Annotated in this window: 49 protein-coding genes and 1 pseudogene (1 of these 50 cut by a window edge); 21 read left to right on the top strand and 29 right to left on the bottom strand. The window is 64.7% G+C overall.

Annotated features, from left to right (window positions below; translation table 11 throughout):
• From gnd to ACSHT2_RS14280, 3 genes are all read right to left on the bottom strand, one after another.
• Positions 1-952 carry the 5' portion of a phosphogluconate dehydrogenase (NAD(+)-dependent, decarboxylating) gene (gene gnd, locus ACSHT2_RS14290; RefSeq protein ID WP_440642127.1) on the bottom strand. The gene continues 47 nt to the left of window position 1, outside the view, so the window shows 952 of its 999 coding nt (coding positions 1-952); it begins with the start codon at positions 950-952; its stop codon lies off the left edge, out of view.
• Between the two features lie 12 nt (positions 953-964).
• A complete protein-coding gene (locus tag ACSHT2_RS14285) occupies positions 965-3,814 on the bottom strand; it encodes a bifunctional transaldolase/phosoglucose isomerase (protein ID WP_440642126.1) in 2,850 nt (949 codons plus the stop codon).
• Between the two features lie 213 nt (positions 3,815-4,027).
• Positions 4,028-4,171, bottom strand: coding sequence for a hypothetical protein (locus ACSHT2_RS14280; RefSeq protein ID WP_440642125.1), 144 nt, complete (start codon positions 4,169-4,171; stop codon positions 4,028-4,030).
• Between ACSHT2_RS14280 and ACSHT2_RS14275 the strand changes: the two genes are divergently transcribed.
• The 5 genes from ACSHT2_RS14275 (at position 4,170) to ACSHT2_RS14255 (ending at position 9,651) form a co-directional block, all read left to right on the top strand.
• Positions 4,170-4,301 (top strand): hypothetical protein, encoded by a 132-nt coding sequence (locus tag ACSHT2_RS14275; protein WP_440642124.1) that lies wholly within the window; start codon positions 4,170-4,172, stop codon positions 4,299-4,301. The two genes, ACSHT2_RS14280 and ACSHT2_RS14275, sit on opposite strands and share 2 nt — an antisense overlap.
• 89 nt (positions 4,302-4,390) lie before the next feature.
• Entirely contained in the window at positions 4,391-4,567 is a 177-nt protein-coding gene (locus tag ACSHT2_RS14270) for a hypothetical protein (protein WP_440642123.1), read from the top strand.
• Positions 4,568-4,864: 297 nt separating this feature from the next.
• Positions 4,865-6,808 carry a PrkA family serine protein kinase gene (locus ACSHT2_RS14265; protein ID WP_440642122.1) on the top strand — a complete coding sequence of 648 codons (1,944 nt, stop codon included), beginning with the start codon at positions 4,865-4,867 and terminating at the stop codon, positions 6,806-6,808.
• Positions 6,809-6,838: 30 nt separating this feature from the next.
• Complete coding sequence (locus ACSHT2_RS14260) at positions 6,839-8,116, top strand: YeaH/YhbH family protein (protein ID WP_440642838.1); 1,278 nt, start codon at positions 6,839-6,841, stop codon at positions 8,114-8,116.
• Positions 8,113-9,651 carry a SpoVR family protein gene (locus ACSHT2_RS14255; protein WP_440642121.1) on the top strand — a complete coding sequence of 513 codons (1,539 nt, stop codon included), beginning with the start codon at positions 8,113-8,115 and terminating at the stop codon, positions 9,649-9,651. Before ACSHT2_RS14260 ends, ACSHT2_RS14255 begins: the two co-directional genes overlap by 4 nt.
• Positions 9,652-10,082: 431 nt before the next feature.
• On the opposite strand, the gene ACSHT2_RS14250 is transcribed toward ACSHT2_RS14255, so the two are convergent.
• The 6 genes from ACSHT2_RS14250 to ACSHT2_RS14225 form a co-directional block, all read right to left on the bottom strand.
• Positions 10,083-10,526: a DUF1801 domain-containing protein gene (locus ACSHT2_RS14250; protein WP_440642120.1), complete on the bottom strand. Its 444-nt coding sequence runs from the start codon at positions 10,524-10,526 to the stop codon at positions 10,083-10,085.
• A complete protein-coding gene (locus tag ACSHT2_RS14245) occupies positions 10,523-10,747 on the bottom strand; it encodes a hypothetical protein (RefSeq protein WP_440642119.1) in 225 nt (74 codons plus the stop codon). Before ACSHT2_RS14245 ends, ACSHT2_RS14250 begins: the two co-directional genes overlap by 4 nt.
• Before the next feature lie 46 nt (positions 10,748-10,793).
• Positions 10,794-11,225 carry an SRPBCC family protein gene (locus ACSHT2_RS14240; RefSeq protein WP_440642118.1) on the bottom strand — a complete coding sequence of 144 codons (432 nt, stop codon included), beginning with the start codon at positions 11,223-11,225 and terminating at the stop codon, positions 10,794-10,796.
• Positions 11,222-11,545, bottom strand: a complete 324-nt coding sequence (locus ACSHT2_RS14235) for an ArsR/SmtB family transcription factor (protein WP_028177515.1) — start codon at positions 11,543-11,545, stop codon at positions 11,222-11,224. Before ACSHT2_RS14235 ends, ACSHT2_RS14240 begins: the two co-directional genes overlap by 4 nt.
• A gap of 296 nt (positions 11,546-11,841) precedes the next feature.
• Complete coding sequence (locus ACSHT2_RS14230) at positions 11,842-12,291, bottom strand: DsrE family protein (RefSeq protein ID WP_440642117.1); 450 nt, start codon at positions 12,289-12,291, stop codon at positions 11,842-11,844.
• Between the two features lie 40 nt (positions 12,292-12,331).
• Entirely contained in the window at positions 12,332-12,955 is a 624-nt protein-coding gene (locus tag ACSHT2_RS14225; RefSeq protein ID WP_440642116.1) for a hypothetical protein, read from the bottom strand.
• A 321-nt stretch (positions 12,956-13,276) separates the two neighbouring features.
• Here ACSHT2_RS14225 and ACSHT2_RS14220 point away from each other — a divergent pair, with 321 nt between their 5' ends.
• Together ACSHT2_RS14220 and ACSHT2_RS14215 are read left to right on the top strand one after the other, a co-directional pair.
• Positions 13,277-14,806, top strand: a complete 1,530-nt coding sequence (locus ACSHT2_RS14220) for an SUMF1/EgtB/PvdO family nonheme iron enzyme (protein WP_440642115.1) — start codon at positions 13,277-13,279, stop codon at positions 14,804-14,806.
• Positions 14,807-14,920: 114 nt separating this feature from the next.
• Positions 14,921-15,370 (top strand): DUF4399 domain-containing protein, encoded by a 450-nt coding sequence (locus ACSHT2_RS14215; RefSeq protein WP_440642837.1) that lies wholly within the window; start codon positions 14,921-14,923, stop codon positions 15,368-15,370.
• On the opposite strand, the gene ACSHT2_RS14210 is transcribed toward ACSHT2_RS14215, so the two are convergent.
• From ACSHT2_RS14210 to pqqA, 10 genes are all read right to left on the bottom strand, one after another.
• Positions 15,371-16,426, bottom strand: coding sequence for a 2-oxoacid:ferredoxin oxidoreductase subunit beta (locus ACSHT2_RS14210; protein WP_440642114.1), 1,056 nt, complete (start codon positions 16,424-16,426; stop codon positions 15,371-15,373).
• Positions 16,427-16,553: 127 nt separating this feature from the next.
• Positions 16,554-18,401 (bottom strand): 2-oxoacid:acceptor oxidoreductase subunit alpha, encoded by a 1,848-nt coding sequence (locus ACSHT2_RS14205; protein ID WP_440642113.1) that lies wholly within the window; start codon positions 18,399-18,401, stop codon positions 16,554-16,556.
• Positions 18,371-20,170, bottom strand: a complete 1,800-nt coding sequence (locus ACSHT2_RS14200; protein WP_440642112.1) for an FAD-dependent oxidoreductase — start codon at positions 20,168-20,170, stop codon at positions 18,371-18,373. The genes ACSHT2_RS14205 and ACSHT2_RS14200 overlap by 31 nt, the downstream gene beginning before the upstream one ends.
• Positions 20,171-20,543: 373 nt before the next feature.
• Positions 20,544-21,218, bottom strand: coding sequence for a hypothetical protein (locus ACSHT2_RS14195; RefSeq protein ID WP_440642111.1), 675 nt, complete (start codon positions 21,216-21,218; stop codon positions 20,544-20,546).
• Positions 21,219-21,242: 24 nt separating this feature from the next.
• Complete coding sequence (gene pip, locus ACSHT2_RS14190) at positions 21,243-22,229, bottom strand: prolyl aminopeptidase (RefSeq protein WP_440642110.1); 987 nt, start codon at positions 22,227-22,229, stop codon at positions 21,243-21,245.
• A complete protein-coding gene (gene pqqE / locus ACSHT2_RS14185; RefSeq protein WP_440642109.1) occupies positions 22,219-23,400 on the bottom strand; it encodes a pyrroloquinoline quinone biosynthesis protein PqqE in 1,182 nt (393 codons plus the stop codon). Before pqqE ends, pip begins: the two co-directional genes overlap by 11 nt.
• Positions 23,397-23,708 (bottom strand): pyrroloquinoline quinone biosynthesis peptide chaperone PqqD, encoded by a 312-nt coding sequence (gene pqqD, locus ACSHT2_RS14180; protein WP_440642108.1) that lies wholly within the window; start codon positions 23,706-23,708, stop codon positions 23,397-23,399. Before pqqD ends, pqqE begins: the two co-directional genes overlap by 4 nt.
• 12 nt (positions 23,709-23,720) lie before the next feature.
• Positions 23,721-24,476, bottom strand: a complete 756-nt coding sequence (pqqC, locus tag ACSHT2_RS14175) for a pyrroloquinoline-quinone synthase PqqC (RefSeq protein ID WP_370123948.1) — start codon at positions 24,474-24,476, stop codon at positions 23,721-23,723.
• A gap of 20 nt (positions 24,477-24,496) precedes the next feature.
• On the bottom strand, positions 24,497-25,426 hold the full coding sequence (gene pqqB, locus ACSHT2_RS14170) for a pyrroloquinoline quinone biosynthesis protein PqqB (RefSeq protein WP_440642107.1): 930 nt from the start codon (positions 25,424-25,426) through the stop codon (positions 24,497-24,499).
• 132 nt (positions 25,427-25,558) lie between these two features.
• Positions 25,559-25,639 (bottom strand): pyrroloquinoline quinone precursor peptide PqqA, encoded by an 81-nt coding sequence (pqqA, locus tag ACSHT2_RS14165; protein WP_124162599.1) that lies wholly within the window; start codon positions 25,637-25,639, stop codon positions 25,559-25,561.
• Positions 25,640-25,887: 248 nt separating this feature from the next.
• Here pqqA and ACSHT2_RS14160 point away from each other — a divergent pair, with 248 nt between their 5' ends.
• The 5 genes from ACSHT2_RS14160 to tarD all read left to right on the top strand — a co-directional run bounded on the left by ACSHT2_RS14160 (position 25,888) and on the right by tarD (position 29,707).
• Positions 25,888-26,145 (top strand): DUF6894 family protein, encoded by a 258-nt coding sequence (locus ACSHT2_RS14160; RefSeq protein WP_440642836.1) that lies wholly within the window; start codon positions 25,888-25,890, stop codon positions 26,143-26,145.
• A gap of 138 nt (positions 26,146-26,283) precedes the next feature.
• Complete coding sequence (locus tag ACSHT2_RS14155; RefSeq protein ID WP_440642106.1) at positions 26,284-27,684, top strand: amidase family protein; 1,401 nt, start codon at positions 26,284-26,286, stop codon at positions 27,682-27,684.
• 2 nt (positions 27,685-27,686) lie between these two features.
• Entirely contained in the window at positions 27,687-28,163 is a 477-nt protein-coding gene (locus ACSHT2_RS14150; RefSeq protein WP_440642105.1) for a glutathione peroxidase, read from the top strand.
• Positions 28,164-28,174: 11 nt separating this feature from the next.
• On the top strand, positions 28,175-28,417 hold the full coding sequence (locus ACSHT2_RS14145; protein WP_440642104.1) for a DUF3297 family protein: 243 nt from the start codon (positions 28,175-28,177) through the stop codon (positions 28,415-28,417).
• Positions 28,418-28,537: 120 nt separating this feature from the next.
• Positions 28,538-29,707: a D(-)-tartrate dehydratase gene (gene tarD / locus ACSHT2_RS14140; protein ID WP_440642103.1), complete on the top strand. Its 1,170-nt coding sequence runs from the start codon at positions 28,538-28,540 to the stop codon at positions 29,705-29,707.
• Positions 29,708-29,895: 188 nt separating this feature from the next.
• On the opposite strand, the gene ACSHT2_RS14135 is transcribed toward tarD, so the two are convergent.
• Entirely contained in the window at positions 29,896-31,248 is a 1,353-nt protein-coding gene (locus ACSHT2_RS14135; protein ID WP_440642102.1) for a malonyl-CoA decarboxylase, read from the bottom strand.
• Positions 31,249-31,560: 312 nt separating this feature from the next.
• Positions 31,561-32,358, bottom strand: a complete 798-nt coding sequence (locus ACSHT2_RS14130; RefSeq protein WP_440642101.1) for an AraC family transcriptional regulator — start codon at positions 32,356-32,358, stop codon at positions 31,561-31,563.
• A gap of 59 nt (positions 32,359-32,417) precedes the next feature.
• Between ACSHT2_RS14130 and ACSHT2_RS14125 the strand changes: the two genes are divergently transcribed.
• Entirely contained in the window at positions 32,418-33,590 is a 1,173-nt protein-coding gene (locus ACSHT2_RS14125; RefSeq protein WP_440642100.1) for an MFS transporter, read from the top strand.
• A 393-nt stretch (positions 33,591-33,983) separates the two neighbouring features.
• Positions 33,984-36,251: a cation:proton antiporter domain-containing protein gene (locus ACSHT2_RS14120; RefSeq protein ID WP_440642099.1), complete on the top strand. Its 2,268-nt coding sequence runs from the start codon at positions 33,984-33,986 to the stop codon at positions 36,249-36,251.
• A gap of 183 nt (positions 36,252-36,434) precedes the next feature.
• On the opposite strand, the gene ACSHT2_RS14115 is transcribed toward ACSHT2_RS14120, so the two are convergent.
• The 6 genes and pseudogenes from ACSHT2_RS14115 to ACSHT2_RS14090 all read right to left on the bottom strand — a co-directional run bounded on the left by ACSHT2_RS14115 (position 36,435) and on the right by ACSHT2_RS14090 (position 45,387).
• Positions 36,435-39,593, bottom strand: a complete 3,159-nt coding sequence (locus ACSHT2_RS14115) for an efflux RND transporter permease subunit (protein WP_440642098.1) — start codon at positions 39,591-39,593, stop codon at positions 36,435-36,437.
• A 41-nt stretch (positions 39,594-39,634) separates the two neighbouring features.
• A pseudogene (locus tag ACSHT2_RS14110) lies at positions 39,635-40,828 on the bottom strand (efflux RND transporter periplasmic adaptor subunit).
• Positions 40,829-41,106: 278 nt separating this feature from the next.
• Positions 41,107-42,102 carry an NAD-dependent epimerase/dehydratase family protein gene (locus ACSHT2_RS14105; RefSeq protein WP_440642097.1) on the bottom strand — a complete coding sequence of 332 codons (996 nt, stop codon included), beginning with the start codon at positions 42,100-42,102 and terminating at the stop codon, positions 41,107-41,109.
• A gap of 66 nt (positions 42,103-42,168) precedes the next feature.
• Positions 42,169-43,239: a hypothetical protein gene (locus ACSHT2_RS14100; RefSeq protein WP_440642096.1), complete on the bottom strand. Its 1,071-nt coding sequence runs from the start codon at positions 43,237-43,239 to the stop codon at positions 42,169-42,171.
• Between the two features lie 99 nt (positions 43,240-43,338).
• Positions 43,339-44,832, bottom strand: a complete 1,494-nt coding sequence (locus ACSHT2_RS14095) for a flavin-containing monooxygenase (protein ID WP_440642095.1) — start codon at positions 44,830-44,832, stop codon at positions 43,339-43,341.
• Positions 44,833-44,937: 105 nt separating this feature from the next.
• Positions 44,938-45,387 carry a cupin domain-containing protein gene (locus ACSHT2_RS14090; protein ID WP_061027189.1) on the bottom strand — a complete coding sequence of 150 codons (450 nt, stop codon included), beginning with the start codon at positions 45,385-45,387 and terminating at the stop codon, positions 44,938-44,940.
• A 187-nt stretch (positions 45,388-45,574) separates the two neighbouring features.
• Here ACSHT2_RS14090 and ACSHT2_RS14085 point away from each other — a divergent pair, with 187 nt between their 5' ends.
• A complete protein-coding gene (locus ACSHT2_RS14085) occupies positions 45,575-46,600 on the top strand; it encodes an AraC family transcriptional regulator (RefSeq protein WP_440642835.1) in 1,026 nt (341 codons plus the stop codon).
• Positions 46,601-46,608: 8 nt separating this feature from the next.
• On the opposite strand, the gene ACSHT2_RS14080 is transcribed toward ACSHT2_RS14085, so the two are convergent.
• Positions 46,609-47,253 (bottom strand): cupin domain-containing protein, encoded by a 645-nt coding sequence (locus ACSHT2_RS14080; RefSeq protein WP_440642094.1) that lies wholly within the window; start codon positions 47,251-47,253, stop codon positions 46,609-46,611.
• Positions 47,254-47,473: 220 nt separating this feature from the next.
• Here ACSHT2_RS14080 and ACSHT2_RS14075 point away from each other — a divergent pair, with 220 nt between their 5' ends.
• The 6 genes from ACSHT2_RS14075 to ACSHT2_RS14050 all read left to right on the top strand — a co-directional run bounded on the left by ACSHT2_RS14075 (position 47,474) and on the right by ACSHT2_RS14050 (position 55,393).
• Positions 47,474-49,165, top strand: a complete 1,692-nt coding sequence (locus tag ACSHT2_RS14075) for a peptide ABC transporter substrate-binding protein (protein ID WP_440642093.1) — start codon at positions 47,474-47,476, stop codon at positions 49,163-49,165.
• A gap of 27 nt (positions 49,166-49,192) precedes the next feature.
• Positions 49,193-50,143, top strand: a complete 951-nt coding sequence (locus ACSHT2_RS14070) for an ABC transporter permease (protein ID WP_440642092.1) — start codon at positions 49,193-49,195, stop codon at positions 50,141-50,143.
• Between the two features lie 2 nt (positions 50,144-50,145).
• Positions 50,146-51,021: an ABC transporter permease gene (locus tag ACSHT2_RS14065; protein WP_440642091.1), complete on the top strand. Its 876-nt coding sequence runs from the start codon at positions 50,146-50,148 to the stop codon at positions 51,019-51,021.
• A gap of 40 nt (positions 51,022-51,061) precedes the next feature.
• Entirely contained in the window at positions 51,062-52,390 is a 1,329-nt protein-coding gene (locus ACSHT2_RS14060; protein WP_440642090.1) for an NAD(P)/FAD-dependent oxidoreductase, read from the top strand.
• A gap of 7 nt (positions 52,391-52,397) precedes the next feature.
• Positions 52,398-53,324: a 2-hydroxyacid dehydrogenase gene (locus ACSHT2_RS14055; RefSeq protein ID WP_440642089.1), complete on the top strand. Its 927-nt coding sequence runs from the start codon at positions 52,398-52,400 to the stop codon at positions 53,322-53,324.
• Between the two features lie 200 nt (positions 53,325-53,524).
• On the top strand, positions 53,525-55,393 hold the full coding sequence (locus tag ACSHT2_RS14050; RefSeq protein WP_440642088.1) for an ABC transporter ATP-binding protein: 1,869 nt from the start codon (positions 53,525-53,527) through the stop codon (positions 55,391-55,393).
• 6 nt (positions 55,394-55,399) lie between these two features.
• On the opposite strand, the gene ACSHT2_RS14045 is transcribed toward ACSHT2_RS14050, so the two are convergent.
• The gene (locus ACSHT2_RS14045; protein WP_440642087.1) at positions 55,400-56,623 is read right to left on the bottom strand and encodes a polyhydroxyalkanoate depolymerase; all 1,224 of its coding nucleotides are present in this window, start codon (positions 56,621-56,623) and stop codon (positions 55,400-55,402) included.
• Positions 56,624-56,635 lie beyond the last annotated feature (12 nt).

Raw genomic sequence — 56,635 nt, 5'->3', positions numbered from 1 at the left:
CGAACCCTGCACGCATCGCAGAGAGAATTTTTTCGGCGAAGGTGTGTTCCTTGCGGGAACGGAAACGTGTGTAGAGCGCCGCGGTCAAAACTTCGGCCGGCACCGCCTCGTCGATCGCGGCATTCACGGTCCAGCGACCTTCACCGGAATCTTCGACGAAGCCGGAGTACTCCGACAGCTGCGGGCTGTCGGCGAGTGCCGTCGAGGTGAGGTCGAGCAGCCAGGACGGAATCACGCTGCCGCGCCGCCACACTTCGGCGATGTCGGCGAGATCGAAATCGTAGCGGTGATCTGCCGGCAACGCCTCGATATTGGCATTCTTGAGAATGTCGAAACCTTCGGCATAGGCCTGCATCAGGCCGTATTCGATGCCGTTGTGGATCATCTTGACGAAGTGGCCGGCGCCCACCGGGCCGGCATGGATGTAACCCTGCTCGATGCGGGGATCGCGGTCCTCGCGTCCTTCCGTGCGCGGAATGTCGCCGGCGCCGGGCGCGAGCGCGGCGAAGATCGGATCGAGCCGGTCGACCACCTGTTTCTCGCCGCCGATCATCATGCAATAACCGCGATCGAGGCCCCAGACGCCGCCGGAGGTGCCGACGTCGACATAGTGGATGCCGCGCTCCTTCAGAGCCTTGCCGCGCCGGACGTCGTCCTGCCAGAAGGTGTTGCCGCCGTCGATGATGACATCGCCCGCCTGCATCACGCCCGCGATCGTCTCGATCGTCGTCTCGGTGATGCGTCCCGCAGGCAGCATCACCCAGGCCGCGCGCGGCCGCTCCAGCTTGGCGACGAACTCTTCCAGCGTCGCCGAACCTGTCGCACCGTCGGCGGCGAGGCCGGCGACGGCCTTGGCGTCCTTGTCGTAGACCACGGTCGAATGTCCGTGGCGCATCAGGCGGCGAACGATGTTGCCGCCCATCCGGCCGAGGCCGATCATGCCGAGTTGCATCGAGAGATTCCCTTAGTTCAGCGCGTCGTTGAGCGCCGCATTGAGCGCCGCGAGGCCCTTCTTGAGCCCGCCCTTCAGGTGCACGCGCAGTGCACGCCGGCCGCGCTCGGTGAGCACGTCGAAATCGCCGCGCGCCTGCGCCGTCTTGATGACACCAAAGCTGGCCTTCTGACCCGGCACCGGCAGATCCCTGGCATCGTCCGCCGTGATCTGGAGGAACACGCCGCTGTCGGGGCCACCCTTGTAGGCCTGCCCGGTGGAGTGCAGGAAGCGCGGTCCGAACTCGGCGCAGGTCGCGACCTGCCGCTTCTCGCGCACTTCGAGCCGCATGGCCTGGAGCGCGTCGATCGTCGCCTTGTCACGCGCGATGTAGCCGAGCAGGGCGACATAGTCGCCATGGTGCGAGCGCGAGAGATGCGCCTTTAGCCAGGAAGTGAGGTCGCCGTTGGCGCCCGCTGCGCGCAGTGCGGTCGCGTTGGCCTCGTCGGTGTAGAGGTCTGCCTCATCCGTGCTGACCACCGGCTGTTCTTCCGGCAACGCGCCGGTCTTCTCGAACGCGGCAGTGAGCTCCCGGGTCTTGATCTTGGCCGCTTCCACGTCCGGCTGGTCGAACGGGTTGATGCCGAGGATCGCACCTGCAACCGCCGTCGCCATCTCGAAGCGGAAGAACTCCTGGCCGAGATGCTCGATCGACTTCATGACGATGCGCACCACGGGATGACCGGCCGCCTCGATCGCGGCAAGCTTGGAGTCATGGGCGGCGTCCGCTTCGCCGTCGACACGGATGTCGATGAAGAACCGGTCGTTGCCATAGACGCCGGGATCGCCGAGCGGCTCACCCTCGATCGGGATCAGGCCCTTGCCCTCCTTGCCGGTGGACTCCGCGATGAGCTGCTCGGCCCAGGCGCCGAAATCGGCGATCTTCTTCGAGGCCAGGATCGTCACCTTGTCGCGGCCCTCGAGGCCTGCGAGGCCCATGGCGAGGCCGAGCTGCACGCCCGGGTTCTCAGCTGGCGGGACGTCCGGGCCGCAGGAGCGGGCCATCGCAAGCGCATGCTTGATGAAGGTCTTGACGTCGACGCCCGCGGTCGCCGCCGGCACCAGGCCGAAGGGCGATAGCACCGAATAGCGGCCGCCGATCGAGGGCTCGCCGTGGAAGATGCGCGCATAGCTCAGCTTCGTCGCCGCTTTCTCCAGCGACGAGCCGGGATCGGTCACCGCGATGAAGCGATGACCGGTTTTCACCTTCGGCCCGACCGCCTTGGCAACCCGGTCATGGAAATAGTCCTTCATCGCGTTCGGCTCGGTGGTGCCGCCGGACTTGCTGGAGACGATGAACACGGTGTTGGCGATGTCGATCCTCGCCTCCATCGCCCGCACCTGCGTCGGATCGGTGGAATCCAGCACATGCAGCTTCGGGAAACCGGGCTTCTTCCCAAAGGTTTCGGCCAGCACCTCGGGCCCGAGGCTCGATCCACCCATGCCGAGCACGACGGCATCGGAAAATTTCTGACCCTTCACGCGGCCCGCATAATCCTCGTAATCGGCAATGTCGGCCTTGGCCGCGCTGTCGAGCCAGCCGAGCCATTTGTCCTCGTCCGCACCGGTCCAGACCGACTTGTCACGCTGCCATAGTCTGCGGATCTTGGCCGAGGCGCGCCAGTTCTCGGTGCTCTCAGCCACGGCCTTGCCGAGCCCGTCGCCGAGCGAGAGAAGCTGGCGGTCGAGTGCGGGCCCGAGCACGACCGCGCGCTTGTGGGCGACGGCGCCGTAGAGCTTGTCGGCGGCGTCGGCAAACAGCTTGACGCCGTCCTTGACCAGTTCCTCGGTGATCGCCTCGAGCGAGATGCCGGAGCGCTCCAGCTCCTCCAGCACGCGCGTTGCGTCGTCGATATTCTCTTCCAGGCTGTCGCGCGGCTTGCCATGGTCGCGGAACGCATCAAGCGTCGCCGGCGGCACCGTGTTGATGGTGTTGGGGCCGATCAGCTCCTCGACATAGAGGACGTCGCTGTAGTCCTTGTTCTTGGTGCCGGTCGAGGCCCACAGCATGCGCTGCGGCTTGGCGCCCTTGGCGGCGAGCTTCTCCCAGCGCGGCCCCGAGAACAGGTGCTTGTAGTCCTGATAGGCGAGCTTGGCATTGGCGATCGCGACCTTGCCCTTGAGCGCGGCGAGCCGTTCCTTCTCGGATGGATCGTTGGCGCGCGCGATCTTCTCGTCGAGCTGCTTGTCGACCATCGAGTCGATGCGGCTGACGAAGAAGCTTGCCACGCTCGCGACATGCGAGGGGTCACCGCCGCCCGCGACGTATTTTTCGAGACCGGCGATGTAGGCTTCGGCCACCTCGAGGTACACCGCCTTGGAGAACAGCAGCGTGATGTTGATGCTGATGCCTTCGCCGATCAGCTGCTCGATCGCCGGGAGGCCCTCCGGCGTTGCCGGCACCTTCACCATCAGGTTCTTGCGACCGACGTCCTTCCAGAGCCGCCGCGCCTCGGCGACCGTGCCGGCGGTGTCCATCGCGAGATAGGGCGAGACCTCCAGACTGACATAGCCGTCGCCGCCCTTGAGGCGGTCATAGACCGGGCGGAGCACATCGGCGGCGTTCTGGATGTCTTCGACCGCGACCGCCTCGAACAGGTCGGCCACGCTCCGGTCGCCGCGCTTCAACGCCTTGCCGATCGGGGCATCGTATTCGTCGGAGCTGCCGATCGCCTTCTCGAAGATCGACGGATTGGAGGTGACGCCCTTGACGCCGTCGGTGTCGATCAGCCGCTTCAGGTCGCCCTTGGCGATGAAGCCACGGGCCAGGAAGTCCAGCCAGACCGCTTGTCCGTGCTTTTCCAGTTCTTTGACGGGATTCATGATGCCTATTTATCTCCAAGCCTGCGGACGAGGGGTTTCCGCGCCGGTCCTGACGCGCTATCCTGTAGCTTACATGCTCCCGGGAGGGAACCAATCAAGGGTATGGGCGTCATACTCTCCGGTGTAACTCCGTCGCGATCATGGCGATCCAGGCGGGTGGTTGTGATGTTGTGTGGCCGCGAATGGCCATGCTGGGGAAAGGCATGCACGCCGTCATGAAGATTTGACGCCGTCGCCGACAGCCAGCAATGGGTTGCGCCTGCGGTAAGCGTCGACGCATCGTGCGATCTCGAAATGCGCGATCCCGAAATCAGTCGATGCGCGACGCTGCTGCGGGTCCGCGGCGCGGTTTGCCATGACCTTGCTCAGTGCAAGCCTTGCCTGCGATTGGCGGGAGGGGCTCGGCGACTACGAGACGACGATCGGCTATGCCGGCGTCGCGCTGTGCGGCTTGGTGACCGGAGTCGATTGCGGAGATTTCGGCTGAAGAATGCTGCGGCCACAAGACGTTCGTGCCGACGCCGGCGTTGCGGCGGCAGCTGTACGCCATCCGCGCTTTGGCCGGCTGTGCGCAGGATGACCGACATCGTCATCCGGTCGGAGGGCCTGGCGACCGATTTCGACACACTGCTGCGCGCTTGCCGCGACTGTCTCGCTGCCAGCAACCCGCGCACTGCATTGCAGCAGGAAGATGAACGCGGTCTCCAAGGCTCGCCGCTCGCCGTACAAGGGTTCGCCGTACAAGTGTCATAAGATCGCCGCTCCGGGATCGCTATGCTGCATTGCCGGATGAACCGACCCCCGGGAATGCCCGGATGTTGCGACCGAGTGACATTTTCTGGAAATGAGCCAATATAGACAAAGATTCGCACAAATTACAGGCATGTGCCTGTTCGTAACTCATGGAGTGCCTACGTTGTGCGTTGCGTCGAGTTGGCACCCGGGTGTCCAATGATCGTCATGTGCTCACGCTGATTCGAAACGGCCTGAGGAACGGTCCGGTAACTGCTTTCGTTTCAGCTTGTAGCGGAACTCACGCGGAGAGGGATCATGTACAACGATTCTCTATTCAACGCTTTCGCTCGGTCGTTCGAGGCGAGAAGCCAGCACGACTTGTCGATGGCGGAATATCTGGAATCGTGTCGAAGCGATCCTATGAAATACGCGAACGCGGCCGAACGACTGCTAGCGGCGATCGGTGAGCCCCAGACGATTGACACGGCCAAGGACCCACGCCTTGGCCGTATTTTTTTGAACCGCACGATCCGCACCTATCCGGCCTTCGCCGGCTTCTACGGCATGGAAGAAACCATCGAGCGCATCGTCGGTTTCTTCCGTCATGCGGCGCAAGGCTTGGAAGAGCGCAAGCAGATCCTTTATCTGCTCGGCCCGGTCGGCGGCGGCAAGTCGTCGCTCGCCGAGCGGCTGAAGTCGCTGATGGAAGTGCATCCGATCTACGTGCTCAAGGCCGGCGACGAACTCTCGCCCGTGTTCGAAAGCCCGCTCAGCCTGTTCGATCCCGATCAGCTCGGCCCGATGCTGGAAGAGAAGTACGGCATTCCGCGCCGTCGTCTCACCGGCCTGATGAGCCCGTGGTGCTACAAGCGGCTCGAGGCCTTCGGCGGCGACATCTCGCAATTCCGCGTCGCCAAGATTCAGCCGTCGCGGCTGCGCCAGATCGCGATCGCCAAGACCGAACCCGGTGACGAGAACAACCAGGACATCTCCTCGCTGGTCGGCAAGGTCGACATCCGCAAGCTCGAGACCTACGCCCAGAACGATCCCGACGCCTACAGCTATTCCGGCGGCCTCAACCGCGCCAACCAGGGCGTGCTCGAGTTCGTCGAGATGTTCAAGGCGCCGATCAAGATGCTCCACCCGCTGCTGACGGCGACGCAGGAAGGCAACTACATCGGCACCGAGAACATCGGCGCGATCCCGTTCACGGGCGTGATCCTCGCGCACTCCAACGAGGCCGAGTGGGCGAGCTTCAAGTCCAACAAGAACAACGAAGCCTTCATCGACCGCATCTGCGTGATCAAGGTGCCCTATTGCCTGAGGGTCACCGAAGAGCAGAAGATCTACGAGAAGCTGATCCAGGGCTCCGAGCTCGCGGCGGCGCCCTGCGCGCCCTCGACGCTGGAGACACTGGCGCGGTTTTCGGTGATGTCGCGCCTGCGCAAGCACGAGAATTCCACGGTGTACGCCAAGATGCGGGTCTACGACGGCGAGAGCCTGAAGGAATCCGATCCGAAGGCGCGCAGCGTCCAGGAATATCGCGACGCCGCCGGCGTCGACGAGGGCATGGACGGCGTCTCGACCCGCTTTGCCTTCAAGATCCTGGCCGCGACCTTCAACCACGATCCGCAGGAGGTCGCCGCCGACGCCGTGCATCTGATGTACGCGCTGGAGCAGTCGATCAAGCGGGAACAGCTTCCTGAGGAAGTCGAGAAGCGCTACCTCGAATTCATCAAGGCCGATCTCGCACCGCGCTATGCCGAGTTCATCGGTAACGAGATCCAGAAGGCCTATCTCGAATCCTACTCGGATTATGGCCAGAACCTGTTCGATCGCTACGTCGACTATGCCGACGCCTGGATCGAGGACCAGGACTTCAAGGATCCCGACACCGGCCAGCTGCTCGATCGCGAGCTTTTGAACCAGGAGCTGACGAAAATCGAGAAGCCGGCGGGTATCGCCAACCCCAAGGACTTCCGCAACGAGGTGGTCAAATTCTCGTTACGGTCGCGGGCCCAGAACGGCGGCAAGAATCCGGCCTGGACCTCCTACGAGAAGATTCGCGATGTGATCGAAAAGCGGATATTCTCCCAGGTCGAGGACCTGCTTCCGGTCATCTCCTTCGGGTCGAAGAAGGACGGCGAGACGGAGAAGAAGCACGGCGAGTTCGTCGCACGCATGGTGGAGCGCGGCTACACCGAGCGTCAGGTTCGCCGGCTCGTCGAATGGTACATGCGCGTGAAGCAGGCCGGTTGAGGCGCGTGGGAGGCGAATGGAAAAGTGCCCATCCACATTATTGACAGGCGCCTGAATCCAGGCGGCAAGAGTCTTGAGAACCGCCAGCGGTTCTTGCGTCGGGCCAAATCCCTGGTGCAGGGCGCCGTCAAGAAGACCTCGCAGGAACGCGACATCAAGGACGTCCTGGAGGGTGGTGAAGTCACGATTCCGCTCGACGGCATGCACGAGCCGCGCTTCCGCCGTGAAGGCGGAACGCGGGACATGGTCCTGCCCGGCAACAAGAAGTTCGTCGAAGGCGACTATCTGCAGCGCTCCGGCCAGGGCAGCGCCAAGGATTCCGGCCCCGGCGAAGGCGACAGCGAGGACGCCTTCCGCTTCGTGCTGAGCCGCGACGAGTTCGTCGATCTGTTCCTCGACGATCTCGAGCTTCCGGATCTGGCCAAGCGCAAGATCGCGCAGACCGAGAGCGAGGGCATCCAGCGCGCCGGCTACACCATGTCCGGCTCGCCCGCCAACATCTCGGTGAGCCGGACGGTGAAGCTCGCGCTCGCCCGCCGCATCGCGCTCAAGCGTCCCCGCAAGGACGAGATCGAAGAGCTGGAAGCCGCCATCGCCGCATGCACGGACGAGGACGAGCGCACGGTGCTGGTCGCTGAGCTCGAAAGGCTGAAGGCGAAGTCCAAGCGCATTCCCTTCATCGATCCGCTCGACATCCGCTACCGACGATTCGAGACGGTGCCGAAGCCCGTCGCGCAGGCCGTGATGTTCTGCCTGATGGACGTCTCCGGCTCGATGTCCGAGCACATGAAGGATCTGGCCAAGCGCTTCTACATGCTGCTCTACGTGTTCCTGAAGCGCCGCTACAAGCACGTCGAGATCGTCTTCATTCGCCACACCGACCGCGCCGAGGAGGTGGACGAGCAAACCTTCTTCTACGGGCCGGCCTCGGGCGGCACGCTGGTCTCCAGCGCGCTCCAGGCGATGCACGAGATCGTGCGCGCGCGCTTCAACCCGTCGGACTGGAACATCTACGCCGCGCAAGCCTCGGACGGCGACAATTCCTATTCCGACGGCGAACTCACAGGGCTCCTGCTGACCGACAAGATCCTGCCGGTCTGCCAGTTCTTTGCCTATCTCGAGGTCGGGGAATCAGGCGGCAGCGCCTTCGATCTCTCCGACTCCTCGCTGTGGACGCTCTATGAGCGCCTGCGCAACAGCGGCGCACCGCTCTCGATGCGCAAGGTCTCGGAGCGCAGCGAGATCTTTCCGGTGTTCCACGACTTGTTCCAGCGCCGCGAAACTGCCCAGGAGAAGACCGCTCCATGACGGAACGATTGTTCGAAGGCGCCGATTGGGATTTCCACACCTTGCAGCGCATCACCGATGCCTGCGAGGAGGTGGCGTTGAAGGATCTCGGGCTCGACGTCTATCCGAACCAGATCGAGGTCATCACTGCCGAGCAGATGCTGGACGCCTATTCCTCGGTCGGCATGCCCTTGTTCTACAAGCACTGGTCGTTCGGCAAGCACTTTGCCTTCCATGAGGCGTCCTATCGCAAGGGCCTGATGGGGCTCGCCTATGAGATCGTGATCAACTCCTCGCCCTGCATCTCCTATCTGATGGAGGAGAACACGGCGACGATGCAGACGCTGGTGATCGCGCACGCTGCCTTCGGCCACAACCATTTCTTCAAGAACAATTATCTGTTCAAGCAGTGGACCGATGCCGACGGCATCCTGGATTATCTCGACTTCGCCAAGAACTACGTCATGCAGTGCGAGGACCGCTACGGCCGCATCGAGGTCGAGCGCACGCTCGATGCCGCGCACGCGCTGATGTCGCACGGCATCGACCGCTATCCCGGCAAGAAGAAGCTCGACCTGCGCGCCGAGGAGAAGCGGGCAGGGCGCCGCCGCCAGCACGAGGAGGAGGTCTTCAACGATCTCTGGCGCACCGTGCCGGCCGGCAAGAGCAAGACCCGTGCGGCTCTCAGCGTCGAGCGGCGCCGCAAGCTGCTCGGCCTGCCGCAGGAGAATTTGCTCTATTTCCTGGAGAAGAGCGCGCCGCGGCTGGCGCCCTGGCAGCGCGAGTTGCTCCGCATCGTCCGCCACATCGCGCAGTATTTCTATCCGCAGAGCCAGACCAAGGTGATGAACGAGGGGACGGCCACCTACGTTCACTACCGCATCATGACCCAGCTGCATCAGCAGGGCCGCATCACCGACGGCAACTTCCTCGAATTCCTGGGATCGCACACCAACGTCGTGTTCCAGCCCGAATTCGACGATCCGCGGTTCTCGGGCTTCAACCCCTATGCGCTCGGCTTCGCCGTGATGCAGGACATCGAGCGCATCGTCACCAGGCCGGAGGACGAGGACCGCGAATGGTTCCCCGACATCGCCGGCAAGAACGACGTCATGGGCGTGCTGCGCGACGTCTGGGCCAATTACCGCGACGAGAGCTTCATCGGCCAGTTCCTGAGTCCCAAATTGATGCGGCACTTCCGCATGTTCCACCTGCACGACGATCCCGAGGAGCGCGCCGGCATCCGGGTCGATGCCATCCACGACGAGCGCGGCTTCCGCCGCGTGCGGCGCGAGTTGGCGCGGCAGCACGATGTCGGCTATATCGACGCCAATATCGAGGTGGTCGACGTCGATCTCGCCGGCGACCGCCGGTTGATCCTGCATCACCACGTCATCAAGGGCTCGCAGCTCAACGAGACCGATGCCAAGCGGGTGCTCCAGCATCTCGCCGATCTCTGGACCTACGACGTTGCGCTGATCGAGGTCGATGCCAACGACAAGGTCCTGCGCGAATATGTCGTGAGCCCGCGGCCGATCCCGGCCGCGGTGGCCTGAAGGCGTTGGTTAGGCGTGACGCCTGATTGGCTGAAACTCAGCTAAAGCATGATCCGGAAAAGTGCGCAGCGGTTTTCCGAAAAGATCATGCTTAAACAACAACCTAAAGCGCGATGCGATGACGCTTCATCCTCATCGCATCGCGCTTTAGCGCGCCGGCGAAGGTGCGCTCCCTCCCCCGCAAGCGGGGGAGGGTTGGGGAGAGGGTGTCTCCGCGGTGGGATTCCCCCAGAGGAGAGAGCCCTCACCCGGCGCTATGCGCCGACCTCTCCCGCAAGCGGGAGAGGTGGAGTCCGCGGCGGCTCAGGAGATTACGTGGACACATCGTGCCTAAAGCGCGATGAGATTTGGATGAATCGTCATCGCGCTTTAGGTCTTTGTTTGAGCATGATCTTCTCGGAAAATCGCTTCACACTTTTCCGGATCATGCTCTAGGCAGGTCGCTTCGCCGTCTTCTTCTTCGCCTTGGACGTATTCAACTCCACCGCCGCCCGGATCAGCGCCTTCAACGCCTTCTCGTTGATGGTCTCGCCTTCGCGAATATCGATCGCGCGGCGCAAATTGCCGTCGAGGCTGGAGTTGAAAAGGCCCGCCGGATCCTCCAGCGCCGCGCCCCTGGCAAAGGTCATCTTCACCACGGCCTTGTAGGTCTCGCCGGTGCAGATGATGCCGTCGTGCTCCCACACGGGAACGCCGCGCCATTTCCACTCTTCGAGCACATCGGGATCGGCCTCCCTGATCAAGCCGCGGATGCGTCCCAGCATCTCGCCGCGCCAGTCGCCGAGCTCCCTGATCCGGCCGTCGATCAGCTTGGAGGGGGAAGCTCCATCCGTGTCCTTCGTGGCGCCATTCTTCGCCGTCGCAGCCTTCTTCATGATCTGGCCTCGCTGCGCACGCCGCTGCGTCGGCCGACATAGGGCAGCGCGAACAGATAGAGCCCGGTCGCAAGCAGCGGGATCAGCGGGACGAGCGCCAGGAAGCCGATCCACACGGCCTGGAGCTGCATGATCATCGCCACGATGTTGGCGATGACCGCGAGGGTGAAGGCCATCGACAGCCAGCGATGAATTTGCCGAATCCACATATGCGTGCTCATTGGGTCCTCTTTGGAGATTGATCGGAAGAGACAACCGGCGGAGGCTTTAGCCTGCCCGCGCCAGCACCTCGTCCAGCTTGGCCAGAAACTGCTTCCAGCCCGCATGCGCGCCGCCAAAAGCCTGCTTCTGCTTCGGGCTGAAGCCCGCCTGCTCGACGCGTAGATGCGTACCGGCGTTCGTCGGCGTGAGCGTGAAGGTCACCACGCTCTTGAGGTCGAACGCGGCGTCCTCATGCGAGAAATTCCAGGTGTAGGCGAGCGTCTTCTGCGGCTCGATGGTGAGCACCTCGCAGTCCAGCACGCCGCCCCATTCGCCGCGCAGGTTGAAACGGTGGCCGACGGTCGGCTTGAAGTCGTTCTTCATCAGCCATTCCTCGATCAGATGCGGCTGCGTCAGCGCGCGCCAGATCCGTTCAGCCGGATAGGCAAATTCGCGCTCGATGATGACGGAACGCTTCTCGGTCGTGGTTTCGGTCATTGGTCCATCCTCTTCAGGAGATCGTCGAGCGCGTCGAGCCGATTCTGCCAGAACCCGGCCATCTGTCCGGTCCAGTCGATCAGCGGATTGAGCGCACCGGGCCGCGCGCTGTAATGGGTCTGGCGTCCTTCGTGTCGGTCGCGCACGAGGCCAGCCTGCTTCAGGGCGCCGAGATGTTTCGACACCGCCGGCTGGGACACGCCGGATCGCGCCGTCAGCGCCCCGACGGTCTGCTCCCCCTCGCGGCACAGCCGCTCGAAGATCGCCCGACGGGTCGGGTCGGCGAGCGTCCTGAACAGCAGGTCGTGGGTGGCGGACATGCGAGATCCATAACCAGGAAGTTATGGATAAATTCATAACCGTGGAGTTATGGGTAAGTCAAGTGAGATTGGCCGCGCTGGTAGCTTTGAAGCGAAAGGCATCCGCGGGCTCCTCTTACCTCTCCCGCTTGCTCGCGGGAGAGGTCGGCGCGCCCGGGCGATGCGCAGCATCGTCCCGTGCGCCGGGTGAGGGCTCTTTCCTCTAGGGGATTGTCCCATCGCCGAGACACCCTCTCCCCAACCCTCCCCCGCAGGCGGGGGAGGGAGTGCACCTCTCTCGTGGCAAGTGCAGTGCCTTACGGCCGCAGATACAAATACCCCTGCGATTGCAGTTCGGCCAACCGAACCACGCCGCCCTTCTCGGCGCTGACGAAGCCCGGCAGGAGCTCCTTCAGCGTCACGTTCTGCGCCTTCATCGTGTTGCCGCAGGCGGCGAGCTCGATGCCGTCCTTGGAGAAATCGCCGACGCGCTTGCTGACATCGGGATTGGCCTGCGCCGAGTGAAACGCCTTGAGCGCCGGTCCGTGGATCACCAGCGCAAGGGTCACATGCTCGGGACCACCGACGCCATCGATGTGGTTCTGGATGTTGCCGAGCACGAAATTGACCTTCTCGGCCTCGCTGAGGTGATAGACGACCTTCAGCTTGTTGGGCGCGCCGGCTTCCGTCGCGGCTTTCGCGCTGGAGGCACCCAGCGCCGCACCCAGGGCCGAGACGGCGCTCCACAAGATGTTCCGGCGGTTCATGGCGATCTCCTTCGGCTGGACTGCGCTCGCGCGACAGATATCACTTGTGGCGCAGTGCGGCGAGTTCCTTGCGGTCGGTCACGAGCGACGCGCACTCGCTGTTGTCGGTGCGGTCGAGACGGAAGATCTTGTCATCGGCGCCGGCGACCAGCGATTGCTCGGCTTCGTCGTCCGGCTTGTTGTTCTGCCAGACCCTGATCCGCTCGAGGCGGATGATCGCGGACTTGTCGTCCCTGGACAGCGCCACTTCGATCCCGCCGCCTTCGCAGTCCACGCCGCAGCCCATGCGGACCTCGTCCCCCTGACTGAGAAGCACCGCGTGGCTGCCGCACGAGCCGCTGGAGTCGAAATCGCCGGAGCGATGGCGATAGCGAAAACCCAGACGGAAGGAATTGTGCAGCTGCTTGTCCTCCTTGTCGATTTCCGCCGAGATCAGCAGCTTCATGGAAGCTACCTTCTGCTTGGGATGCCGTGCCAGATGCTCGGCATCGTAGCGACGGACGAAGCAGGCATAGGACTTGGTGCCGGGCATCTCCGCATAGAGCCGCGCGTTGAAGGCGTCGGCTTCGGCCTTTGTGGTCTCCCGGACGTTGTCGGCCTCATCCGCGTGGGCGACGCCGGTCAGGGCAGCGAAAGCTATGGCAGCAATGAGGGAGAGCTTCATGACGGCCTCGGGCGGGTGACGACTTTGCCGCAGCACAACAGAACTGCTGTCCGTTAGACGCCCGGCAGATGCACTGCGTTCAACGTTCGCACGTCGCGTGTGAGCAGCGTGCAGGGCACACGGGCCAGTAGCCCTTCGTCGGGCCTTAGTCATTGCTGCGATCAAGAAGGTTCAATGGGTGCAGCGCCCTGGTTCTTTGGAACCCGACGCCGGCGATCGCTGCGACATTGTCTCGGTTCGTCAATGTGATAGCCTTCACAGACGGCCGCCTCTGGCAGTCGTAAGCTGGGACTGCCTCGCAAGTTTCTGGAGTCCCCCCGCATGGGCGAAATTCGCAACTTCAGATCCGGAAATCAGGATGAGCCGCCGCCCCACAGCGGAGTGCCTCGTCGTCTCGCCGCGATCATCGTCGGTGACATCGCCTCCTACAGTCGGTTGATGCAGGCCGACGAGGAAGGCACGCATGTTCGCGTCAAGCGGATCGAGCGGGATCTCATCCAGCCCAGCATCATCGAACACCACGGAAGCCTGGTGAAGACGACCGGCGACGGCTTCATCGCCATCTTCGACAGTCCAGTGGAGGCTGTCCGATGCAGCATCGTCATCCAGCAAAATCTCATCGGTCGCAACGCCTCGCTTCCCAAGCATTCCCGGCTCGAATATCGAATCGGCGTCAATCTCGGCGATGTCATCGTCGAGCCGGACGACATCTATGGCGACGGCGTCAACATCGCCACGCGCATCGAGGGCATCGCGGAACCGGGGCAGGTCTACATCTCCGGCGCGATCTACGAACAGATCAAGCACAAGGTCGTGTGCGGCTATGAGTCGCTCGGAGACCGCAAGGTCAAGAACATCACCGATCCCGTGCGCGTCTATCGCGTGCTCCCGGATGCAGATGCCGTCGGCAAGACGAGAAGCCGGCGCGAGAACACGCTGATCTTTCTGCTGGGCATCACGCTGCTCGTCATTGCCGCCGGCGCACTCTGGTATATGCTGGCACAGCCTCAGGGCAGGGTGGGCGAGCAGGTCGCAACGCCCGCCGCTTCTCCGGCGCCATCCCCGGTCCCGCAAGCGCCGCCGCGCGAAGCGGCGACGCAGGCGCCGCAACCATCTCCCTCATTGGCTTCGGCGCCTTCATCGCCCGCACCTGCGCCAAGCGCGTCCTCGACGCCGGTACGCGAGCCCGAAATGATCGCCATTCGCGGCGGCAGTTTCGCGATGGGAAGCAATGATGATCCGACCGAGCGTCCCGTCCACCAGGTCACGGTCAAGCCGTTCTCGATCGGGAAATATCCGGTGACGGTGCGGGAGTGGAACGAATGCGCGGCTGCGAACGCGTGTGGTTTCACCGCGACCGGCAAGGACGATGCGCCGGTCAGCAACGTGAGCTGGACTGACGCGCAGCAATATGCCGCCTTTCTGTCGCAGGCGACGAAAAAGCAGTACCGGCTCCCAAGCGAGGCCGAATGGGAATACGCGGCCCGCGGCGGAACGCAAACCAAGTATTGGTGGGGCGACAAGCTCCAGCCGGGCATGGCCGGATGCAAGGATTGCGGCGACCTCGCCGCCGAGCAACCGGCGAAGGTCGGCAGCTTCAAGCCCAATCCATTCGGACTCCACGACATGGGCGGCGGCATCGACCAGTGGGTCGAGGACTGCTGGCACAAGAGCTATCAGGGTGCGCCGGTCGACGGTTCGGCATGGACGAGCGATGACTGCTCATCGCACGTCCTGCGCTCGGGCTCCTGGAAGAACGATTCGAGATATGTGCGGCCGTCCAACCGCGATGGCTACGATACCAATGTCCGCTACCCGACGCATGGATTCCGTGTCGCGCTCAGTCCCTAAAGCATGATCCGGAAACGTGTGCAGCGGTTTTCCGAAAAAGATCATGCTCAAACGATAACGGAAAGCGCGATGACGATTCTGATCGCATCGCGCTTTGGAGCTGGAGTAGGTTTGATGAAGATCGTTTGCTGCGCCGCGCTGGCGGCGGCGCTCGCATTGCTGCCGGGCGCTGCCTACTCTCAGGGCAAGACCGCACCCAAAGACGCAAAGCTCTATTTCATCACCCCACAGGACGGGCAGAAGGTCCGTGGTGGGTTTTGGGTCCGGTTCGGCCTGCGCAACATGGGCGTGACGCATGCTGGCGATGACTACCAGAACGCCGGTCATCATCATTTGCTGGTCGACGTCAAGGATCCCATCGATCCCAAGGAGCCGATCCCGCAGGACAAGTCCCACCTGCATTTCGGTGCAGGGCAGACCGAGACTTTTCTCGAGCTTCCGCCCGGCGCGCACACGCTGCAATTGGTGCTCGGCGATGCGAAGCACTATCCGTTCGAACCGCCTGTCGTGTCCGACAAGATCACCGTGCGAGTCAGGCAGCCCGGTCCGGTACGGCGCAGATGATCACCGCAGGCTGGCGTTGATCTTGTCCAGCACCGCCGAGCCCGGGCACAGCGTGTCCGCCTCCAGCGTGTTGAGCGGCGTCTCGACCGTGTTGAGATGCTCGTGCAGGTCTTCGGCGTCGGGGTCGACATAGAGCAGGCCGGTGACGATCTGGCCCTTGGCGGCGTGCTTCTGCAGGAAGGTCATCGCCCCCAGACGGTCGTGCGGATCGTAGTCGGCATCGATCTTGCGCAGCGCAATCTTGCTGCCGTCGTGCTGCTCGACCACCTGTACCGTGCCCGGCGCGTAATCGACGGCGATCGGATCGCGGCCGACCAGCACGTCGAGCCGGTTCACCGCGTCATTGTGCTCGCGGACATAGTCGAAACTCTTGGTCGAGCCGGCGTGGTTGTTGAAGGCGATGCAGGGGCTGATGACGTCGATGAAGGACGCGCCCTTGTGGCGGATCGCGGCCGCGATCAGCGGCACCAGCTGGGTCTTGTCGCCGGAGAACGAGCGCGCGACGAAGGTGGCGCCGAGTTGCAGGGCGATCGCGACGAGGTCGATCGCATTGTCGGTGTTGGTGACGCCCTTCTTGCTCTTCGAGCCGCGGTCGGCGGTCGCCGAGAACTGGCCCTTGGTCAGGCCGTAGACGCCGTTGTTCTCGACGATATAGGTCATGTTGACGCCGCGCCGGATCGAGTGCGCGAACTGGCCGAAGCCGATCGAGGCGGAATCGCCGTCGCCGGAGACGCCGAGATAGATCAGGTCGCGGTTGGCGAGGTTGGCGCCGGTCAGCACTGACGGCATGCGGCCGTGCACCGAGTTGAAGCCGTGCGAATTGCCGAGGAAATAGTCCGGCGTCTTCGACGAGCACCCGATGCCGGAGATCTTTGCCACCCGGTGCGGCTCGATCGAGAGCTCGTAGCAGGCCTCGATGATCGAGGCGGTGATCGAATCGTGGCCGCAGCCGGCGCACAGCGTCGAGATCTTGCCCTCGTAGTCGCGGTGGGTGTAGCCGAGCTCGTTCTTCTTCAGGCCCGGATGATGGAATTTCGGTTTTGCAATGTAGGTCATGCGAGCACCTGAAGCTTCCGCGGCGTCATGGCCGGGCTTGACCGGGCCATCCACGTCTTGGCTGCAACGAAGAAAGGCGTGGATGCCCGGGTCAAGCCCGGGCATGACGGAGAGAGTAAGATGTAGATCATGACACGGCCTTGCGGAGCGGGGTCACCTTGAGGTGATCCTGGTGGTCGCCAATGGCTTTTGCGATGAAGCGGGCGGTAATCGGTGTGCCGTCGTAATGCACGATCGGCACGAGCCGCACCGGGTCGATACCGTTCTCGTTGACGATGAGCTGGCGCAGCTGGCTGTCGCGGTTCTGCTCGACCACGTAGACGAAGTCGTGCTCGGCGAGAAAGCTCGCCACGCTCGAGTGGAACGGGAAGGCGCGGATCCGCAGGCGGTCCAACTGATGCCCGCGCGCCTCGAGCAACCCGATCGCCTCGTCCATCGCCGGCGAGGTCGAGCCGAAATAGATCACGCCATATTTGGTCGGCCGTTCCGCGTTGGCCTGCAGCGGCCGCGGCACCAGGTCCTGCGCGCTCTCGAACTTGCGCACCAGGCGCTGCATGTTGTCGGCATAGACCGAGCCTTCCTCGGAGTAACGCGCATAGCGGTCGCGCGAGGTGCCGCGGGTGAAATAGGAGCCCTTGGTCGGATGCGTGCCGGGATAGGTGCGGTAGGGAATGCCGTCACCATCGACGTCGAGATAGCGGCCGAAGTCGCGACCCTCTTCAAGCATCTCCGCGGTCATGATCTTGCCGCGGTCGTACTGCCGGGCGTCGTCCCATTTCAGCGGACGGGAGAGCCGGTGGTTCATGCCGATGTCGAGATCGAGCATCAGGAAGATGGTGGTCTGGAGTCGCTCGGCGAGATCGAAGGCGGCGGCCGCGAACTCGAACGCCTCGGCGGGATCCTCCGGAAACAGCAGCACATGCTTGGTGTCGCCATGCGAGGCATAGGCGCAGGCGATGATGTCGCATTGCTGGGTGCGGGTCGGCATGCCCGTGGAGGGGCCGGCACGCTGAATGTTCATGATCACGGCCGGGATCTCGGCGAAATAGGAGAGACCGATGAACTCCGTCATCAGGGAGATGCCGGGGCCGGATGTCGCGGTGAAGGCGCGGGCGCCGTTCCAGGAGGCGCCAATGACGATGCCGATGGAAGCCAGCTCGTCCTCGCCCTGCACGATCGCGTATTTCGCCTTGCCGGTCTCCGGATCGTGCCGGTACTTCTTGCAATGGGCGGTGAAAGCCTCCGCCACGGACGAGGACGGCGTGATCGGATACCACGCGCACACCGTGGCGCCGCCATAGACTGCGCCGAGCGCGGCGGCGCTGTTGCCTTCGATGAAGATGCGGTCGCCGACCTTGTCGGACTTCTTCACCCTGAGCCCGATCGGGCATTTCAGGTTCTGCAGCGCCCAGTCGCGGCCGAGATGCAGTGCGTGGACGTTGGAGGAGAGCAGCTTCTCCTTGCCCTTGTACTGCTCGCCGATCAGCTGCTCGATCAGCTTCGGATCCATGTCGAGCAGCGCGGATAGCGCGCCCAGATAGATGATGTTCTTGAACAGCTGGCGCTGGCGCGGGTCGGTATAGGTCGAGTTGGTGATGGCGGTGAGCGGCACGCCGATCACGGTGATGTCGTCGCGGAATTTGGTCGACGGCATCGGCTTGGTGGAATCGTAGAACAAATAGCCGCCGGGCTCGATGCCGGCGACGTCCTTGTCCCAGGTCTGCGGGTTCATCGCCACCATCATGTCGACGCCGCCGCGGGCGCCGAGATGGCCGTCTTCCGTCACCCGCACCTCGTACCAGGTCGGCAGGCCCTGGATGTTGGAGGGGAAGATGTTGCGCGGGGACACCGGAACGCCATGGCGCAGGATCGCCCGCGCGAACATCTCGTTGGCGCTGGCCGAGCCCGAGCCGTTGACGTTGGCGAAGCGGACGACGAAGTCGTTTACGCTGCTGATCGGCTTTTTGTCGGACATGTCGAACCTGCGTGGGTCATATCGATGAGATATTTCTGCATGTCCCAGGCGCCGGTGGGACAACGCTCGGCGCACAGCCCGCAATGCAGGCAGACGTCCTCGTCCTTGACCATCACGCGTCCGGTCTTGAGGTCGCTGGACACGTAGAGGTCCTGGTCCGGATGCAGTGAAGGCGCCTTCAGGCGCTGGCGCAGGTCGCTTTCCTCGCCGTTGCCCGTAAAGGTGATGCAATCCATCGGGCAGATGTCGACGCAGGCATCGCACTCGATGCAGAGCGAGGTCGAGAACACGGTCTGCACATCGCAGTTCAGGCAGCGATGCGCCTCGCCGAGCGCCAGCTTGACGTCATAGCCGAGCTCGACCTCGGCACGGATGTCCTTGAGCGCGACCACCTTGTCGCGATGCGGCACCTTGTAGCGCTTGTCGACCGAGATGTCGTTGTCATAGCTCCATTCGTGGATGCCCATCTTCTGCGAGGAGACATGCACCTCCGGCAGCGGTCGTTCGTCGATCGCCTCGCCTGAGAGCATCTTGTGGATCGACAGCGCGGCGTCATGGCCGTGCGCGACCGCCCAGATGATGTTCTTCGGTCCGAACGCGGCGTCGCCGCCGAAAAACACTTTCGGGTTGGTCGAGACGAAGGTCTTCGGATCGACCTTGGGCATGTGCCATTTGTCGAATTCGATGCCGCAATCCTGCTCGATCCAGGGGAAGGCGTTCTCCTGGCCGACTGCAACCAGCACGTCGTCGCATGCGAACGTCTGGTCCGGCTCGCCCGAGGGTACGAGGTTGCGGCGGCCCTTGGCATCGTATTCGGCCTTCACCTTCTGGAAGGTGACGCCGGTGAGCTTGCCATTGTCATGGATGAAGGCGACGGGGACGAGGAAGTTGAGGATCGGAATATCCTCGTGGATCGCATCCTCCTTCTCCCAGGGCGAGGCCTTCATCTCCTCGAAGCCGGAGCGCACGACCACCTTGACGTCTTCGCCGCCGAGCCGGCGCGCGGTGCGGCAGCAATCCATCGCGGTGTTGCCGCCGCCGAGCACGATCACGCGCTTGCCAATCTTGTCGATGTGGCCGAACGAGACCGAGGCCAGCCATTCGATGCCGATGTGGACGTTGGCCGCTGCTTCCTTCCGGCCGGGAATGTCGAGCTCGCGGCCGCGCGGTGCGCCGGAGCCGACGAAGATGGCGTCGTACTTCTCCGCGAGCAGCGCCTTCATGCTGTCGATGCGGTGACCGCCCATGAAGTCGACGCCGAGACCCAGGATGTAGCCGGTCTCCTCGTCGATCACCGAATTGGGCAGGCGGAATTTCGGGATCTGCGTGCGCATCATGCCGCCGGCTTCCGGATCGGCATCGAACACCGTGCAGTGATAGCCGAGCGGCGCGAGATCGCGCGCAACCGTCAGCGACGCGGGGCCGCCGCCGACCAGCGCAACACGCTTGCCGTTCTTCGGGCTGGGTCGCGGCAGGCGCTGCCTGATGTCGTCCTTGAAGTCCGCGGCGACCCGCTTGAGGCGGCAGATCGCCACCGGAGTCTCCTCGACGCGTCCGCGACGGCACGCGGGCTCGCAGGGACGGTCGCAGGTGCGTCCCAGAATTCCGGGAAACACGTTCGATTTCCAATTGATCATATAGGCGTCGCTGTAGCGGCCCTGTGCGATCAATCGGATGTATTCGGGAACCGGGGTGTGCGCAGGACAGGCCCATTGGCAATCGACCACTTTGTGAAAGTAGTCGGGGGCCGCAATATCGGTCGGTTTCATTCCTACCCTGTCCGCGCAGGCTCAAAGACCCCGCGGCCTTTTCTTGAGCTTGGCGGACGCTAACGCGTCTCGATCCGGTTTCTGAATGACGTCATTGGGTTAGCTTATTAGAACCGTTCCGAAGTACAACGGCAAAGTTGCGCGATCATCGGCTTTCATGGGAGCCACGCGCGCATGGCATTAACGGCGGCATGCTATGCAGCGTGCGCTGCAGCATCACCTTCCGTCATTCCGGGGCGCGCCGATAGGCGTGAGCCCGGAATCCATCGGACCGCGGAGCCAGCGGACAAATGGATTCCGGGCTCGTCGCTGCGCGCCGCCCCGGAATGACGGAGGAGAGGCGCACGCCTGCCTCCACATCGTCATTGTGAGATCAGTTCTGCGCGATATCGCTCTTCGCGAGGTCCCACATCAGGCAGTAGGTGCCGACGGACACGGGAGGTGGCAGCGGCGCCGCCGCAGGACCGGTGAAGCGCTCGGCGATGACGGCGGAGACCGCGCCGACATGCGTGCCGTCGATCAGTACGAACCAGTCGCGCGCGCCCTCGTTGCGCGCCGGTATTTCCGCCGTTGCGCCCGACAGTTCGGGCTCGCTTTCGAGCAGGTGCATCGAGACGATGCCGTCGCGCCTGTCCGGCGCCAGCCTTTCTTGCAGTGCATCACGCCACGCTCCGGCATTGTCGGGCGTCGGCCGCAGCCGTACCACGCCGAGCGCAGCCCCGCGTCCGGTGCCATTGCTGATGGTGATACGCGCGACGACGCGGAGCATGTCCTTGAAACGCGCCATGGTCTGCCGCGACCAGTCGGTTGGGTTCGCGAGCCGCGCCTTGTAGGCGGGGCTGTCGAGCACGTCGAGCGCCGCGGTCGAATACAGGCAGAGATATTTGGGATTGGCGGCATGCGCGACATAGCGCCGCGCTTCGAAGAATCCCTCGATCGCGACGCGCTCTTCCAGATGCTCGCGATCATACCAGCGGTTGAAATCGGCCTCATCGGCTGCGTCGATATTCATCGACGTCAGCAGCATGCCTTTCGCGGCGAGCGGCATTTTCTTGTTGTCCTGCTATGCGCGCTAGCGCGCGGCCTTCGACGCGAGGTCCGCAATCGACTTCATGACGGCATCCCTCACGCCGCCATCATAGAGCGAATGGCCGGCCTCTTCCACGATCCGAATCTCGGAACCCGGCCAGACTTTCGCGAGCGCCTGCGATGTCCCGGGAGGACACAACAGGTCATAGCGGCCCTGCACGATGATGCCGGGAATGCCGGCGAGCCGATGCGCGTTTCGCAACAGCTGATCTTCGCTCATGAAGCTGTCGTTGACGAAATAATGCGCCTCCATGAAAGGCGTCGCCGGCAGTGTGCGCCAGACGTTCAGCGCGGCGAGGTCCAGCCGGGTCCGTGCCGGCTTGTGCTCGGACAAGGTTCGTTCAGCGTCGTGCCAGGCTCGCACCGCGGGACCGTGCACGGCAGGATCGGCATCGAGGATACGGCGCCAATAGGCGCCCACCGGTTGCTCGCGCTCCTCGGGCGTCAGCACGCTGAGGAAATCCTCGTAGAGCGCGGGATGGAACTGCGACAGGCGCGAGGTGAAGGCCGTCTCGACCTCTGCCCGCGTGCCGAGGAAGGTTGCGCGCAGGGCAATGCCGGAGACGCGCTCCGGATGCGCCTCGGCGTAGGCGAGCGCCAGCGTCGCGCCCCAGGACCCGCCGACCACCATCCAGCGTGTGATGCCGAACTTTTCGCGGATCTTCTCCATGTCCGCGACCAGATGCGCCGTCGTGTTGTGCTCGCGCGATCCCTTTGGCCTGCTGCGGCCGCAGCCGCGCTGGTCGAACAAAACGGCGCAGAAACGATCAGGGTCGAACAGCCGGCGATGGTCGGGCTGGCAGCCGCTGCCGGGCCCGCCATGCAGATAGACCGCAGGGATTCCGTCGGCGCGGCCGACACTCTCGACATAGAGCTCATGGCCGTCGCCGACATCGAGCATGTCGGAGGTCAGCGGCGCAAAGGGATCGACGCGCCTGACCGAGCCGGCCGCGTCCGCGTCAGGCATCATTCTCGGATTCCAGAGTGCCGCCGGCGAAATTGCGATAGAGGAAACGGTTGGTCTCGCCCTCGGCCTCGCGCTCGGCCTGCTTGAAGATGGTCTCGTGCAGCGGCGACAGCGCGCAGGCCGGATCGGTATTGGCCGCATCGCCCGTCAGCGCGAAGGCCTGGCAGCGGCAGCCGCCGAAATCGATCTCGCGGAATTCGCAACTCTTGCACGGCTCCTTCATCCAGCCGGTGCCGCGATAGCGGTTGAAGGCCTCCGAGTTCTGCCAGATCCAGGCGATCGAATGGTTGGAGCGCACCGATTCGAAGTCGAGCCCGGTGATGCTCTCGGCGGCGTGGCACGGCAGCACCTTGCCGGCGGGCGAGATGTTGAAGAACTGCCGGCCCCAGCCGCCCATGCATTTCTTCGGCCGCAGCGCGTAATAGTCCGGCACGACGTAGTCGATCGTCAGCCGGCCCTTCAGCCGTTCGCGCGCCTCCTCGACGATGCGGGTGCATTCATCGAGCTGCGTCACGGTCGGCATCAGCGCGGCGCGGTTCTTCAGCGCCCAGCCGTAATATTGCACGTTGGCGACCTCGAGCCGGTCGGCGTCGAGGTCGAGCGCCATCTGGATGATGTCGGGGAGCTGATGCAGGTTCTGCCGATGCATCACCGCGTTCACGGTGAGCGGCAGATCGAGCTCGCGCGTCCATTTTGCGACCTCGAGCTTCTTGCGATGTCCGCCCCTGTAGCCGGCGACGCGATCGGCGAGGCCTTCCTCGATGCCCTGGAAGCTGATCTGCACATGGCAGAGCCCGGCATCTGCGAGATCGCCGAGCTTCTCGCGCGTCAGCAGCACCGCCGAGGTGATCAGATTGGTGTAGAGGCCGGCGTCGCTGGCATGCTTGACCAGCTCGACCAGGTCCTTGCGCGCGGTCGGCTCGCCGCCGGAGAAATGCACCTGGAGCACGCCGATCTCGGCGAGCTCGCTCAGCACCCTCTTCCATTCCTCGGTGGTCAGCTCCTTGGCCGAGCGGTCGAGCTCGACCGGGTTGGAGCAATAGGGGCATTGCAGCGGGCAGCGATGGGTGATTTCGAGCAGCACCGCCAGCGGGATGCCGAAGGTCTCCGCCGTCGAGCGCTGCTTCTCCAGCACCGCGAGGCTGTCGCTGGGTGGGATGGTCACGTCGCTCATGACGTCTTCTCCCTGATCTCGGTGAGAAAGCCCTTGTCGGCGAGATCCTGCAGCATGACGATGACGTCGGCGAGGATCGCCTCGCGCGGCGCGGCGTATTTCGCGACCAGCTGATCGGCGACGTCGCCGACATTGCGTTCGCCGTTGCAGAGCTGCAAGACCTCGACCGCGATCTCGTCGGGCGCCAGCACCCGTTCCGGTGCCAGGATCACCCAGACTTTTCGCGTCTCGTCATATTTCAGCTTGGCATGCCGCGGCAGCACGGGGCGGCTCGCCTCGCTCACGCTGATGTTCCGCGGCCCGGCCATTGCTCTTGTCCCTCAGCTCGCCTTGGGCACGAACGCGCCCGGCGGAATGTGGCCCTCGACATAGGCGTGCTGGAGTGCGTCCAGCTGCACCCACAGCACGTTGGTCTTGAAGATCAGCGCATTGCAGACGGAGGCGCGCTCCTCCGGCGTCCTCGCATGCGTCTTGACATAGTCGAGCGCGAAATTGGCATCGCGCGGCGCCTGGGTCAGGCGGCGCTTGAAGTAGCTCATGATGTCGGGATTGACGAAATCGTAATGCTGCAACATGCCGGCGATGCGCTCTTCATGGATGCTCGGCGCGAACAGCTCGGTGAGCGAGGAGGCGATCGCCTCCAGCGGACTCTTCTCGCGGCAGTAATGCACATAGGCCTCCACCGCGAAGCGCGTCGCCGGCAGGATGCCCTCGGTGGATTCCACGTAAGCCGTGTCGAGCCCTAGCCCTTCGGTCAGCTTCAGCCAGCGCTCGATGCCGCCTTCGCTGCCGACATCGCCGTCATGGTCCTCGATACGATGGCGCCATTCCAGGCGCGTGGCGCGGTCGCGGAAGCGCGAGATCACCACCGCGTCCTTGATCGGGATCGTGCTCTGGTAATAGTAGCGGTTGAGCGCCCAGGCCTGCACCTGGCCCTTGTTCAGCTTGCCGCCATGCAGCAGCTTATGGAACGGATGCAGGCTGTGATAGCGCGTCGCCCCGATATGTCGCAGCGTCGCCTCGAGCTCATCGGCGCTGGTGAGCCTGATGTCCTTGCCGATCGAGAGCGCGGTCATTCCAGTCAGTGATGCGGCGTTCACAGCACGATCTCCGTTCCATCCGCGGGTATCTGCCAGCCCGCCTGCTCAGCGGCTTTGCGCTCGGGCGAGCCGGGCAGCAGCGCCGGATTCGAGTTGTTGATATGCAGAAACAGCTTCCTGTCGATATTGAGGTCGGCCAGCCGCGCGATGGCGCCGTCGTCGCCGGACATGGCGACATGTCCCATGCTCTTGCCGGTCTTGTGGCCGAGGCCGCACCTGATCATCTCGTCGTCGCGCCAGACCGTGCCGTCGAAGAACACCAGCGCGGCGCCATCGATCTCCGCCTTGAGCGCGTCGGTCACCTCGGCACAGGCCGCGATGAAGTAGAAGCACTTGCCGGTGGCCCTGTCGGTGATCTTCAGGCCCAGCGTGTCGCCGTCGCCGCTCTCGCCGCCCGGATGCGCCTTGCCTTCCAGATACCAGGCCGACTTGCCCGGCACAGCGAAGGGCAGCACCTCCAGGCCGGAGCGCGCACCATCCGGCAGGCGGGGCTCGAATGGCTCATTGATGCCGATCGGCTGGCGCCGCACGTGCTTCTCGTTCAGCACGTTGAAGATGCTGTTGCTCGCAAGGATCGCCAGCACCTTCTCGTGCGCATAGACCGTAAAGGGCGAGCCCTCGCGCATCGACAGCAGGCCCGCCACCGCATCGACTTCGCTGTTGGTCAAGATCACGCCCGCGACCGGCGTGTGACGCAGTGCGCCCGCCTTGGGGTGCAACTGTGGCGTGGCGTTCAATTGCTGCCGCAGGTCGGGGGAGGCGTTGATCAAAAACCAGTGCTCGCCGTCGCCGCTGAAGGCAACCGAGGCTTGGGTCCTTTGAAGCTCGTGGCCGCCGCTACGGGCCGCCCGGCAGCCCTCGCACCCGCAATTCCATTGCGGAACTCCGCCGCCGGCCCCGGCGCCCAGGACGACGACGCGAACCATGATCCGTCTCCTGGAGGCAACGTTGCGAGGTGGATCTCAGGCCGACACAAATCCTGTCTTCCGGAAACGTATCGTGACCGAAAGAACTCGGGCCAGAGATCCACCTGCGCAAAAGGCAATCTCACCAACCGCTTACTTGCGGGTGGCGCTCACATACATGTTGATTTCCATGCCGCAGGGCACTTCGATGATCTTCGGGGCTTTCCAGGCCATTTCGGCTCTCCATATTCGCGAATTCGGGACGTATCCGCCCATCCGTTAGACTAATGCCGGCGGAGAACTTCGCCAGTGAAATTTTCCCGAGAAGTCCATGTTGCGCCGCGAAAAATGCTACTGGAACTTCACTTCTGAAGCGCTGCCTTGCGTCCGGCGCATTCGGTCGCGAACCGTGTCCTGATAAAGCTGTTGTGAGTGCAGTGCAGCTTTCAATCCGATACAGGCGAACCAACTGGATCTCGATGATGCCCAGATACTTCTTCAACACCCGTATCGGCGACGAACTGATCGTTGATCCCGACGGCGAGGACCTGCGCAACCCCGACCGCGCCTGGGAGGTCGCTCGCCAGATGATCCTGGAGGTGGTGAAGTCCGAGGGCGCACAGCCGGCGCTGCTCGAGGCGGTCATCGAGGTGACCGACGATGATGGGGAGATCGTGCTGGAGTTTCCCTTCACCGAGGCGCTGCTCGACATCCCCGACCGGTCCGCGACAAGGCATTAGCCGCGGGTCAGCCATGGCTGAGGCGGCGGTGTCCACCTCTCCCTGCGGAAGAGGTGAGCGACCTCCTCACCCCCGCGAAATCCGCATGGCTTTGCCGCGTTGCCGGCGCTAAAAGACGCCGATTACACGGAGCAAGCCATGCAAGATCTCTGGCGCCTGTCGGCTGCCGACCTCGTCACCCTCGTCAAATCCAAAAAGGTGTCCGCCAGGGAGGCTGCGCAGGCCGGCCTCGCGCGCCTGGATGCCGTCAATCCCCAGCTCAACGCAGTGGTCGACCACCGGCCGGACGACGTCCTCAGGCAGGCCGATGCCGTCGATGCCGCCATCGCGCGCGGGGAGGATCCCGGTGTCCTCGCCGGCGTGCCCGTCACCATCAAGGCCAATGTCGACCAGGAAGGCTTTGCCACCACGAACGGCCTGAAACTCCAGCGCGATCTGATCGCGCGCGAGGACAATCCGGTGGTCGCCAATTTCCGCAAGGCCGGCGCCGTCCTGCTCGGCCGCACCAATTGCCCGGCCTTCTCCTACCGTTGGTTCACCACCAATCTCGTTCATGGCGACACCAAGAACCCGCGCGACGCCGCGCTGACGCCGGGCGGCTCGTCCGGCGGCGCCGGCTCGGCGGTCGCGGCCGGCATCGGCCATATCGCCCATGGCACCGACATCGCCGGCTCGATCCGCTATCCCGCCTATGCCTGCGGCGTCCACGGCCTGCGCCCGACGCTCGGCCGTATCCCCGCCTTCAATCCGGCGCTGCCGGAGCGCCCGATCGGGCCGCAGATCATGGCGGTCTCGGGACCGCTGGCGCGCACCGTCAACGACATCAGGATTTCGCTCGAAGCGATGTCGGCCCGCGACATCCGCGATCCCTGGTTCGTGCCGGCGCCGCTGGAAGGCCCCGCGCGGCCGAAGCGCGCCGCGCTCTGCCTCAACCCGGGCGGCCTTGCCACCACGCCGGAGGTGAAGGCCGCGGTGAGCGACGCCGGGAAGCGCCTCGAGCGCGCCGGCTGGACCGTCGACATCATCGAAGACACGCCGCCGATGCGCGAGGCCGTGGAGTGGCAGATCAAGCTCTGGCTCGGCGACGGCTTTGATGCGCAGCTCGAAACGGCCGAGCGCGAGGGCGATCCCGGTGCGCTGGCCTGCCTGCGCGGCAGCCGCGCCAGGGTCACGCCGATGGACCAGGCGAACTACGCCAAGGCGCTGACCCGAAGAGCCACGCTGACCCGCGAATGGATGCTGTTCTTCGAAAAATATGCGGTGCTGCTGACGCCGGTCTCCGGCGAGCTGCCGTTCCCGGATCATCTCGACCGCAAGGACGACGAATCCTTCAAGCGCGTCTGGGAGGCGCAGCTGCCGCAGATCGCCATTCCCTTCATGGGATTGCCGGGCCTCGTGGTTTCCACCGGGCTCGTCGGCAAGTCGCCGGTCGGCGTGCACATCGTCTCCGGCCGCTACCGCGAAGACCTTTGCCTGCTCGCGGGCGAAGCGATCGAGGCCGGAGGCGTGCCTCCGTCGCCGATTGATCCCGTGGGCTAGCGATGACCGCTATCTACGACTTCAAGGCCAACTCGCTTGCCGGCGAGGAGGTGTCGATGAGGCATTTCGAGGGGCAGGTGCTGCTGATCGTCAACACCGCGAGCAAATGCGGCTTCACGCCGCAATATCGCGGCCTTGAGGATCTCTACCGTGATCTCTCGCCGCGCGGCTTCTCCGTGCTCGGCTTTCCCTGCAACCAGTTCGGGGCGCAGGAGCCGGGGCGGGCGAGCGAGATCCAGGAGTTCTGCTCGACCAATTACGACGTCACCTTTCCCCTGTTCGAGAAGATCGACGTCAACGGCGCCAATGCGCATCCTCTCTATGACTACCTGAAACGTCAGCAATCCGGCCTGCTCGGCGCCTCCATCAAATGGAATTTCACCAAATTCCTGGTGGATCGTGCCGGCAAGGTGGTCGCGCGCTACGCGCCGACCGCACGGCCCGAAGGATTGCGGCAGCAAATCGAGACCCTGTTGTGAGCGAGACAATCATGAGCGACGAATTTCCGGACCGCCTGTCGGTCGACCCGAACAGCCCCTATTACAACGCGGACATTCTGGCGCGCGACGTCGGCATCCGCTTCAAGGGCATCGAGAAGACCAATGTCGAGGAATACTGCATCAGCGAAGGCTGGGTCCGCGTCGCCGCCGGGAACGCCAAGGACCGCCACGGCAACCCGCTGACCATCAAGGTGCACGGACCCGTGGAGCCGTATTTCAGGGACAAGAAATAGCTTGAGCCGTCATGCCCGGGCTTGTCCCGGGCATCCACGTTCTTCGAGCGGCAAGACGTGGATGGCCGGGTCAAGCCCGGCCATGACGAGACGAGAGAGTCCGCGAGAAAGCCCAACCCCATGTCCGTCCGCATCGTCGACGTCCGCGAGATCACCAAGCCGATCTCATCGCCGATCCGCAATGCCTATATCGACTTCACCAGGATGACGACGAGCCTCGTCGCCGTCGTCACCGATGTCATGCGCGACGGCAAGCGCGTCGTCGGCTACGGCTTCAACTCCAACGGCCGCTACGGGCAGGGCGGCCTGATCCGCGAGCGCTTCGCCGCGCGCATCCTCGAAGCCGATCCGAAGTCGCTGTTGGATGGCGCCGGCGACAATCTCGACCCCGACAAGGTCTGGGCCGCGATGATGACCAACGAGAAGCCGGGCGGACATGGCGAGCGCTCCGTCGCGGTCGGCACCATCGACATGGCGGTGTGGGATGCGGTGGCGAAGATCGCACGTAAGCCGCTGTTTCGCCTGCTCGCCGAACGTCACGGCGTGACCGCCAATCCGCGCGTGTTCGTGTACGCGGCCGGCGGCTATTACTATCCCGGCAAGGGCCTGTCGATGCTGCGCGGCGAGATGCGCGGCTATCTCGATCGCGGCTACAACGTCGTGAAGATGAAGATCGGCGGCGCTCCGATCGAGGAAGACCGTAAGCGCATCGAGGCCGTGCTGGAAGAGATCGGCAAGGACGCGCAGCTCGCCGTCGATGCCAACGGCCGCTTCGACCTGGAGACGGCGATTGCCTACGCCAAGATGCTGCGGGACTATCCGCTGTTCTGGTACGAGGAGGCCGGCGATCCCCTCGACTACGCGCTGCAGGCCGCGCTCGCCGAATTCTATCCGCGCCCGATGGCGACAGGCGAGAACCTTTTCAGCCACCAGGACGCCCGCAACCTCGTCCGCTACGGCGGCATGCGCCCCGACCGCGACTGGCTGCAATTCGACTGCGCGCTGTCCTATGGCCTGTGCGAGTACCAGCGCACGCTCGAGGTCCTGAAGACCCACGGGTGGTCACCCAGCCGCTGCATCCCCCATGGCGGCCATCAGATGTCGCTCAACATCGCGGCCGGCCTCGGTCTCGGCGGCAACGAAAGCTATCCCGACCTGTTCCAGCCCTATGGGGGCTTCCCGGACGGCGTCAGCGTCGAGAACGGCCACATCACCATGCCGGAGCTGCCGGGCATCGGCTTCGAAGGCAAGTCGGATCTCTACAAGGAGATGAAGGCGTTGGCGGAGTAGGGGCTGGGCTTACTGCGGGCACGAAGGCCGCGCCAAACCCTCCGCTGTCATGCCCCGGCTTGACCGGGGCATCCAGTACGCCGCGGCGGATGTGGGGAGAGCGAGCTCTTCAACACCGGCCTCTGGAATACTGGATCGCCCGGTCAAGCCGGGCGAAGACACCGTCTCTGGCGCGTCGTCTGAGGCCCCTACGACAGCCGCATATCCAGCAACCTTCGTCCTTCGCTCTTCAGCAGCTTCTTCACGGCGCTCGACGCGACCACCTCGCCGTCGTTGGCGTAGGCCTCGTGGTTCTTCTCGATGTCGTCGAGGCGGTAGAGGTAGTTGACCATGATGCCAGCCGACTCGCGCATGCCCTTCGGCGAGAGGTCTCCGAGCCAGTTGATGCGCTCGAGCCTTGCGCCGTTGCCGAGATGGAAGCGCGCGACGGAATCGATCAGCCGGCCCTTCGGCGTGCGTGCCTTGAGGAAATAGTGCGCGGCGAGCGGCTCCAGCACGCTGCGCAGCAGCGCCGCCGTCTCGGGGCTCTCGAACCATTTGGAATCGTCGAGACGCTTGAGCACCTCGCGGTCTTCGTCCGACAGCGGCAAGTCCTTGTCCTGCTTCACCCATGGCATGAAGCCCGGCACGGGCGACAGCGTCACGAAGGTGTCGAGCTTCGGCAGCTCGCGGCGCAACTCCTCCACCACCTGCTTGATCAGGAAGCTGCCGAAGGAGATGCCGCCAAGGCCGCGCTGGGTATTGGAGATCGAATAGAACACGGCGGTGCGCGCGCGCTCGATCGGCAGATGCTTGCGGTCGACAGCAAGCAAGGGCGCGATCGCGCCCGGCATCGTCTCGGTCAGCGCCACCTCGACGAAGATCAGGGGCTCGTCGACCATCGCAGGATGAAAGAACGCGTAGCAGCGGCGGTCGACCGGATCGATGCGGCGGCGCAGATCGTCCCAGTCGCTGATCTCATGCACGGCTTCGTAGCGGATGATCTTTTCGAGGATGTTGGCCGGGGTCGACCAGTCGATCCTGCGCAGCACGAGAAACCCCCTGTTGAACCACGAAGAGAGAAGGTGCGAGACGTCGCGGTCGAGCGCGGCGAGATCGGTGTGCCCATTCATCATGCCGAGCAAATCGGCGCGCATGTTGACGAGATCGCCGGTGCCGCCGGGCGCACGGTTGAGGCGGCGGATCAGCTCCTGCCGCCGCGGCTCGGAAGCGAAGTGCAGCGAGCTTGCGTCCTCGTCGCTCGGCTTGGCGCGCCATTTCTCGATCGCCTTCGACAGGCGCTCCCGATCGGGGCCGAAATCGCGCACCAGTCCCTCGAAGAAGGCGCGGCGTCCTGCCGCATCCAACTCCCGGTAGATGTCGAGCACCTCACGCGCGATCGCGGTGCCGGAGGCTTCGCCCCGGCCCGACAGCAACGCATCGCAAAGCTCGATCAGCCCATCGGCGTCCCGCCTGGTATCGGCGGAGTCCCCACGGCGAAGCAGCGTGCGGCCGCGCTCGGAGATGGTGGCGAGCAGGTCGGAGAAGAAGGCATTGGCCATCTGGACTTTTCAATTTCCGGGTTTGTGCGTTGTCGAAGCTTACACGGGATTTGGGCGGAAGCCGATCACAATCAAGCAGGGGATTTTGGCAACTTTAGCTGGGCCGTGCGTTTGGAGAATGCCGGCATGCCTGGCGGAGGCACGGCATTCGAATACGGCGGTTTAAAGCGCTCCAGTTTCTACGTCGTCATGGCCGGGCTTGTCCCGGCCATCCACGCCTTTGCCACGCGGCACGAAGAACGTGGATGCCCGGGACAAGCCCGGGCATGACGGCCCCTGCGTTCATTGTGCTAGCGCCATCCAGAGTGTTCCTCACCCCTTCGCAAATTCCGTCGGCGTGCGCCCCGTCACCTGGCGGAACGCGGCCGAGAATGCCGGCACGCTGGCATAGCCGAGCTGGGTGGCGAGCTGCTTCACCGACACGCCCGCATCCGTGGACAGGCGCTGGATCGCGGAGGCGATTCGCGCGCGCTGGCACCAGCTCTTGAAGCTCAGTTGCGTCTCGCTCGAGAACAACCGCGACAGCGTGCGCGCCGAGGTTCCGACCTCTCGCGCGAGCGTGTCGATGTCGTGCAGGCCGGTGGGGTCGTCGAGCACGATCATGGCGGCGCGGCGGCAGCGTGGCTCGCGCGGCAGCGGCACGAAGGTGGTGGAATCCTCGGCCTGGTGCAACTCCAGCAACACCAGGCGCACCAGCAGCTCGGTCCGCTCTTCCGTATTGCGGGCGTCGAACAGTGCCAGGATCGCCTGGTTCAGCAGCGGCGATACCCGGACCACGAATTCCCTGGTCAATCCCTCATAGCGCTTTTCGCGCTTGAGCCAGGGCAGGTCGAAATACAGCGTGCGCATCTCGATGTCGGCGAGCAGGTCGATGGCATGTTGAAGCCCGGCCGGCACCCAGACCGCGCGGTCCGGCGGCACCAGCCAGCGTCCCCCCGGCGTCGTCACCTGCATCGTGCCCTTGGCCGCATAGATCAGCTGCGCCTCGCGGTGCAGGTGTGGCTCGATCCGCATGCCCCTGGGATAGTCGCGGGCGACCAGGTGGACGCCCGCAGGCGAGCGGTGATTGCTCCGGACCTCCCGCAGGATTGGCGTTTCCAAGACAGTCATTGGCAGCATCCCGTCATGGGCACGACATATAACTCATTTCGGAGCGGGAGAGGATTCGCATGAACAGCCCCAGCCGGGTCATTAGTTTCGTCAACGCAGGCCATTTCATCGACCATTATTCGATGCTGATCTTTGCCGCCGCCGTCATCATCATGGGGCCGGCGCTCGGCATGGCCTATTCGGAACTCCTGCCTTACGCGACGCCGGGCTTCGTCGCCTTCGGCGCGGGCTCGCTGCTGACCGGCTGGCTCGGGGACCGCTGGAGCCGCCGCCACATGATGCTGATCTTCTTCGTCGGCATCGGCGCCTCCATGATCGCGGTCGGCTTCGTGCAGACGCCCGTGCAGCTCGGCGCGGCGCTGCTCGCGATCGGCATCTTCGCCTCGATCTATCACCCCGTCGGCACGGCGATGATCGTATCTTATGCCGAGAAGCTCGGCCGCGAGATGGGGCTGAACGGCGTCTGGGGCAATCTCGGCGTCGCCTCCTCGGCGTTGGTCACCGGCGTGATCGGCCAATATCTCGGCTGGCGATTCGCCTTCATCGTTCCCGGTGTCGTCACGATCCTGATCGGCATCGCGTTTGCAATGACGGTCGTGCACGAGGACCGCAAGGGCTCGAAGCAGGCGGCGGCGCAGGCCCGCGTCGCCAGGCAGGACATGTGGCGCGTGATCCTGGCCCTGCTGATCGTGGTGATCGCGATCTCCACGACATTCAACGCGGTCACCGTGGCGCTGCCAAAACTGTTTGCGGAGCGGCTCGCGGACCTGACGAAGAGCCCGGCGCTGCTCGGCGTCATCGCCGCCTGCGTCTACGTGTTTGGCGCGATGACCCAGTACACGATCGGCCGGCTGCTCGACCGCTACTCGCTGAAGACTGTGGCGTTGCCGCTGTCCTTCATGCTGGCTCCGTTCCTCTATCTGGCCGCGAGCCTGAGCAACCTGCCGCTGATCCTGGTCTCGATCGGCATCGTCATGGGCGCGTTCGGTCAGGTCACGGTGAACGACGCCATGGTCGGCAAGTACACCACCGAGGAGTGGCGATCGCGCGCTTACGCGGTGCGCTATTTCGTCGGCTTCACCGCGGCCGGCGCCTCCGTTGGCCTCGTCGCCTGGCTGTACGAGCAGGGCGGCTTCGTCACCATGCTGCACGCCTTCGCCGCCCTCTGCCTGCTCGCGATCGCCGCCGCGCTGATCCTGCCGCGCGAGATCAGGACGCCGCAGACGGTGTGAGGAACTGGGGCGGGCAGCTCTCGCCTCATCGTCATTGCGAGGAGCGAAGCGACGAAGCAGTCCAGAATCTTCCCACGAGGGACACTCTGGATTGCTTCGCTACGTTCGCAATGACGGAGGATGGTGCGGCGGCCGGGGTATCTCGTCCAACGCCTGCCTATTATGCCATTCTGCCAGTGTTTTGCCCGACAGAGCAAGTTGATTCGGTAAGACCGAATTTTTTCAAGCTTTTTCAACGCCATCTCTACTGTGCATGGGGTTGTTCTCGCACTTTTCGTTTTTTGACCCTCGACCCATCGCAAGCAGCGGGAACCCGCCGCGCCTCCCACGGGTTCTATTCTCTGCGGCCCCGGCAACCTCGCCGGGGGCAGACGAAGGGGGAAAGACACCTGCATGCCATGGCGCCTGCTCCGACCGGTCGTCCTCGTTTCCGCGGCGCTTGTCCTCACCACCCTTGCGGCCAGTGCCGAAGCCGGCAAATCGGCCGGTCCGTCAGAATTCCTCCTGATCGTGCAGATCGTGCTGCTGATCGCGGTCGGTCGCGGGCTCGGCGAGGTCATGCAGCGGATCGGCCAGCCTTCGGTGATCGGCGAATTGCTCGCCGGCATCATTCTCGGGCCGTCGCTGTTCGGCTGGATCTGGCCCGAGGCGCAGCACGCGATCTTTCCGAACGCACCCGAGCAGAAGGCGATGATCGAGGGCATCGCGCAAGTGGGCATCCTGCTGCTGCTATTGCTTACCGGCATGGAAACCGACCTCAAGCTGGTCCGGAAGGTCGGCAAGGCCGCGATCGCGATCTCGATCGCCGGCATCGTCGTGCCCTTCGCCTGCGGCTTTGCCCTGGGTGAATTCCTGCCGGACGCGCTGCTGCCCAATCCGCAGGAGCGCCTCGTGGCCTCGCTGTTCATGGGCACGGCGCTGTCGATCTCCTCGGTGAAGATCGTCGCCGTGGTGGTGCGCGAGATGAACTTCATGCGCCGCAATGTCGGACAGATCATCGTCGCGACCGCCGTCATCGACGACACCATCGGCTGGATCATCATCGCCGTCATCTTCAGCCTGGCCTCGCACGGCACGCTCGATATCGCCTCGGTGGCGAAAGCCGTGCTGGGAACGCTCGCCTTCCTCGCCGTCAGCTTCACCATCGGGCGCCGCCTTGTGTTTCAGCTGATCCGCTGGGCCAACGACACGCTTGTCAGCGCGGCGGCCGTCATCACCGTGATCCTGCTGTTGATGAGCGTCATGGCGCTGATCACGCATCTGATCGGAGTCCACACCGTGTTAGGCGCCTTCGTCGCCGGCATCCTGGTCGGCGAGTCCCCGATCCTAACGCGGCAGATCGACGAGCGCCTGCGCGGACTGATCTCGAGCTTCTTCATGCCGGTGTTCTTCGGCCTCGCCGGCCTCAGCGCCGATCTTTCGGTGTTGCGCGATCCCAACCTCCTGATGCTCACCGGCCTGCTGGTGGTGATCGCCAGCGTCGGCAAGTTCGGCGGCGCCTTTGTCGGCGGCACCGCGGGCGGCTTGAGCTATCGGGAGTCGCTGGCGCTCGCGAGCGGGATGAACGCGCGCGGCTCGACCGAGGTGATCATCGCCACCATCGGCCTTTCCATCGGCGTGCTCAGCCAGAACCTGTTCACGATGATCGTGACCATGGCGATCGTGACCACGATGGCGATGCCGCCGATGCTGCGCGCGGCGCTGGCCAGGCTGCCGATGAACAAGGAGGAGAAGGAGCGGCTGGAGCGGGAGGAATTCGAGAAGCGCGGCTTTGTCGCCAATCTCGAGCGCCCCCTGCTGGCGGTGGACGAAAGCGTCAACGCCAGCTTCGCCGCCCACATCGCGGGTCTGATCGCAGGCATGCGCGGCCTGCCGATCACCGTGCTGCATATCGGCCCGCGCGCCAAGGAACGGGAGAAGGGACGCGGCGAGGAGGAAAGCCACGAAGCCGTGGTGAAGAAGGCCGCCGGGACGGTGTCCGTCAACGGTGATGGAGACGCCGGCAACGTCGATGTCGTCACCCGTGCGAGGCAGGCGGAGCTCGGCGCGACCATCGCCGGCGAAGCGCGCAAGGGCTTCGATCTTCTGGTCGTCGGTATCGACAGGGTGACCGCGACCAAGGACCGCTTCGACCGGAGGATCGACGACATCGCCGCGGCGTTCGAAGGACCGCTCGCGATCGTCGCGGCCAAGGGCAAGCACCTGAAGCAGCCGATGCCCGACACGCTCAACATCCTCGTTCCCGTTTCAGGCAGCGGCGTCTCCAAACGCGGGGCCGAGGTGGCGGTGGCGCTGACGCAGGCCGGATCGGGCTCGCTCCGGGTGATCTATGTGGCGACGACGCGGGACAAGGGTGCGCAGCGTGGGGCCTCCCGCGGACTGAACCAGGAGACGGGCATCCTCAAGGACACCAGCGACCTCGCCGCCCGCTACGACGTCGACATCACCACCACGCTGCGGGTGAACCGGGCGCCGGAGGCGGCGATCCTCCGCGAGATCGACACCACCGACGTCGACCTCGTCGTCATGGGCGTCGACCGCATCCAGGCCGATCACCTCTCCTTCGGCGGCGTCGCCGACGCCGTGCTCCGGCAGTCGAAGGTGTCGGTGCTCCTGGTGTCGAGCGGCGAGGCCCGGCAAGCGCCGGTGGAGAAGGCTTGAGCTGATCGACTTGCTCGCGGCGGTCGGGGTACTTCACCTCTCCCCAGCGGGGAGAGGTCGGATTGCGCAGCAATCCGGGTGAGGGGCCGCAGTATCCGGTGAGACCGTAACCCCTCACCCGGAACGCATCTTCGATGCGCTCCGACCTCTCCCTTCGGGAGAGGTGATCCGAAGCAGGCGCGCCTAGGATTTCACCTCCGCTGCCGGCTGTGCCTTCGGTGCCTTCTTCGGCGCGCGCCAGTTCTCGAAGCGCTGCACCACCACGAAGAAGGCCGGCACGAACAGCACCGCGAGACAGGTCGAGGCCAGCATCCCCGAGAACACGGTGATGCCGATCGACTTGCGCGCGCTGGCGCCGGCGCCGGTGGCCAGCACCAGCGGCACCACGCCGAGGATGAAGGCGAACGAGGTCATCAGGATCGGACGGAAGCGTGCGCGCGCGGCTTCGATGGCGGACTCCATGATCGGCTTGCCCTCGCGGCCGTGCAGCTCGAGCCCGACCTCGACGATCAGGATGGCATTCTTGGCCGAGAGTGCGATCAGCAGGATCAGGCCGATCTGGCAATAGAGGTTGTTGTCGATCTTGAGCCCGCTGAGGATCAGCATCGGCCCGAGCAGCGACAGGGGTACTGCGAGGATTACCGAGATCGGCGCGTACCAGCTCTCATACTGGCCGGCGAGCACGAGGTAGACCAGCAGCATGGCTAGTCCGAACACCCAGTAGATCTGGTTTGAGACCGCCTTCTCCTGATACGACATCGCCGTCCATTCATAGCCGGTGCCCGGCGGCAGCGTCTTGTCCGCGATCTCCTCCATCAGCTTCAATGACTGGCCGGAGGAGTAGCCCTGCGCCGGCAGGCCGATGACGGTCGAGGACGGATAGAGATTGTAGAGGCTGATCAGCGACGGCCCGGTGGCCGGCGTGATTTTGGCGACGGTGCCGATCGGGATCATGTCGCCGTTCGAGTTGCGCACCATCATGTTGGCGATGTCGCGCTCGGTGAGGCGGAACGCCGGATCGGCTTGCGTGTAGACCTGGAACACGCGGCCGAACTTGTTGAACTGGTTGACGTAGGACGAGCCGAGATAGGTCGAAAGCGCCGAGAACACCTGATCGGTGGTCACGTGCAGCGTCTGGGTCTTGACGCGGTCGATCTCGACGTCGAATTGCGGAACCGACGAGCGGAACGAGGATTGCACGCGCTGGAGCGCGCTCTGGCTCTGGCCGTTACTGACCATCGCTCCGGTGATGGCCTGCAGCTTGGCGAAGTCACTGTTGCCGTCGCGCAGCTCGACCTGCATCGAGAAGCCCGCGGCGTTGCCGATCCCCTGGATCGGCGGCGGCGGCAGCACGATCGTGCGCGCCTCCATGATGGTCGCGAGCTTGTCGTTCAGTCCATAGACCAGCGAGCGCAGATCCTCGCCGGGCCCTTTGCGGGCCTCCCAGTCCTTCAGGATGATGTAGGCGACGCCGGCATTGGCGAGGCTGGCGCTGTTGTCGAGCGCCGAGATGCCTGCGATGGTGATGACCTGCTGGACTCCAGGGGTGTCCTTGATGATCTCGCTCGCTCTGTCGAGCACCTTCTGGGTCCGTTCCAGCGCGGCGCCGTCGGGCAGCTGCACGGCGGCGATCAGATAGCCCTGGTCCTCGATCGGCAGAAATCCGGTCGGCACTCGCGACAGGCCGTAGACGCTGGCTCCGATGATCAGCAGCGCGAACGCGACCGAGATGGTGGCATGCCTGACGAGGAACGTGATCAGCCTTGTATAGCCGCGCTCGACGCGGGCATAGACCGCGTTGAAACCGCGATAGAAGAAATTGCGCTGCTCCGGCGGCACTGGCGGCCGCAGCCAGAGCGCGCATTGCGTCGGCTTCAGCGTCGCCGCGTTGATGGCAGACAACAGCGCGGTCGCGGCGATCACCAGCGCGAATTGCGAATAGATGCGCCCGGTGAGTCCTGCGAGGAAGGAGGCCGGCAGGAACACCGAGATCAGCACCAGGGTGATTCCGACGATCGGCGCGAACAGCTGATCCATCGCCTTGATCGCGGCGTCGTGGCCGTTCATGCCCTGCTCGATGTTGTGCGCGGCGCCTTCGACCACGACAATGGCGTCGTCGACGACGATGCCGATCGCGAGCACGATCGCGAATAGCGTCGACATGTTGACGGTGAAGCCGAGCGCCGCCATCGCGGCGAAGGCGCCGATGATGGTGACCGGCACGGTGGTCGCCGGCACCAGCATCGCGCGCCAGTCCTGCAGGAACACGAGGATCACGACCAGCACGAGCACGCCGGCCTCGATCAAGGTCATGTAGACCTCGTGCACCGAGGCTTCCACGAACTTGGTGGTGTCGAACGGCGTGTCGTACCTGATGCCTTCCGGAAACCGCTTGGCGAGGTCGGCCATCTTCTTCTCGACGGCCTGCTCGACCTGGAGCGCATTGGCGCCGGGCGACTGGAATACGCCGATGCCGACCGCCGGCTGCTTGTTGAGCGAGAAGATCTGGCTGTAGGTCTGCGCGCCGAGTTCGACCCAGCCGACGTCGCGCACCCGCGTGACATCGCCGTTGGTACCTGACTTGACGATGATGTTCTCGAACTGGCTGGCGTCGTCGAGCCGTCCGTTGACGTTGAGCGTGTACTGGAACGCCTGTCCCGGCGGTGTCGGCGGTGCGCCGATCTGGCCGGCCGAGACCTGCTGGCTCTGCTGCTGGATCGCCTGGATCACGTCCTGCGGCACGAGGCCACGGACTTGCAGCTTGTTGGGATCGAGCCAGATCCGCATCGAGTACTGGCCGGCGCCGAACACCGTGACGTTGCCGACGCCGGGTAGGCGGGAGAGCTCGTCGCGAATGTTGATGGTGGCGTAATTGCTCAGATACAGGCTGTCGTACTTCGCATCCGGCGAGGTGAGCGTCACGAACAGCAGGATCGAGGTCGACCGCTTCTGCACGGTGACGCCCTGGTTCTGCACCGCCTGCGGCAATTGCGACAGTGCACTGGAGACGCGGTTCTGCACCAGCACCTGCGCGAAGTTGAGGTCGGTGCCGATCTTGAAGGTCACGGTCAGGGTGTAGGTGCCGTCGGAGCCGCTGTAGGACTGCATGTACAGCATGTCCTCGACGCCGTTGACCTGCTGCTCGATCGGTAGCGCGACGGTGTCGATCACCGTCTTGGCGCTGGCGCCGGGATAGCGCGTGGTGACCTGCACGGTCGGCGGTACGACGTCGGGATATTGCGCGATGGCGAGGTTGAACAGCGCGACGCCGCCGATCAGGACCATCAGAAGCGCAATGACGTTCGAGAGGACCGGCCGCTCGATGAAGAACTTTGAGATCATGGCTGGCGGCCCCTCACTTGGCAGATATCACTTGGCAAATCTCACTTGGCAGACGCCTGAGGTTGCTCGATCTTCGTGACCTGCGGGTCGATCTTTTGGCCCGGGATGACGCGCAGCAGCCCTGCGATCACCACGCGGTCGTCCGGCTTCAAGCCGCTCTCGATCACGCGCAGGCCGTTGTCGACGGAGCCGATCTGCACCATGCGCTGCTCGACGATGTTGTCGCCGTTGACCACCAGCAGATAGCGGCCGCCCTGGTCGCTGCCGAGCGCGGTGTCGGGAACGAGAAGGGCGTTCTTCTCCTAGTCGAAGGGCACGCGGACCCGGACGAAATAGCCGGGCAACAGCACCCGCTTGTCGTTGGGAACGAGGCCGCGGACCGCCAGCGTGCCTGTCGACTGGTTCAGGGTCGGCGCAACGTAGTCGAGATGACCTTCGTGCGGATAGCCGGTTTCGGTCTGGAGGCCGATCTGGATCGGAAACTGCTTGAGGTTGGCGGCGGTCATCCCGCGGCGTGCCGCTTCGGCGCGAATGCGCAGGACATCCTGTTCGTTGACGGTGAAGTTCACATAGATCGGGTCCATCGCCACGATGGTGGCGAGCTGGGTCGGCGAGGAGACGCCGACGAGCTCGCCGATCGAGACCATATGGGCGCTGACGATGCCGTCGAACGGCGCTGTCACCTTGGTATAGCCGTAATTGACTTCGGCGAGCTTGGTGTTGGCCTGGGCCTGCTGGAGATTGGCCTGGGCGTTGTCGCGGTTCGAGGTCGAGGTGTCGAGCGTGGCCTGCGAGACCGCCTGGCGCTGCACCAGCTCGGCCTGCCGCCTGTAATCGGCTTCCGCCTGCCGCAGCGAGGCCTGCGCGCCGGCCTCGGCCGCCTGCGCCTGCTCGAGCTTGAGCTTGTAGGTTTCAGGCTCGATCGTGAACAGCTGGGTGCCTTGCTTCACGAAAGTGCCGTCCTGATAGTCGATCGTTTGCAGAAAGCCCTGTACGCGCGCGACCAGGTCGACGCTCTTGATCGGAGCGGTGTTGCCGGTGGCCTCGATGTAGCGCGTCACCGAACGCTGCACCGGCGTCGCGACGTCCACCTTGGGCGGGGGCGGCGCCACGAACGTGTTCTTGTCCTCGCAGCCGGCGAGCACGGCCACGGACGCCGCGATGGCCAGTCCCCGCCCGATCTGTCTCCACGCTCCATTGTGCTGTGCGCGAGATACGGGATTCGCTGAGGTCATTCGGTGGTCCCCGATGAGTGTCTGTCGGTGCGGCAGGCTAGCAACAAACGGCTGGCCGTGGAACACCATAGCCATGGCAGTCACCAGCCTTGCAGCGCAAGGTGCGGTGTGGCCTTTGGCAGATTTGGCGTGACAAACCGCTTCGCACTGAGTGCACGATCGACCACAATTGCATCAAAGGCGGCGCGACCACGACCAACGGCACGCTGCGCAAGGACTACGACAATGATGGCCTGACTCAGCCATCGGGACGGATATGGTCCGTCGGCGCGATGGGACTAGATCCGGGCCGCAGCCGCCCCTTGCGTATGCCAGGCCGCAAGCAAGTCCCGCTCTTCATCGGCGGTAAGCCCGACGACCGGGCCGTTGCTGGCGTGGAGCCAATGAAGCGTGTCGCGCGCGGTGTCGGCCGGCGGTCGCGAGATCAGTCCGGCCTGGCGCGCCGGCAAGGTGTCGCGTGTCAGGAATCCGGCGAAGTCGGGCAGGGGCAGCCACATCGGCAACGACCGCGGACCTGCCCAGCGCCGCACGTCATGCGCATCCAGAAAGGCGCGATCGACCCAGGTGAAGGTGCAGGACGCGTTCAGCGCGGATGCGCATTCGGCCAGGAATTCGCCGCGCGTGCGAATTGGCCCAATTCCATCATAGATTCCGGTGAGGCAAATCTCTGCCGCATGCACGATCCATTGCGCAAGGTCGCGCACGTCGATGAACTGGACGGCATCTTCCGGCGATCCCGGCGCCAGCACCTCGCCGCCGCGCGCCAACCGCGCCGGCCAGTAGGCGAACCGTCCGGTCGGGTCTTCCGGCCCGGCGATGAGGCCGGCCCGGCAGATGAAGGCGTCGTTGCCGACCGCTTGTTCGCAGGCGACCTTGGCGGCGCCGTAGATCGCGTCGGTGCTGTGCTCGATCTCCGCTGGATTGGGCTCGCGCAACGGCGCGGTGTCGGCGCGTTGCCCCGGCAGGCGGTTATCCGCATACACACTGATCGTCGACACGAAGGTCCAATGCACGCCCGGCCGCTTCAGCGCGGCGACCGCGCGGCGGACCTGACCGGGATGACGCGAGACATCGACCACGGCGTCGAATGTCTCGCCCGCGAGCGGCCCAAGACCGTCGGCGACGTCGCGGTCGATCCGCACGAAGCGCGCGCCCGCGGCGATCGGCCCCGCAAGGCCGCGGGCAGCGCAGGTCACGTCATGACCGGTCGCGCAAGCATGGCTTGCGATCGCGCGCCCGAGAAACTGGCTACCGCCGAGGATGAGAACGCGCATGTAACGGTCCGTGTCGCCGATGAGATCGCGAGACTACAACGTCCGGTAGCGGTTGCAACCGATCCGTCAGCGCGGCCTGATCTCCGCGAACTTCGCCATCGCTCGCTCGAACTTCCGGTTGAACAGCCACATGGCAGCGAGGATCTCGCGGTAGCTTGCCGAGCTGCGCGCCCGGTCGGCCCGCCCGAATGCAAAAATGCTGTTGTTGCGCAGGTGCTTCATAATCGTGGGGCTGGACACCCTGTAGTTCAGGAGATCGCCCGATTTGAGCGCGGACCGTGTCGGGGTCGGCACGATCTGGATCAGCTCGAACAGCTTCATCTGGTCGATCGGGTCGGGCAGCGTCTTCACGATTCCAGGTATCTCACGGAACAGATCGGCGTGCGCGTTCATCAGGCCGTCGCGCACATTGGTCCAATGATTGAATCGGGGATCGGTGCCGCGGGCCCGCGCCTCTTCCCTGTCGTCGCGCGCACTCAGCGCCGGATCGATCGCTGCGATCTCGCCCTTGATGGCGTCCCATTTTCTCCGGCCGTTGCGGTCTTCGGAGGGACCGGTCTGGAAGCTGCCCATATAAGTGTTCGAGCGCGCATTGCGGACATTCTGCTTGCCATTGGTCTCCGCAAAGAACAGCCCGAGGCTGATGCGGCCCGCGGTCTCGGCATGTTCAGACGCAAGCCCCTTGGCGCGCGCAATCGCAACGGCGAGATCGACGACGTCCTTGAAGGGCGTTGGCGAGTTCTGCGCGCTGGCAGGCGGCGCCTCCATGATGTCGAACAGCTTTCCGTATTCGTCGACCAGCGGCTCGATGTCGGCATCGAAATAGGCCGGCGGAATCTCGAACTTGTTTGGCCGGCCGATCCGCGACGGCATCGCGTCGGTGAGGTCCTTGTAGCTGCTGATCACTGCGACTCGCGCGAGGTAGAGCGCCTGGCCCGGCAGGTTCGGCAGCGTTTCCTTCGCCTCGATCTGGCGCCGCCGCTCGGCGAGGATGGATTTGAAATCGCCGAGCGCGCGCTCGTAGGTGGCGAGCGCCTCGGCTTGTCTTGGCGTTGGCGCGCTTTGTCCCATGACAGGCGCCGTGAGAAGCAGGGCAAGCACTGCGGCGATTGCGGCGGCGTGACGTCGTGGTTCCATCGCGGGCTCCCGGGCCGGTCGATTCGTCGGCGGGAATCGTAGGCATTGTGGCCTAGCCTGGCGAGCCGCGAGTTCGGGTCGGCGGCAACTTGCCAGCCTTCACGCCGTCACCGGGTACTCCGGCGCGGAAGCCAGGAACTTCGCGTAGTCATCAGCATCCGGAGGCAGGAAGCGGCCTGCGAGCCCGCCGCGCTTCTGGTTCTTCGCGCCGATGTCGGCCATCAGCTCGTCGAAGTGGCGGTAGTGATAGGGCGCGACGCACAGGCCGCCATAGACGCCCGCGGCCGGGCGCTCGACCCGCTTGAAGTGCAGCATCATCTCGATGTTGTCGCGCATCGCTTGCGCCGTCGGCTGGTTGGCGAGCTGGCCGTCGGCGTAGCGCACCAGCCAGTTGGCGGCGAGGTCGGCACAGAGCACGGTGCAGAACGACGAGTTGAAGCCGACAAAGCCGAGCTCCGGCAGATCGGGATTGGCGATCAGCCGATAGAGCCGGTACTGTCCGTCGGCATCGACCAGCTTCTGCCGATACGCCTCGGGAAGGAACGGCACGCCGAGCTTGTAGCCGATCGCGAGCACCGCGACGTCGGCACTGACGCGCTCGCCGCCGCTCATCACGATGCTGTCGCCTTCATAATGGTCGAACGTGCCGAACACCGCCTTGATGCGGCCGTCGGCGACCATCGGGTAGAAGCCCGGCGTTGCGATCGGTACCGAGCAGTTGACGCCGTCCTCGATCCGCTCCTTCGGCACCATCTTGCACCGGGCAAGCTTGAGCTGCGCCTTCAACAGGCTCTCGAGCCCGCGCCAGTTCGCCCAGACCAGCGGCGCGGCGATGCGGTGCGCGAGCCGCGCCATCGCGCTCGCGCCCCAACCCGGGAACATATCCTCCTGCGCGCGGATGTAGAGGATACGCTTGAAGTTCACGAGGCCGCCGATGAAATAAGGAATGCGCCACACCGGCTCGCGCATCACGATCGTCACCTCGCGCGCGCCTGATTTCACTGCGTTCACGGCGATGTCGGTCGCGGACTTCGAGCCGCCGAGCACGACGACGCGGCGTCCTTTCGCCAGCGTCTGATCGCCGTATTTCGACGAATGCAGGATCTGGCCGCCCTGTGCCAGGAATGCGTCCTCGCCCGGACAATGCAGCTCACGTGGCTCGTTGAACTGTCCGGTGCAGACCGCGACGAAATCGAAAGTCTCGCTCGTGCTCGTGCCGTCCTTGTCCTTCAGGGTAAGCGTCCAGCCCGGCTTGCCGTCGGCGCGGCGCGCCATGCCGGTGATCTCCGTGTTCAGGCGCAGCATGCGGTCGAGGCCGAAACTCTTGGCGAAGTCGGCGAGGTAGGCATGGACCTGCGGTCCGGTCGGCCATTCCGGATAGGCGTCCGGCATGGCCCGATCGGTGTAGCGGTAGAGCTCCTTCGGGCTCTGCGTCTGCACGTCTGGGTAGGAGCGCGCCAGCTCCCAGACGCCGCCGAGATCGGCGCTGCGCTCGACGATGGTGACGCGGTGGCCGCGGGTGGAGAACGCCTTTGCTGCGGCAAGTCCGGAGACACCGGCGCCGATCACGCAGACATGCTTGGGGCTGACCATGGGATGGCTCGCAATCAGTGTGTTTCGCGCAAGCGGCCACGTTCGGCCGCAGGGCGCGGCCGGCCGAGCTGCAAGCAGATGAAGGTGGACGAGGAGGCGATCGGCCTAGTCGTTGGCTTCGGGCGGCAGGAAGTCGACCTCGTGCAGCGCCGAAATGCGGACGACTTCGGCAGGGTCGGTCAGATTGTGGAGTTGTTCGAACAGCGCCTCCAGCTTCTGCATCGGCGAGACCCAGAACAGCGCACGGCACGGCTTGTCGGACTTGTTGAAATAGCCGTGCGGGATGCCGCGCGGCATGCGGACGAGGTCGCCGGCATGGGCCTTGACCCATTGACCGTCGAGCTTGAGGTCGAGCGTGCCTTCCTGCACCAGGATGAACTCATCCTGGGTCGGGTGGATGTGCACCGGCACGAACTGGCCGGGATCGCTGTTGGTCTCGAAAGCGAAGGTGGAGTCGGTGACGGCCTTGGGGAAATAGACCTGGCCCAGGATGTTCCAGCTCTTGCCGCCATAGCCCGTGCCGTTTGCAGTAATGCCCTTTTCGAGTGCAGTCATGCTCACCTCCTCATGGATACCGGCGGGGACGGAGCTTCGGCCAGCCAGGGGCCGCCTGTCTATCCGCTAAACGAATCCGGATACGGCTGCTGCCATGCAGCACGGCGATTTCATGGCGCGGCCCTTTTCGCGCCCGAGGAACTATTATAGGCTTAAAACAATTCCGTGACGCGAAGCGTGGTCGATGATGTCCGCAGCCGTGCTGGAGACGAACGCAAGAGCGCCCGCAGCCGAGCGGCTTGCGGCCTTCGCCCGCGTCACCACGGATGATGTCGAGGAGGCGGCCGAGCTGATCGGGCGCATTTTCTGCCCGCACGACCTCAAGCCGGCGCAGGCGCGGGCGGACGGCTTCTCCGCCCGGCATAATTGCGCGGCGTTCGACGGCTTCTCCATCAACTACGTCGCCTATGGCGGATCGGTCAGCATCGATCCCGGCTGCCTCGAGCGCTTCTTCCTGGTGCAAGTCCCGCTTGCGGGCTCCGCCCGCATTCGTGCCGGCGTCAGCGAGCTCGACGTCGCGCCGGCCCGGACGGCGTCGCTGCTGTCGCCGACGATCCCGACCCGGATGATCTGGGCCGACTGCGCGCAAGCGATCCTGCTGCTCGACCGCCGCCTGGTCGAGCAGCGCGCTGCAGCGCTGTCGGGCAGGGCGGCCGGTTCGGTCGAGTTCGATCCCGCGATTGACCTGGACGCGCCGGCCGGGCGGGCCTTGCAGGCCAGCCTTGCCGGGCTGATGACGCTCGCCGAGCGTCTCGGGCCATCAGGCCGGCTTTCGCCGGTCGCGATGGCCGATTGGCGCGAGCTGCTGATCGATCATCTCCTCAACGGGCAGCGGCATGGCCTGTCGGATGCGATCAGGACGTTCTCAGGGCGGGCCGAGCGCCTGCCGCGTGCGCTCCGTGCCGCGCGCGACCATCTGGCGGACAATGCCGGCGAGCCGCTCGATCTCGCGCAACTCGCCTGTGTCTCAGGCATCGGCATCCGCGCGCTCCAGCTGGGCTTCCGCCGTCACTTCGGCGTGTCCATCTCGCAGATGCTGCTCGACATGCGGCTCGCTGGCCTCCACGCCCGCCTCGCGCAAGCTTCCGCCAGCGTCTCCATCACCGACCTCGCCTTCGATCTCGGCTTCACCCATCTCGGCCGCATGGCCGGCGCCTACCGCGAAAAATTCGGCGAGACGCCGTCGGCAACGCTGCGGCGAAGAATGAGCTGAACTATCGGCTAGACCTGTTCTTGCGACTGCGTCCCACGGTCTTCGCGCAACGTCGTCACCCAGATCGCGCGCGCCACCTGCTGGGTCGGATTGTCGAACATGTGCGGCACGATGCTCGGAAAACGAAAGCTGTCGCCGGCTTCCAGCAGGTGGGCCTGATTGTCGAGCCACAGCCGCAGGCTGCCCGAGAGGATGTAGCCCGCTTTCTCGCCGGTGTGCTGCAGGAAGTCGGTGCCGGAGGAGGCGCCGGGATTGAGCGTGAGCTCGTAGAGCTCGAGCTGGCCTTTGCCTTCCGGGGTCAGCGCTTCCTTGACGACACCGCTGGCAGTGAGCCGCAGCAGCCGCCGGTTGGTCTTGCGCACGATGTAGCGCTGCACGTCGGCGGGATCGCTGCTCTCGAAGAAATAGGAGATGGGAACGTCGAGCGCGATGCTGAGCAGGCGCAGCGTGCGGATCGACGGCATCGCCCGCGCGCGTTCGAGCTGGCTGATCATGCCGGTGGACAGGCCGGTCTTGTTGGCGACGTCCTGGATCGAGAGGCCGGCGCGCTGCCGCAGCAGCCGCACGGTCTCACCCAGGCGCTGGTCGACCGCATCGTCGGCTTCGATCGTCGGAGCGTCTTTCGTGCCGTTCGTATCGCCGCGACCATCCATGTCGCCCTCCCATGCATCATCTCAGCCTGGGGACCGCAGTCCCGTGGCTTTAGTCCGATTGAAAATTTTACGCATATTAGCAATGCGATTGACAGTTGTATTTAGTCGTGATGAAATTTTGGCTGAAAAATTTAGAAGCACTAAAGCCCACTCCTGTCCCTTTGCCGGGGTCTCGGGGGCGCGGGAGAACGGTGCCGTGTGCGGAAACGGAGAGTGGGTCATGGCAGGCGACACCGGCAAGCTCGGCGTTGGGGCACTGCATCTCGGCATTCCGAATCGCCGTCAATTCTTCCAGCTCGGCGCGGGGGTCGCGGCGGGATGGACGCTTTCAGGCAGCGCCTTTGCGCAGACCGAACGTCCCACCAATCCGCCGGACAAGCCGCGCGGCCAGGTGATCGCGGCACTGTCCCAGGAGCCGACCGTCTTTCATCCGTTGATGCCGGGCATCGAGGTCGACCAGGGCATTTGGTGGCAGGTGTTCTCGCTGCTCTGGTTCATCGATCCCGCCGGCAATTTCGTTCCCGACCTCGCCCGCGAAGTGCCGACCATCGAGAATGGCGGCCTGTCGGCCGACGGCCTGGTCTGGAAGATCAAGCTGCGCAACGACGTGAAATGGCATGACGGCACGCCGTTCACGGCCGAGGACGTGAAATTCTCGCTCGAGTTGATCAACGATTCCAATTTCCGCGCGCGCAGCCGCGTCGGCCACAGCCTCGTCAAGGACATCAAGGTCGTCGCGCCCGACGAGATCCATTGGCGCATGGAAGCGCCCTATTCGCCCTACATGTCGATCCTGGGATCGCTGACATTCATCGTGCCGAAGCACATCCTGGAGAAGGTGTCCGATCCGAACGCCTCGCCGTTCCACAACGCGCCCGTCGGCACCGGGCCGTTCCGCTGGGGCGAGCGGGTGCCCGGCGACCACATATTGCTCAATGCCCACACCGGATATCACGGCAAGGGACCTTACGTCGAACGCGTGGTCTTCAAATACATCCCCGATCTCACCGTGCTCTACACCCAGTTCCGCACCGGCCAGGTCGACTACACCGGCCTGCAGGGCATCTTGCCGAACTTCGTCCAGGAGGCGAAGACGCTGAAGGGCCGCAAGGTCTTCGTCTCCTCGACCTCCTCGGTGGAGCATATCGCGCCCAATCTGGAATTCGGTCCCTTTGCCGACCGCGCCGTGCGCGAGGCGCTCTACCTCGCCATCAACAAGCAGGCGATCATCGACGCGCTCTATTACGGCCTGCCGACGCAGACCGAGAGCTTCGTACCGCAGCAGGCCTGGTCGTTTCAGCAGGGCCTGCCGCAGCACAAATACGATCCCGCCAAGGCCAATGCGCTGCTCGATGCAGCCGGATGGGTTCGCGGTGCCGGTGGCATTCGTGAGAAGGGCGGCGTCAAGCTCGAGTTCACCAATTCGACGACGTCGGGCAATGCGGTGCGTGAGCAGACCCAGCAGCTGCTGATCCAGGACTGGCGCGCGATCGGGGCTGCGATGCGCGTCAACAACATGCCGGCGGCCGTGATCTGGGGCGATTTCTGGCAGCAGTCGAAGTTCAATTCGGTGCTGGTTTCCGTCAACTTCATGCTGGGCAGCGACCCCGACGTGACGCCGCGCTTCGGCTCTGGCGCCATTCCCGCCAAGGGCGGCCGCGGCTACAACACCTATCAGTACAAGAACCCGGAGGCCGATCGCCTGCTCGCCGACGGCGCCAGGCAGTTCGATCTCGCCCAGCGCAGGACGACCTATGGCGAGCTGCAGAAGCTGATCCGCAACGATCTCGCCATCCTGCCGCTGTTCCAGGGCTTCATCGCCGAAGGCGTGAAGGAAGGGCTGCAAGGCTTCCGTCCCAACATCAACACCTCGATCAACTGCTGGAACATCCGCGAATGGTACTGGGCCTGATGTCTCAGGCCCGCTGGATCGCCTGAGATGGCCCGTTACGTCGTCAACCGCCTGGCGCAGGCGATCATGCTGCTGGTGATCGTCTCGGCGATCGGCTTCGCCATCCTGCATCTGGCGCCCGGCGGTCCGCTGTCGCAGTTTGCCGTCTCCGGGCAGATGACGCAGGAGGATCTCGACCGCGTCACCAGGCAGCTCGGGCTCGATCGCCCGCTGCCGATCCAATATCTCGACTGGTTCGGTCGCATGATACGGGGCGACTGGGGGCGCTCCTATCGCGACGGCGAGGCAGTGCTGTCGGTGATCTCCTCGCATCTCGGCGCCACGCTGGAGCTGATGGCGACGGCGACCATCATCGCGGTGCTGCTCGGCTGCTGGATCGGCGTGCTGGGCGCGCTGCGCCGCTATTCGCTGTTCGACACGCTGGCCACCGTCGGCGCCATGGTCGCGCTGTCGATCCCGACCTTCTGGTTCGGTCTCGTCACCATCTACGTCTTTTCGGTCAAGCTCGGCTGGCTGCCGGCCGGCAACAGGCAGACCATCGGCGACGGCTCCTTCCTCGACCTGCTGCATCATCTGATCGCGCCGGCAATGGTGCTGGCGCTGGTCGAGACCGCGATGTGGGGCCGCTTCATGCGCTCCTCCATGCTCGAGGTCATCAACCAGGACTACATCCGCACTGCGCGCGCCAAGGGCATGCCCGAGTGGCGCATCCTCACTGTCCATGCGCTACGCAACGCGCTGCTGCCGATGATCACGGTGGCCGGCCTGCAGTTTCCGACGCTGCTCGGCGGCGCGCTGGTCGCCGAGACCGTGTTCACCTGGCCCGGCATGGGCCGGCTGTTCCTCGATTCCATCGGCTATCGCGACTATCCCGTGGTGATGGGCATCCTGATGTTCTCGGCGACGATGGTGCTGATCGGCTCCCTGCTCGCCGACATCCTCTATGCCGTCGTCGATCCGCGCATCCGGGTGGGCTAGCGATGACGGCTGCGACCCTCTCCACCGTTCAGCTTGCGCCCGGCCAGGCCGCGTGGCGTCGTTTTCGTCGCCACCGGCTCGCGCTCGCGGGCGCGGTGATCATCCTCGTTCTCGTCCTCGGTTCGGCGTTCGGCCCATACCTGCTGCCGTTCGACGACACCTACATCGACATCATGAAGCGGTTTGCGCCGCCGCTGTCCGGCGCGCATATCCTCGGCACCGACGAGCTCGGTCGCGACGTGCTGGCGCGGCTGATGATGGGCGGTCGCATCTCGCTTACGATCGGCATCGTCGCGATGGTGATCGCGATGGCGGTCGGAATTGCCGTCGGCGCCTTCGCCGGCTTCTATGGCGGCGTGGTCGGTGCGGTCCTGATGCGGCTTGTCGATGCCGTCTTGTGCTTCCCGACGATCTTCCTCCTGCTGGCGCTTGCCGCGCTCACCGAGCCCGGCCTCGTCACCACCACCGTGTTGATCGCGGCGACGGCCTGGATGGCCGTCGCTCGCGTCGTCGAGGCCCAGGTGCGGTCGCTGCGGGAGCGTGAGTTTGCGGTCGCTGCGCTCGCCTTCGGCTCGTCGAACCTGCGGATCATGTTCCGCGAGCTCGTGCCCAATGCGATCGCGCCTATCGTGGTGGCGGCGACGCTGAACGTGGCGAAAGCGATCCTGCTCGAATCCTATGTCAGCTATCTCGGCTACGGCATCCAGCCGCCGGCGGCGAGCTGGGGCAACATGCTCAACAACGCGCAGATCTATCTCACCAGCGCGCCGTGGCTTGCGATCGCGCCGGGCCTCGCCATCACGCTGGCTGTCACCAGCTTCAACTTCCTCGGCGACGGCCTGCGCGATGCGCTCGACCCGCGAATGAACATCCCATGACGAGCCAGGTCTCGTTCGAACTGAAGTCCAGGAGTGTCCCATGTCCCCGCCGCTCAACCGTATCAACAGCGATGAACGCCTGCCGGCGCAGGTGGACGTCGTCGTCATCGGCGGCGGCGTCATCGGCGTCTCCTCGGCCTATCATCTGGCGAAGAAGGGCCTCTCCGTCGCCCTGGTCGAGAAGGGCCATGTCGGCGGCGAGCAGTCGAGCCGCAATTGGGGCTGGTGCCGCCAGCAGGGTCGCGCCCGCGAGGAGATTCCGCTCGCGCGCGAGGCGCTGCGGCTGTGGGAAGACATGCAGAACGACGCCGGCGTCGATGCCGGCTTCCGCCGCACCGGCGTCTTGTTCCTGACCAAGAACAAGGACGAGCTTGCGAGCTGGGAGCGCTGGGCGGCGGTCGCACGCGAGATGCAGGTGCACTCAACCGTGCTGACGCCGGCCGAGGTCGCCGAGCGCATGCCCGGCAATACCGACACATGGGTCGGCGGCCTGCACACGCCGAGCGACGGACGCGCGGAGCCGTCGATGGCGGTGCCCGCACTTGCGACCGCGGCACGCAAGCACGGCGTCACCATCCACCAGGGCTGCGCCGCGCGCGGGCTGGAGACGCAAGGGGGGCGCGTCAGCGCCGTCGTCACCGAGAAGGGCACGATCCGCACGCAGGCCGTGCTGCTGGCGGGCGGCGCGTGGTCGTCACTGTTCTGCCGCCGCCACGGGATCGAGCTGCCGATCGGCCTCGTCAACGCCACCGCGTGCCGGACCACGCCGGGGCCGGAGATCACGTCAGGCGCGCTCGGTACCGATTTCTACTGCATCCGTCGCCGCCTCGACGGCGGCTTCACGCTGGCGCTGCGCAACCGCGGCACGGTCGAGCTGTCGCCGGACCTGTTGCGTTACGCCTGGACCTTCTGGCCGACCTATTTGCATCGTCGCGACGGATTGAAGATGTCGTTCGGCAAGTCGTTTTTCGACCAGCTCATGCGCGGCACGAACTGGAGCTTCGACAAGCCGTCGCCGTTCGAGGTCGAGCGCGTGCGCGATCCCGCACCCGACATGTCGCTGGTCAATTCGGCGCTGGCCGCGCTGATCAAGGCGAACCCTGAATTGAAGGACATCGAGATCGCGGAGGCCTGGGGCGGCACGATCGACTGCACGCCGGATACGATCCCCGTGATCTCGGCGATCGATGCGCTGCCGGGCTTCTTCCTCGCCACCGGATTCTCCGGCCACGGTTTTGGCATCGGCCCCGCGGCCGGCAAGCTTGCCGCCGACATCGTGACCGGCGCGACGCCGCTGGTCGATCCCGCCGCCTACAGCCACAAGCGCATGATCGACGGCCGCCGGCTCGCACCGGTCAGCCCGTTCTGAGGGCGGCATGACGGTTCTCTACAAGGCCAACATGGTTCGCGGTGCCGAGTGGGCGCGCTTGTTCGCGGAGCGCGCGCCCGACGTGCCGTTCCGGCTCTGGCCCGACATCGGCAATCCCGCCGACGTCCGCCATCTGGTGGCATGGGTGCCGCCGGACGACATCGCGACGACCTTTCCCAATCTCGAACTGGTCTTCTCCGTCGGCGCGGGCGTCGATCAGTTCGATACCACGAAAGTTCCAGCGCACATTCCGCTGGTCCGCATGCTGGAGCCCGGCATCGCCGAGACCATGGTCGAATACGTCACCATGGCCGTGCTCGGCCTGCATCGCGATCTCCTTCACTTCATCAGCCAGCAGGAGCAGCAGGTCTGGCGCGAGATCCGCATCACGCCGGCGAAGCGGCGGCGTGTCGGCGTGATGGGGCTCGGCCAACTCGGCCAGGCCGTGCTCGAGCGGCTGAAGGCGTTCAGCTTTCCGCTATCGGGCTGGAATCGTTCGCCGCGCGAGATCGAAGGCGTCACCTGTTATGCGGGCGCGGATACTTTGCCGGAGTTTCTGGCGCAGACCGACATTCTCGTCTGCCTGCTGCCGCTGACGGACCAGACGCGCGGCATTCTCGATGCCGACCTGTTCGCGCGTCTGCCGTGCGGGGCAGGGCTCGTCAATGTCGGCCGTGGCCCGCATCTCGTCGAGGCCGATTTCCTTGCTGCACTCGACAGCGGCGCGCTATCAGGCGCGGTGCTCGACGTCGCCGATCCCGAGCCGCTGCCTGCAGGACATCCGTTCTGGAGCCATCCGCGCATCCTGCTGACGCCGCACAATGCCAGCATGACGACGCCGGATACGGCGGTCGATTTCGTGCTCGACGTCATCGCCCGTCACCGCCGCGGCGAGGAGCTGCCGGGGCTGGTCGACCGCACGCGTGGATATTGAGGCGCGATGACGATGGGAACGTTGGTGCAGCTACGGGCGCAGTTTACCTCTCCCGCTTGCGGGAGAGGTCGGCGCGCAGCGCCGGGAGAGGGCTCTCTCCTCTTGGGGGTTCTCGCTTGCGGCGACACCCTCTCCCCAACCCTCCCCCGCAAGCGGGGGAGGGGGCGCACCTTCTCCCCGGCAGGTGGCGGGGGCCTCGCATGAGCATCGCGGCAAACATGTCGAGCCAAGCCTCCGCCAACGCACAGTCTCCCGTGCTCTCGGTCTCCGGCCTCACCACCTCCTTCATGCTCGAGCGGCAATGGATACCCGTCGTCCGCAACGTCTCGTTCGATGTCGCGCCGCGCGAGACCGTGGCGATCGTCGGCGAGTCCGGTTCGGGCAAGAGCGTCACCGCGCTCTCGATCATGCGGCTGATCCCGCAGGAGATCGGTCGCGTCGAGGGCCGCGTCATGCTGGCTGGACGGGATCTGCTCGCGTTGCCCGTGGCGAGCATGACCAACATTCGCGGCAATGACGTCGCCATGATCTTCCAGGAGCCGATGACGAGCCTCAACCCGGTGCTCACCATCGGCTTCCAGATCGCGGAGGCGCTGATCCAGCATCGCGGCCTGTCGCGGGCAGCCGCCGAGGCGGAGACCATCCGCCTGCTCGATCGCGTCCGCATCCCCGCAGCGAAATCCCGCTTCCACGAGCATCCGCATCGTTTCTCCGGCGGCATGCGCCAGCGCGTGATGATCGCGATGGCGCTGGCCTGCAAGCCGAGGCTATTGATCGCGGACGAGCCGACCACCGCGCTCGACGTCACCATCCAGGCACAGATCCTCGAGCTGTTGAAGGAGCTTCAGCAGGAGGAGGGGATGTCGATCCTCTTCATCACCCACGACATGGGAGTGGTCGCCGAGATCGCTGACAGGACCGTGGTGATGTATGGCGGGCAGGCGGTGGAGACGGACGCGACCACGCGCGTCTTCGCCGCACCGTCGCATCCCTATACCCGTGCGCTGCTCGCCGCCGTGCCGCGCCTCGGCTCGATGGACGGACGCGCGCGGCCGATGCGCTTTCCGATCGTCGACAAGGTGACGGGCACCTCGGACGAGCCGGTGGAAACGCCCGACACCGTTTCGACGGCCGAGCGACCGCTGCTCGAAGTCGCGGGCCTCACAACGCGCTTTCCGATCCGCTCCGGATTGTTCGGCAAGGTCTCGGGCCGTGTCCACGCGGTCGAGAACATCTCCTTCACCTTGCGCGCCGGCGAGACGCTGGCGCTGGTCGGCGAATCCGGCTGCGGCAAGTCGACGACGGGCCGCTCCCTCCTGAGGCTGCTCGAGCCGGACAGCGGTACGGTCCTGGTCGACGGCCAGGACGTGCTCGCCATGAACGGCCGAGCTTTGCGCGATTTTCGCAAGCAGATGCAGATCGTGTTTCAGGATCCGTTCGCGAGCCTCAATCCGCGTATGTCGGTGGGAACGGCGATCGCGGCCCCGCTGCTCGCCAACGGCCTTGCCACGGCAGCGCAGGCCCGCGACAAGGTCGCCGATCTGCTCGTCCGCGTCGGCCTGACCGCCGACATGGCCGCGCGCTTCCCGCATGAGTTCTCCGGCGGACAGCGCCAGCGCATCTGCATCGCGCGTGCGCTCGCGCTCGGGCCGAAGCTGATCGTCGCGGACGAGGCTGTCTCCGCGCTCGACGTCTCGGTCAAGGCGCAGGTCGTCAATCTGATGCTCGACCTTCAGGCCAGCATGGGCCTTGCCTATCTCTTCATTTCGCACGACATCGCGGTGGTCGAGCGCATGAGTCACCGCGTCGCGGTGATGTATCTCGGCGAGATCGTCGAGATCGGCCCGCGCGCCGCATTGTTCGGCAATCCGCAGCATCCCTATACCAAGAAGCTGATGGCCGCCGTGCCGGTGCCCGATCCGTCGCGTCGCGGCGTCCGGCGCGAGGCCTCGAACGACGAGATCAGAAGCCCGGTGCGCGCGCCGGACTACCAGCCGCCTCGCCGGCAATATCGCGAAGTGTCGCCCGGTCACGTCGTCCAGGTCTGGGGCGAGGAATGGTCGGCCTGAGACGCCTCACGAATTGACGTGCACGAAATCGCGCAGCAGCGGATAGATCTCGTTGTTCCAGCGCTTGCCCGAGAACACGCCGTAATGGCCGACGCCGGCCTGCATGTGATGGACGCGCCGATAGGCGCGTACGCCGGTGCAGAGGTCCTGGGCGGCGAGGGTCTGGCCGATCGAGCAGATGTCGTCCTTCTCGCCCTCGACCGTCATCAGGCCCATGCGGCTGACGGCTTTGGTGTTCACCGGGCGGCCGCGATGCATCAGCTTGCCCTGCGGCAGGAGATGCTCCTGGAATACGTCGCGCACGGTCTCGATGTAGAACTCGGCCGGCAGGTCCATCACGGCAAAATATTCGTCGTAGAACGTCTTGATCGTCGCGGCCTTCTCCTTCTCGCCCTTGGCGATGTGGTTGGCGAGGTCGAGATGCTGCTTGATGTGACGCTCGAGATTCATCGAGACGAAGGCTGTGAGCTGCACGAAGCCGGGATAGACTTTCCGCAAGGCGCCGCGGCACTGCACCGGCACGTAGTTGATCAGGTTCTGCTCGAACCATTCGATCGGCTTGCTCTTGGCGAATTCGTTGACTCTGGTCGGCTGGATCCGCGTGTCGATCGGGCCCGCCATCAGCGTCAGCGTCGCCGGGCGCGAGGGATGGTTGTCCTCGCACATGATCGCGGCGGCCGCGAGCGCCGAGACAGACGGCTGGCAGATCGCCACCATGTGCGGGCGCGGACCGAGCTGTCCGAGGAAGTCGATCAGGTGCTCGGTGTAGTCGTCGAGCCCGAAGCGGCCCTCGCTGCGCGGAATGTCGCGCGGATTGTGCCAGTCGGTGATGTAGACGTCGTGGTCCTGGAGCAGTGTCTTCACAGTGCCGCGCAGCAGCGTGGCGAAATGGCCGGACATCGGCGCCACCAGCAGCATGCGCGGCTGCTCGCCCACGCCGTCCTTGCGAAAACGCAGCAGCGAGCCGAACGGCGTCGCGTAGGCGATCTCCTCGGTGACGGCGATCTCGCGGTTGCCGACCATGACACTGTCGATGCCGTAGGCCGGCCGGTCATAGGTCAGGGTGGAGCGCGAGATCAGCTCCAGCGCCGCCGACAGCCGGCCGACGACCTGGTCTGACCTGCCCTGCGGCACCAGATTGAGGAATTTGAGCGCCGACGAAGCTCCTGCGCGCCATGGCGCCGTCAGGTCCATGTGGTTTTGAAAGGCCTGATAAAACATCGACATCATGCTGAAACGCCC

Source organism: Bradyrhizobium sp. PUT101 (assembly GCF_052043945.1).
Classification (GTDB): Bacteria; Pseudomonadota; Alphaproteobacteria; order Rhizobiales; family Xanthobacteraceae; genus Bradyrhizobium.
The sequence above is the reverse complement of the archived record's forward strand: the minus strand, read 5'-3'. Positions and strand labels throughout refer to the sequence as shown.

Bases quoted from the DNA above. Each gene is read 5' to 3' on its own strand.
- ACSHT2_RS14200 (WP_440642112.1), bottom strand. From the start codon at position 20,170: ATGAAACCGACCGATATTGCGGCCCCCGACTACTTTCACAAAGTGGTC.
- ACSHT2_RS14085 (WP_440642835.1), top strand. From the start codon at position 45,575: ATGTCCGCAGCCGTGCTGGAGACGAACGCAAGAGCGCCCGCAGCCGAG.
- ACSHT2_RS14235 (WP_028177515.1), bottom strand. From the start codon at position 11,545: ATGTCCGCCACCCACGACCTGCTGTTCAGGACGCTCGCCGACCCGACC.
- ACSHT2_RS14060 (WP_440642090.1), top strand. From the start codon at position 51,062: ATGTCCCCGCCGCTCAACCGTATCAACAGCGATGAACGCCTGCCGGCG.
- ACSHT2_RS14220 (WP_440642115.1), top strand. From the start codon at position 13,277: ATGGGCGAAATTCGCAACTTCAGATCCGGAAATCAGGATGAGCCGCCG.
- ACSHT2_RS14130 (WP_440642101.1), bottom strand. From the start codon at position 32,358: ATGACTGTCTTGGAAACGCCAATCCTGCGGGAGGTCCGGAGCAATCAC.
- ACSHT2_RS14045 (WP_440642087.1), bottom strand. From the start codon at position 56,623: ATGATGTCGATGTTTTATCAGGCCTTTCAAAACCACATGGACCTGACG.
- ACSHT2_RS14065 (WP_440642091.1), top strand. From the start codon at position 50,146: ATGACGGCTGCGACCCTCTCCACCGTTCAGCTTGCGCCCGGCCAGGCC.
- ACSHT2_RS14280 (WP_440642125.1), bottom strand. From the start codon at position 4,171: ATGGCAAACCGCGCCGCGGACCCGCAGCAGCGTCGCGCATCGACTGAT.
- ACSHT2_RS14080 (WP_440642094.1), bottom strand. From the start codon at position 47,253: ATGGATGGTCGCGGCGATACGAACGGCACGAAAGACGCTCCGACGATC.
- ACSHT2_RS14050 (WP_440642088.1), top strand. From the start codon at position 53,525: ATGAGCATCGCGGCAAACATGTCGAGCCAAGCCTCCGCCAACGCACAG.
- ACSHT2_RS14115 (WP_440642098.1), bottom strand. From the start codon at position 39,593: ATGATCTCAAAGTTCTTCATCGAGCGGCCGGTCCTCTCGAACGTCATT.
- pqqB (WP_440642107.1), bottom strand. From the start codon at position 25,426: ATGGTTCGCGTCGTCGTCCTGGGCGCCGGGGCCGGCGGCGGAGTTCCG.
- ACSHT2_RS14265 (WP_440642122.1), top strand. From the start codon at position 4,865: ATGTACAACGATTCTCTATTCAACGCTTTCGCTCGGTCGTTCGAGGCG.
- pqqD (WP_440642108.1), bottom strand. From the start codon at position 23,708: ATGGCCGGGCCGCGGAACATCAGCGTGAGCGAGGCGAGCCGCCCCGTG.
- ACSHT2_RS14095 (WP_440642095.1), bottom strand. From the start codon at position 44,832: ATGGTCAGCCCCAAGCATGTCTGCGTGATCGGCGCCGGTGTCTCCGGA.
- pqqC (WP_370123948.1), bottom strand. From the start codon at position 24,476: ATGACCGCGCTCTCGATCGGCAAGGACATCAGGCTCACCAGCGCCGAT.
- ACSHT2_RS14090 (WP_061027189.1), bottom strand. From the start codon at position 45,387: ATGACTGCACTCGAAAAGGGCATTACTGCAAACGGCACGGGCTATGGC.
- ACSHT2_RS14225 (WP_440642116.1), bottom strand. From the start codon at position 12,955: ATGAAGCTCTCCCTCATTGCTGCCATAGCTTTCGCTGCCCTGACCGGC.
- ACSHT2_RS14245 (WP_440642119.1), bottom strand. From the start codon at position 10,747: ATGAGCACGCATATGTGGATTCGGCAAATTCATCGCTGGCTGTCGATG.
- ACSHT2_RS14075 (WP_440642093.1), top strand. From the start codon at position 47,474: ATGGCAGGCGACACCGGCAAGCTCGGCGTTGGGGCACTGCATCTCGGC.
- ACSHT2_RS14160 (WP_440642836.1), top strand. From the start codon at position 25,888: ATGCCCAGATACTTCTTCAACACCCGTATCGGCGACGAACTGATCGTT.
- pqqA (WP_124162599.1), bottom strand. From the start codon at position 25,639: ATGGCCTGGAAAGCCCCGAAGATCATCGAAGTGCCCTGCGGCATGGAA.
- ACSHT2_RS14100 (WP_440642096.1), bottom strand. From the start codon at position 43,239: ATGGAACCACGACGTCACGCCGCCGCAATCGCCGCAGTGCTTGCCCTG.
- ACSHT2_RS14270 (WP_440642123.1), top strand. From the start codon at position 4,391: ATGACCGACATCGTCATCCGGTCGGAGGGCCTGGCGACCGATTTCGAC.
- ACSHT2_RS14145 (WP_440642104.1), top strand. From the start codon at position 28,175: ATGAGCGACGAATTTCCGGACCGCCTGTCGGTCGACCCGAACAGCCCC.
- ACSHT2_RS14195 (WP_440642111.1), bottom strand. From the start codon at position 21,218: ATGCCGCTCGCCGCGAAAGGCATGCTGCTGACGTCGATGAATATCGAC.
- ACSHT2_RS14135 (WP_440642102.1), bottom strand. From the start codon at position 31,248: ATGGCCAATGCCTTCTTCTCCGACCTGCTCGCCACCATCTCCGAGCGC.
- ACSHT2_RS14215 (WP_440642837.1), top strand. From the start codon at position 14,921: ATGAAGATCGTTTGCTGCGCCGCGCTGGCGGCGGCGCTCGCATTGCTG.
- ACSHT2_RS14150 (WP_440642105.1), top strand. From the start codon at position 27,687: ATGACCGCTATCTACGACTTCAAGGCCAACTCGCTTGCCGGCGAGGAG.
- ACSHT2_RS14285 (WP_440642126.1), bottom strand. From the start codon at position 3,814: ATGAATCCCGTCAAAGAACTGGAAAAGCACGGACAAGCGGTCTGGCTG.
- ACSHT2_RS14240 (WP_440642118.1), bottom strand. From the start codon at position 11,225: ATGACCGAAACCACGACCGAGAAGCGTTCCGTCATCATCGAGCGCGAA.
- ACSHT2_RS14210 (WP_440642114.1), bottom strand. From the start codon at position 16,426: ATGACCTACATTGCAAAACCGAAATTCCATCATCCGGGCCTGAAGAAG.
- ACSHT2_RS14275 (WP_440642124.1), top strand. From the start codon at position 4,170: ATGACCTTGCTCAGTGCAAGCCTTGCCTGCGATTGGCGGGAGGGGCTC.
- ACSHT2_RS14125 (WP_440642100.1), top strand. From the start codon at position 32,418: ATGAACAGCCCCAGCCGGGTCATTAGTTTCGTCAACGCAGGCCATTTC.
- pip (WP_440642110.1), bottom strand. From the start codon at position 22,229: ATGATGCCTGACGCGGACGCGGCCGGCTCGGTCAGGCGCGTCGATCCC.
- ACSHT2_RS14250 (WP_440642120.1), bottom strand. From the start codon at position 10,526: ATGAAGAAGGCTGCGACGGCGAAGAATGGCGCCACGAAGGACACGGAT.
- ACSHT2_RS14230 (WP_440642117.1), bottom strand. From the start codon at position 12,291: ATGAACCGCCGGAACATCTTGTGGAGCGCCGTCTCGGCCCTGGGTGCG.
- ACSHT2_RS14255 (WP_440642121.1), top strand. From the start codon at position 8,113: ATGACGGAACGATTGTTCGAAGGCGCCGATTGGGATTTCCACACCTTG.
- tarD (WP_440642103.1), top strand. From the start codon at position 28,538: ATGTCCGTCCGCATCGTCGACGTCCGCGAGATCACCAAGCCGATCTCA.
- ACSHT2_RS14070 (WP_440642092.1), top strand. From the start codon at position 49,193: ATGGCCCGTTACGTCGTCAACCGCCTGGCGCAGGCGATCATGCTGCTG.
- ACSHT2_RS14205 (WP_440642113.1), bottom strand. From the start codon at position 18,401: ATGTCCGACAAAAAGCCGATCAGCAGCGTAAACGACTTCGTCGTCCGC.
- ACSHT2_RS14120 (WP_440642099.1), top strand. From the start codon at position 33,984: ATGCCATGGCGCCTGCTCCGACCGGTCGTCCTCGTTTCCGCGGCGCTT.
- ACSHT2_RS14155 (WP_440642106.1), top strand. From the start codon at position 26,284: ATGCAAGATCTCTGGCGCCTGTCGGCTGCCGACCTCGTCACCCTCGTC.
- ACSHT2_RS14105 (WP_440642097.1), bottom strand. From the start codon at position 42,102: ATGCGCGTTCTCATCCTCGGCGGTAGCCAGTTTCTCGGGCGCGCGATC.
- pqqE (WP_440642109.1), bottom strand. From the start codon at position 23,400: ATGAGCGACGTGACCATCCCACCCAGCGACAGCCTCGCGGTGCTGGAG.
- ACSHT2_RS14055 (WP_440642089.1), top strand. From the start codon at position 52,398: ATGACGGTTCTCTACAAGGCCAACATGGTTCGCGGTGCCGAGTGGGCG.